General features: G+C 30.6%; 42 protein-coding genes, 3 tRNA genes and 1 pseudogene (1 of these 46 cut by a window edge). 8 read left to right on the top strand and 38 right to left on the bottom strand.

Annotation, left to right across the window (positions count from 1 at the left end; translation table 11 throughout):
- The 13 genes and pseudogenes from C661_RS0119360 to C661_RS0119300 all read right to left on the bottom strand — a co-directional run.
- A partial coding sequence (locus C661_RS0119360) for a sodium ion-translocating decarboxylase subunit beta (protein ID WP_017416993.1) occupies positions 1–462 on the bottom strand: 462 nt, incomplete at its 3' end.
- A 32-nt stretch (positions 463–494) separates the two neighbouring features.
- Positions 495–791: pseudogene (locus tag C661_RS0119355) on the bottom strand (sodium ion-translocating decarboxylase subunit beta); the annotation flags it as partial.
- Positions 792–914: 123 nt separating this feature from the next.
- Positions 915–1,319 (bottom strand): biotin/lipoyl-containing protein, encoded by a 405-nt coding sequence (locus tag C661_RS0119350; RefSeq protein ID WP_017416991.1) that lies wholly within the window; start codon positions 1,317–1,319, stop codon positions 915–917.
- Positions 1,320–1,488: 169 nt separating this feature from the next.
- Entirely contained in the window at positions 1,489–2,016 is a 528-nt protein-coding gene (locus C661_RS0119345; RefSeq protein WP_017416990.1) for a hypothetical protein, read from the bottom strand.
- A gap of 30 nt (positions 2,017–2,046) precedes the next feature.
- Positions 2,047–3,477 (bottom strand): oxaloacetate decarboxylase subunit alpha, encoded by a 1,431-nt coding sequence (locus tag C661_RS0119340; RefSeq protein WP_017416989.1) that lies wholly within the window; start codon positions 3,475–3,477, stop codon positions 2,047–2,049.
- 262 nt (positions 3,478–3,739) lie between these two features.
- Positions 3,740–5,290, bottom strand: a complete 1,551-nt coding sequence (citF, locus tag C661_RS0119335; protein WP_017416988.1) for a citrate lyase subunit alpha — start codon at positions 5,288–5,290, stop codon at positions 3,740–3,742.
- The gene (gene citE / locus C661_RS0119330) at positions 5,280–6,179 is read right to left on the bottom strand and encodes a citrate (pro-3S)-lyase subunit beta (protein ID WP_017416987.1); all 900 of its coding nucleotides are present in this window, start codon (positions 6,177–6,179) and stop codon (positions 5,280–5,282) included. Before citE ends, citF begins: the two co-directional genes overlap by 11 nt.
- Complete coding sequence (gene citD, locus C661_RS0119325) at positions 6,179–6,478, bottom strand: citrate lyase acyl carrier protein (protein ID WP_017416986.1); 300 nt, start codon at positions 6,476–6,478, stop codon at positions 6,179–6,181. Before citD ends, citE begins: the two co-directional genes overlap by 1 nt.
- 18 nt (positions 6,479–6,496) lie before the next feature.
- Positions 6,497–7,540: a [citrate (pro-3S)-lyase] ligase gene (gene citC / locus C661_RS0119320; protein WP_017416985.1), complete on the bottom strand. Its 1,044-nt coding sequence runs from the start codon at positions 7,538–7,540 to the stop codon at positions 6,497–6,499.
- A 387-nt stretch (positions 7,541–7,927) separates the two neighbouring features.
- Entirely contained in the window at positions 7,928–8,803 is an 876-nt protein-coding gene (gene citG / locus C661_RS0119315) for a triphosphoribosyl-dephospho-CoA synthase CitG (protein WP_017416984.1), read from the bottom strand.
- 9 nt (positions 8,804–8,812) lie between these two features.
- Complete coding sequence (locus C661_RS0119310; RefSeq protein ID WP_017416983.1) at positions 8,813–9,496, bottom strand: GntR family transcriptional regulator; 684 nt, start codon at positions 9,494–9,496, stop codon at positions 8,813–8,815.
- Between the two features lie 276 nt (positions 9,497–9,772).
- Positions 9,773–11,071: a CitMHS family transporter gene (locus C661_RS0119305; RefSeq protein WP_017416982.1), complete on the bottom strand. Its 1,299-nt coding sequence runs from the start codon at positions 11,069–11,071 to the stop codon at positions 9,773–9,775.
- Positions 11,072–11,439: 368 nt separating this feature from the next.
- Positions 11,440–13,647: a sensor histidine kinase gene (locus tag C661_RS0119300; protein ID WP_242826016.1), complete on the bottom strand. Its 2,208-nt coding sequence runs from the start codon at positions 13,645–13,647 to the stop codon at positions 11,440–11,442.
- A 328-nt stretch (positions 13,648–13,975) separates the two neighbouring features.
- Here C661_RS0119300 and C661_RS0119295 point away from each other — a divergent pair, with 328 nt between their 5' ends.
- Positions 13,976–14,668, top strand: a complete 693-nt coding sequence (locus tag C661_RS0119295) for a response regulator transcription factor (protein ID WP_017416980.1) — start codon at positions 13,976–13,978, stop codon at positions 14,666–14,668.
- A 194-nt stretch (positions 14,669–14,862) separates the two neighbouring features.
- Here the strand turns inward: C661_RS0119295 and C661_RS0119290 are convergent, their stop codons facing one another.
- Positions 14,863–15,360 carry an AbrB family transcriptional regulator gene (locus C661_RS0119290; protein ID WP_017416979.1) on the bottom strand — a complete coding sequence of 166 codons (498 nt, stop codon included), beginning with the start codon at positions 15,358–15,360 and terminating at the stop codon, positions 14,863–14,865.
- Positions 15,361–15,695: 335 nt separating this feature from the next.
- Here C661_RS0119290 and C661_RS0119285 point away from each other — a divergent pair, with 335 nt between their 5' ends.
- Positions 15,696–16,565, top strand: coding sequence for a LysR family transcriptional regulator (locus C661_RS0119285; protein ID WP_017416978.1), 870 nt, complete (start codon positions 15,696–15,698; stop codon positions 16,563–16,565).
- A 229-nt stretch (positions 16,566–16,794) separates the two neighbouring features.
- Here C661_RS0119285 and C661_RS0119280 read toward each other — a convergent pair whose 3' ends face one another.
- Complete coding sequence (locus tag C661_RS0119280; protein WP_017416977.1) at positions 16,795–18,459, bottom strand: ribonuclease J; 1,665 nt, start codon at positions 18,457–18,459, stop codon at positions 16,795–16,797.
- A 329-nt stretch (positions 18,460–18,788) separates the two neighbouring features.
- On the opposite strand from C661_RS0119280, the gene C661_RS0119275 reads away from it, so the two are divergent.
- A tRNA-Gly gene (locus C661_RS0119275) sits at positions 18,789–18,862 on the top strand.
- 163 nt (positions 18,863–19,025) lie between these two features.
- On the opposite strand, the gene C661_RS0119270 is transcribed toward C661_RS0119275, so the two are convergent.
- The 6 genes from C661_RS0119270 to C661_RS0119240 all read right to left on the bottom strand — a co-directional run bounded on the left by C661_RS0119270 (position 19,026) and on the right by C661_RS0119240 (position 26,668).
- Positions 19,026–20,828 (bottom strand): ABC transporter ATP-binding protein, encoded by a 1,803-nt coding sequence (locus C661_RS0119270; RefSeq protein ID WP_017416976.1) that lies wholly within the window; start codon positions 20,826–20,828, stop codon positions 19,026–19,028.
- Positions 20,788–22,521 (bottom strand): ABC transporter ATP-binding protein, encoded by a 1,734-nt coding sequence (locus tag C661_RS0119265; RefSeq protein ID WP_017416975.1) that lies wholly within the window; start codon positions 22,519–22,521, stop codon positions 20,788–20,790. Before C661_RS0119265 ends, C661_RS0119270 begins: the two co-directional genes overlap by 41 nt.
- 400 nt (positions 22,522–22,921) lie before the next feature.
- Positions 22,922–23,515 carry a hypothetical protein gene (locus C661_RS0119260; protein WP_017416974.1) on the bottom strand — a complete coding sequence of 198 codons (594 nt, stop codon included), beginning with the start codon at positions 23,513–23,515 and terminating at the stop codon, positions 22,922–22,924.
- A gap of 334 nt (positions 23,516–23,849) precedes the next feature.
- Positions 23,850–24,377 (bottom strand): DUF5317 family protein, encoded by a 528-nt coding sequence (locus C661_RS0119255; protein ID WP_017416973.1) that lies wholly within the window; start codon positions 24,375–24,377, stop codon positions 23,850–23,852.
- Positions 24,378–24,429: 52 nt separating this feature from the next.
- Entirely contained in the window at positions 24,430–25,698 is a 1,269-nt protein-coding gene (locus C661_RS0119250) for an HD-GYP domain-containing protein (RefSeq protein WP_017416972.1), read from the bottom strand.
- Positions 25,699–26,050: 352 nt separating this feature from the next.
- Positions 26,051–26,668 carry a hypothetical protein gene (locus C661_RS0119240; RefSeq protein WP_017416970.1) on the bottom strand — a complete coding sequence of 206 codons (618 nt, stop codon included), beginning with the start codon at positions 26,666–26,668 and terminating at the stop codon, positions 26,051–26,053.
- A gap of 309 nt (positions 26,669–26,977) precedes the next feature.
- Here C661_RS0119240 and pdaA point away from each other — a divergent pair, with 309 nt between their 5' ends.
- A complete protein-coding gene (gene pdaA, locus C661_RS0119235; RefSeq protein WP_017416969.1) occupies positions 26,978–28,069 on the top strand; it encodes a delta-lactam-biosynthetic de-N-acetylase in 1,092 nt (363 codons plus the stop codon).
- Positions 28,070–28,183: 114 nt separating this feature from the next.
- On the opposite strand, the gene hydA is transcribed toward pdaA, so the two are convergent.
- The 10 genes from hydA to C661_RS0119180 form a co-directional block, all read right to left on the bottom strand.
- On the bottom strand, positions 28,184–29,572 hold the full coding sequence (gene hydA, locus C661_RS0119230; protein WP_017416968.1) for a dihydropyrimidinase: 1,389 nt from the start codon (positions 29,570–29,572) through the stop codon (positions 28,184–28,186).
- Between the two features lie 805 nt (positions 29,573–30,377).
- A tRNA-His gene (locus C661_RS0119220) sits at positions 30,378–30,453 on the bottom strand.
- Between the two features lie 4 nt (positions 30,454–30,457).
- Positions 30,458–30,533, bottom strand: a tRNA-Pro gene (locus C661_RS0119215).
- Positions 30,534–30,734: 201 nt separating this feature from the next.
- A complete protein-coding gene (htpG, locus tag C661_RS0119210; protein WP_017416967.1) occupies positions 30,735–32,597 on the bottom strand; it encodes a molecular chaperone HtpG in 1,863 nt (620 codons plus the stop codon).
- Between the two features lie 80 nt (positions 32,598–32,677).
- Positions 32,678–33,091, bottom strand: a complete 414-nt coding sequence (locus tag C661_RS0119205; protein WP_017416966.1) for a hypothetical protein — start codon at positions 33,089–33,091, stop codon at positions 32,678–32,680.
- Between the two features lie 122 nt (positions 33,092–33,213).
- The gene (locus C661_RS0119200; protein ID WP_017416965.1) at positions 33,214–33,927 is read right to left on the bottom strand and encodes an MBL fold metallo-hydrolase; all 714 of its coding nucleotides are present in this window, start codon (positions 33,925–33,927) and stop codon (positions 33,214–33,216) included.
- Between the two features lie 382 nt (positions 33,928–34,309).
- Positions 34,310–34,459, bottom strand: a complete 150-nt coding sequence (locus C661_RS24080; protein WP_017416964.1) for a hypothetical protein — start codon at positions 34,457–34,459, stop codon at positions 34,310–34,312.
- A gap of 146 nt (positions 34,460–34,605) precedes the next feature.
- A complete protein-coding gene (locus C661_RS0119190; protein ID WP_017416963.1) occupies positions 34,606–35,700 on the bottom strand; it encodes an FAD:protein FMN transferase in 1,095 nt (364 codons plus the stop codon).
- Positions 35,701–35,955: 255 nt separating this feature from the next.
- On the bottom strand, positions 35,956–37,023 hold the full coding sequence (locus C661_RS0119185) for a hypothetical protein (protein ID WP_017416962.1): 1,068 nt from the start codon (positions 37,021–37,023) through the stop codon (positions 35,956–35,958).
- 373 nt (positions 37,024–37,396) lie between these two features.
- Positions 37,397–38,185, bottom strand: a complete 789-nt coding sequence (locus C661_RS0119180; RefSeq protein ID WP_017416961.1) for an EFR1 family ferrodoxin — start codon at positions 38,183–38,185, stop codon at positions 37,397–37,399.
- A 149-nt stretch (positions 38,186–38,334) separates the two neighbouring features.
- Between C661_RS0119180 and C661_RS0119175 the strand changes: the two genes are divergently transcribed.
- Positions 38,335–38,547 (top strand): hypothetical protein, encoded by a 213-nt coding sequence (locus C661_RS0119175; protein ID WP_017416960.1) that lies wholly within the window; start codon positions 38,335–38,337, stop codon positions 38,545–38,547.
- 66 nt (positions 38,548–38,613) lie between these two features.
- Here the strand turns inward: C661_RS0119175 and C661_RS0119170 are convergent, their stop codons facing one another.
- A complete protein-coding gene (locus C661_RS0119170; RefSeq protein WP_017416959.1) occupies positions 38,614–39,477 on the bottom strand; it encodes an undecaprenyl-diphosphate phosphatase in 864 nt (287 codons plus the stop codon).
- A 200-nt stretch (positions 39,478–39,677) separates the two neighbouring features.
- On the opposite strand from C661_RS0119170, the gene C661_RS0119165 reads away from it, so the two are divergent.
- The gene (locus C661_RS0119165) at positions 39,678–40,430 is read left to right on the top strand and encodes an exodeoxyribonuclease III (RefSeq protein ID WP_017416958.1); all 753 of its coding nucleotides are present in this window, start codon (positions 39,678–39,680) and stop codon (positions 40,428–40,430) included.
- A 160-nt stretch (positions 40,431–40,590) separates the two neighbouring features.
- On the opposite strand, the gene C661_RS0119160 is transcribed toward C661_RS0119165, so the two are convergent.
- The 6 genes from C661_RS0119160 to C661_RS0119135 all read right to left on the bottom strand — a co-directional run bounded on the left by C661_RS0119160 (position 40,591) and on the right by C661_RS0119135 (position 45,064).
- Positions 40,591–41,001, bottom strand: a complete 411-nt coding sequence (locus C661_RS0119160) for a hypothetical protein (protein ID WP_017416957.1) — start codon at positions 40,999–41,001, stop codon at positions 40,591–40,593.
- Between the two features lie 238 nt (positions 41,002–41,239).
- Entirely contained in the window at positions 41,240–41,485 is a 246-nt protein-coding gene (gene rpsR / locus C661_RS0119155) for a 30S ribosomal protein S18 (RefSeq protein ID WP_017416956.1), read from the bottom strand.
- A 23-nt stretch (positions 41,486–41,508) separates the two neighbouring features.
- The gene (locus C661_RS0119150; RefSeq protein WP_017416955.1) at positions 41,509–41,949 is read right to left on the bottom strand and encodes a single-stranded DNA-binding protein; all 441 of its coding nucleotides are present in this window, start codon (positions 41,947–41,949) and stop codon (positions 41,509–41,511) included.
- A gap of 15 nt (positions 41,950–41,964) precedes the next feature.
- Positions 41,965–42,252 (bottom strand): 30S ribosomal protein S6, encoded by a 288-nt coding sequence (gene rpsF, locus C661_RS0119145; RefSeq protein WP_017416954.1) that lies wholly within the window; start codon positions 42,250–42,252, stop codon positions 41,965–41,967.
- A 220-nt stretch (positions 42,253–42,472) separates the two neighbouring features.
- Positions 42,473–44,761 (bottom strand): ATP-dependent Clp protease ATP-binding subunit ClpA, encoded by a 2,289-nt coding sequence (gene clpA, locus C661_RS0119140; protein ID WP_017416953.1) that lies wholly within the window; start codon positions 44,759–44,761, stop codon positions 42,473–42,475.
- Positions 44,762–44,764: 3 nt separating this feature from the next.
- Entirely contained in the window at positions 44,765–45,064 is a 300-nt protein-coding gene (locus tag C661_RS0119135) for an ATP-dependent Clp protease adaptor ClpS (protein WP_017416952.1), read from the bottom strand.
- A 272-nt stretch (positions 45,065–45,336) separates the two neighbouring features.
- Between C661_RS0119135 and C661_RS24075 the strand changes: the two genes are divergently transcribed.
- Both C661_RS24075 and C661_RS0119125 read left to right on the top strand, forming a co-directional pair.
- Positions 45,337–45,486 carry a hypothetical protein gene (locus C661_RS24075; protein WP_017416951.1) on the top strand — a complete coding sequence of 50 codons (150 nt, stop codon included), beginning with the start codon at positions 45,337–45,339 and terminating at the stop codon, positions 45,484–45,486.
- A gap of 619 nt (positions 45,487–46,105) precedes the next feature.
- Positions 46,106–47,051 carry the 5' portion of a hypothetical protein gene (locus C661_RS0119125; protein WP_017416950.1) on the top strand. 692 nt of this gene lie beyond the right edge of the window, so the window shows 946 of its 1,638 coding nt (coding positions 1–946); it begins with the start codon at positions 46,106–46,108; its stop codon lies beyond the right edge, outside the window.

The following is a 47,051-nucleotide window of genomic DNA, read 5'->3' as shown; positions in this document are numbered from 1 at the left end:
CATATATGTATAGGCTGCAACTGTTATGGGCCCTATGTATTTACTATTAAAAAAGTTTGCTACAAAGATTGATGTAGGTCCATCTGCTGCTCCTATTATTCCAATTGATGCTGCATCCTTTAAATCAAAACCCATTAAAGCTGCTGCACTGATAGTGAAAAATATTCCAAATTGTGCTGCTGCCCCGAATAATAACATCTTTGGGTTAGTTAAAAGGGGTCCAAAATCGATCATTGCTCCAATACCAATAAATAAAATTAGTGGAAATAATTCGTTTGCAATTCCCATACTGAATAAATTATCTATTATTCCTATTTCCTCATGTCCTCCAATAATCTGTGTTATTGCTCCTGAGAAAGGAATATTCACAAGAATTGCACCAAAGCCTATTGGTAATAATAGTGCTGGTTCGAAATCCTTTTTAACTGCAAGATAAATAAGTACTGCTCCAATAACCCACATTATAACTTGCTGAATTGTTATGGAGGTTACTCGGGTCCAAAATCGATCATTGCTCCAATACCAATAAATAAAATTAGTGGAAATAATTCGTTTGCAATTCCCATACTGAATAAATTATCTATTATTCCTATTTCCTCATGTCCTCCAATAATCTGTGTTATTGCTCCTGAGAAAGGAATATTCACAAGAATTGCACCAAAGCCTATTGGTAATAATAGTGCTGGTTCGAAATCCTTTTTAACTGCAAGATAAATAAGTACTGCTCCAATAACCCACATTATAACTTGCTGAATTGTTATGGAGGTTACTCCTCTTAGTAGAAAATCCATAAAAACTTGCCTCCTATTTTAAATTTATATGTAATGCTTTATTTGATAATAATACTTTAATAACAACCTATTTCAAATAAAAGCTTTAAAACTATGCTGTACTTTGGTTTTGCTCTAAGTATTTTAACTAATTTTAACTAGAGCATCTCCTGCATTTACGCTTTGTCCTTTTGAAACTGCTACTGAAGTTATTATTCCATCTTTTGGTGAAACTATTTCATTCTCCATCTTCATTGCTTCTAATACAATTATCAACTGACCTTTTTTAACTGTATCTCCAACTTTTACTGCAACATTAATAATATTTCCTGGCATAGGGGCGTCTAGAATTTCACCTTCTGCATTTTGCGATCCACTACTTTGTGTAGCATTATTTTCAGGTGCATTACTTTGTTGAACACTATTTTGTTGTATGCTATTTTGAGATGCAGTGCTTATTTTTTCGTAGGCAGCACTTGTTTCTCCTGTAACTTCTTCCATTTCTACTTCATAAACCTTGCCATTTAATTTTATAACATATTTTTTCATATTACTTTAATCCCTTCCTTTTATCTACATTTAGTAAATTATTTTTATCATCTATAGTTTTTATTTAATAGTAATTGATAATTTAAGTTCCTCTAATAGTCTCTGAAAACCTCAAGCCAAGAAAATACGGACTCACATGACCTTTTTATAACTCAATTATAAGAAAATCTTAAACTACTCTAGTTATTTTTGATATATGAAAATGGGAGTTTGGTTTGTCCATCCCCGCCATTATAGATGAGGCTAAAGCCACTACTAATTTATCTTCTTCCTCTATTTCATAATTACTCTCCTGAAATGAAGTTCCTAAATAATTTGGACTAACTTTAGTTATTCTCGATATATGAAAATAAGAGTTTGGCTTGTCTTTTCCTGCCATGACAGACGCGGCTAAGGCTACTACTAATTTATCTTCTTCAGCTATTTCATAATTACCCTTTTGAAATGAAGTTCCTAAATAATTAGGGTTGACTTTAGTTATTCTCGATATATGAAAGTGTGAATTAGGCTTGTCCTTCCCTGCCATAATAGATGCTGCCATAGCTACCACTAATTTATCTTCTTCTTCAATTTCATCATTGAAATAATTAACTTTCTTAGCTGTTTTTTCTATGTTATTTTCTTTATTTTCCTTTTCTAACTTTCTATTTTTACTAAATAAAAAGTCAAAGAACTTTGAAATTATAGAACTTCTCATGGTATTCCACCACCTTTAATTAATGAATAATTACATGGTTACAGTAATATAGTGAACCTCCTCTTGGCTACGTTCTGACTTTTCTTCAGCTTTCTTCTCTACATCAACTGCTACTACTTTACCTTGTAATCTTTCTTCAAAAAACTTTTTTGCCACTTGTGGAAATAATGCGTAGGATAATACATCTTCCAAAGATGTAGCTAATTCTCCAACTTCTTTCTTATACTTTTCCATCTCTGGATCCAGTAAGTCTGCTGGCCTTTTTGTTACGACTTCATCATTGCCAATAATTTTCTCTTTTATTTCTTTACTAATTGGTGCAGGTGAAGCTCCATACAACCCTTTAACATACTCTTTAATTTCTTTTGGAACCATCTTGTATCTTTCTCCTGCTAGAATGTTGAACACTGCTTGGGTTCCAACCATTTGACTTAGTGGTGTAACTAGTGGTGGAAATCCTAAGTCTTCTCTTACTCTTGGAATTTCTTTCAATACTTCTTCATATTTATCACTAGCACCTTGAGTTTTTAATTGAGAAAGAAGGTTTGATAACATTCCACCTGGTACCTGATAAGTTAATGTATTTGGTTCAACATCCATAACCTTTGGGTTTAATATTCCATTTTCCCTATACTTTTCTCTAATTGGCTTAAAGTAATCCGCTATTTCGCTTAATAAGTTTATATCTAATTCTGGTGCTCTATGACCTTCTTTTAAAGTAACCACCATTGATTCTGTTGCTGGCTGTGAAGTCCCCTCCGAAAAAGGTGAAATAGCTGTGTCTATAATATCTACTCCAGCATCTACAGCCCTTAAATATGTCATTGAGGCAATTCCACTAGTACAATGAGTATGAAGTTCTATTGGTATGTTTAATACTTCTTTTAATCTTGTTACTAATTCATAAGCCGAATTTGGAGTTAAGATTCCTGCCATATCCTTTATGCAAATAGAATCTGCTCCTAAGCTTTCCATATCTTTAGTTAGTTTTACATAATAATCTAAATTATGAACTTTGCTAGTAGTGTAACTTATTGCACATTGACAATGTGCCCCTGTTTTTTTTATAACCCTTATGGAAGTCTCTAAATTTCTTAAATCGTTTAAAGCATCAAATACTCTAATAATATCTATTCCATTTTCCACAGATTTTTTAATAAAAGCCTCTACTACATCATCTGCATAATGCTTATATCCTAAAAGATTTTGTCCTCTTAACAACATTTGAAGTTTAGTATTTTTCACTACTTTCCTAATTTCTCTTAACCTTTCCCATGGATCTTCATTTAAAAAACGAAGGCAAGCATCAAAGGTTGCTCCTCCCCAAACTTCTAACGCATAGTAACCAGCCTTATCCATCTTCTCTAAAATGGGTAATATTTCATCAGTTGTTAATCTAGTTGCAATAAGTGATTGATGTCCATCTCTTAGTGCTGTCTCTGTAATTTTTATTGGGTTCACTTTTTCTCACTCCCTAATATAAAATATCCTTATGAAATTAAAACTTATATTTCATAGCTTTTCTTATAACTACACTATAATTCCATATTTAAGGTTGTGATCCATTAAGTATGCCAAAATATTAAAGTATGAACCTTTATAAAAAGCTTTTTAAAGATTATATGCACATATAATTATTGGAGGCCTTTGAATTAACTTTTAGTCCTTCCTTAAATATCTGCCTATAATGGATACACTAACCTTATGTTCACCTATAGTTAGGTTATTTTAATTTTCTTACAACATCTATAATTGTTCCATCTCTATATTCAACTATTGCAACTACTTCATCTTCATATTGAATTTTATCTGGAGTACCTACAATGGATTCTGCCTTATTTTTTAATTCCTCAATTGTATATACTGGTATATCGCTGTTTTTAAATTGATCTATTAAATCTGTTCTCTTAGGATTAATTGCCATACCAAGCTCTGTAACAACTAAGTCAATGCTATCCCCTGGAGTTATCACTGTATTTACTGAATCAACTACAGTTGGTATTCTTCCTCTGATAAGAGGTCCAACAATCATGGTTAATTTTGCACTTGCCGCAGTGTCACAATGTCCACCAGAAGCTCCCCTTAAAACTCCATCTGAGCCTGTAAGAACATTTACATTAAAATCTGTATCAATTTCTAGTGCAGATAAAACCACCACATCCAACTTGTTAGCAATACATCCTTTATTGTGTGGGTTTGCATAAAAAGATGCATCTATTTCATGATGCATAGGATTTTTACTTATGGAATCCACAGCACTTAAATCAAAACCTTGCACATCAAAGATATTTTTAATTAGTCCTTCTTCATGCATTTCAACCATTGGTTTTGTTATTCCACCAAGTGAAAAGCTTGCAGTTATATTTTGTTTTAGCATTTCATTTCTAAGAAATCTGCTTACTGCTAGTGTAGATCCTCCTGTTCCTGTTTGGAAGGAGAATCCATCTTTAAAATATCCTGATTCAATTATTGCTTTGCTAGCATATTCAGCAATGAGTAACTCTTTAGGATTTTTGGTGAATCTAGTGGCACCTGATGCTATACCAGATGGATTACCTATTTCATCTACCTTTACAACATAATCCACATCTCTTTGATCAATACTTGCAGGCATGTTTGGAAATTCCACTAAACAGTCCGTAATTATAACTACCTTATCAGCATACTTTGCATCTACCTTAGCATATCCTAAAGATCCACAGTTAGCTTTACCTCTTGACCCACTAGCGTTTCCGTACTCGTCAGAAGAAGGTGCTCCTAAAAATGCAACATCTATTTTTATATCTCCTGCTTCTATAGCTCTTGCTCTTCCACCATGAGATCTAATTACTACTGGTTCCTTCATTAATCCTCTAGAGATTTCTTCAGCAAGTTGTCCTCTTAGACCGCTAGTAGTTATCTTAGAGATTACACCATTTTTGATATGCTCAATTATTGGTGCATGAACACTACCCAAAGAACTTGAGGCTAGGGTTAAATTTTTTACTCCAAGCTTTGCTATGGTATCTACCACCATATTTAATATATAATCACCTTCACGAAAATGATGGTGGAAGGATATGGTCATACCATCTTTAAGTCCTGATTTCAGGATTGCTTCTTCTATACTATCTAATAATTTTGTGTCTTCTGGTTTTACAGGTTTAACACGTCTTCCAATGGTTACAATTTCCTCGTTCTTTTCAAACTCCCCTAAATAAACTTCTCTCTTCCTAGAGTTATTATTAATCATTAATATTTCATCTGGAATTTCTCTGCCTATACTATTTTTCATCTTCAACTTCCTCCTTGTACAAACCTACAGCGGTCGCTAATTGAAGTACTCTCTCTGCCCTATCAACAATAGGCTTATCGATCATTTTTCCATTAAGGGAAATAACTCCTAAGCCTCTTTCTTCTGCTTCTTTTGCAGCTCGAATTACGTTAACAGATTTCTTAATTTCCTCAGGCGAAGGTGTATAAACTTGATTTACTAATGGTATTTGCCTTGGATTAATTACTGACTTTCCATCAAACCCTAGTTGTTTTATAAGTTCTACTTCATTCTTAAAGCCTTCTTCGTTGTCAACCTCTGTATAAACCGTATCTATGGCATAAATACCCGCAGCTCTTGCAGCAATTATTATTTGAGTTCTTGCACCTAATAATTCTAATCCATTTGCATATCTCTTTGTTTTCATATTTGTAACATAATCTTCTGCACCAAGAGCAATAGCTATAAGACGCTTACTCGAAGATGCAATTTCATAAGCATTAATAACTCCAATAGGGCTTTCTATTGCAGCCATCATCTTTGTTGAGCCTATTTCTCTACCAATTTTTCTTTCAACTGCTTCAATAACTTCCTCAACTGCTAAAATATCTTCTTTTCTTTCAGTTTTAGGAAGTCTGATTACATCTACTCCTGCTCTAACTGCAGCTTCTATATCGTCTTTTCCAAATGGTGTGTCTAATCCGTTGATTCTTACAACTAACTCCGTACTTCCATAGTCTACAGTCTTCAAGGCATTATAAACTAAAAATCTTGCGGAATCCTTTTCGGTTATTGCAACTGCATCTTCAAGGTCAAACATTATAGAATCCGCCCCATATATATAAGCTTCTTTTATCATACTTGGGTTGCTTCCAGGAACAAACATCATAGTTCTTCTTAAACGTTCCATTAGTCAATTACCTCCCAATCAAAGTTTTCTTTAATTCCGGCAGCTCTAAAAACAGCACTTTGTACTCTTGCCCTTATTGTGCAATCTAAAGCTCCCTTGTCTGTTGCTGTAATCTTTACATTTTGTACCTCTAACTTCTCTAAAGTATCACTTATTACTTTTCTTATTTGCCTACCAAATTGTTTCTCCACTGAACTTTTCAGTTGAATTTCTATTCCACTTTCCTCTTTTGGTTCAAGCATTATAAGAATATCACTAGATTCTACAGTTCCAGCCATTGAACTTTTAATAATTTCCATATAATTCACCTCTGTTATTTAATGTCTTCCTAAATTTATTTTAATTTTATTTATTATTGGTTTTGCTTCTTCAGATATAAAATACTCATAAGTGGACTTTGGAACTATGTCCTTAATTCCTTCTATGTTATTATTTCTTATTAATTCTCTAACTCTTGATGCACTAATTGGCTTATTATAAGATTTTAATCTTGGTACAATGTTACACTGTATCCCCTCTGCTTCAAGACAATTCTTCATTATATTATTATAGGTTTTCGTAACTTCACAATAAGGCTCTTCTCCTACGTACCTATTTTTAATTCCTAAGGCAGGAACTATATATGTTTTAAAAACTTCCAAATCTAGCCTAGCGTGAACTTCCACCGCAGCGATGTCATCTTTTACAAAATAGGATGGAAAAGTAGCACTTGAAATAATGTAGGGTCCTGCTTTGTGAATAATTACATTAGTTAAATGTTCTGTCCCTTTTTTAATTAGTTCATATCTAACTTCAAAAGGAATTACTGAAACCTCTTCTGATACTACAAATACATGAACAATATTATTTTCTTTAGCAGCCTTTTCAATAAGATGTAAATGACCTAAGGTAAAAGGATTTGCGTTCATAACTATACTAGCTATAGCATCTCCTTCTACCTTAAACTTTGATAAATTCTCAGAATAACTTTTCACACCATGGTATTTGTTTTCCATGAAAACTGCTAATCCATCAATTTTAACTATTTCTTGAAAACCTAAGTAGCTAAAAAATTCTGCTGTATTGCATTTGGTATAAAGGAAAATATGATCATATCCTCTTGTGTATTGTTCGTTCAATAAATTAGATACCACTTTGTTCAGTATGCCTAAACCTTGGTACTTTGAATTTACAGCTAAGCACCTTAGAGTGTTTTTATAAAAGGAACCTGTAGCTATGAGTTTATGATTATCGTAAATTCCTACTGTATACTCTAAATTTTTATCTAGTTTTATTCCCTCACCCTTTAAGAATTCTTCTAAAACTCTTTTTTCTTGGATATCTTGCAAGAAAATCCTTTGTTCCACTATCTCATAATTCATATACTTTCCCGCTTCCTTTCTCCAATTGATGCATAGCTAAAATTTCACTCTTTACCACATTTATTAATAAAAGTTTACGCGATTTATAAGTTAATTATAAGTGAGGTTCATTGCATTCCCAAGTTTTTTAAGTGTTTTTCGTGTATTTTTAATGTTCTTTTTTACAGTATCTCCCTAACCCTCTCCTGTTTTAAACAAAATGAGGAATTAACCATTATTGATTAATTCCTCATTTTAATATTTCACTTTATAATTTTCTTATTAAATAATTAACAGTTCAATTTTGTACAACAATTTTAGCAGTATGGTTTACACATGGCGAAGTTTTACAGCCTAATGTTGATTCCCCTTGATGAGCTTTGGAAAATCCACCCCTTCATAACCTAGTTAAATTAGTCCTGACAGCATACCTAAGAAAATACTCACAGCCAGCAAATCTGCTGAGCCCCCTGGACTTATGTTCTTTTGAATAAATAAATTATTCATTTGTTCAAGTTTTTCTTTTGCATTTTCCTGATACATTCCTCCTGATTGTAAAAATGAATTTGAACTGTCCATTACATATTTGAGGCTCTCCAAACCGCCTCTAGTAACTATATTGGTATCTTCACTTCTAGTCATTATGCTTATAAGCATTTGTAAAAACAAATCATTCATATTAAGATCTTTGTTAGTGCTCCACTTAGACAAAACCGCCATAGAGGTGTGCTCGATTGTTGAAAATCCACTCTCTACCTCTCCCCTTATCCCTTTAAAGCCATATTCTTTATATAAAAACTCTCCGTGAGTTAGGTTATTCTTTTTTGAAATATGCTGAAAGTCTTTATTGGAGAGCCCCCTACAAACCTCCTTAACCTCATTGGAAATTTCAGCAATTTGGAATTCAAGTTTGCTAGATTTTCCATATAAACAACCTGCTACTGCACATATAATTCCAAGGGAAAAAATAATCCCTTTATGTGTATTTACTCCTTTAGTTGCTTTAAACATAGCTTCTTCGCACTGAATTCCTGGACGTCTTATAATATCTAGAAGCTTTGTCTTGTCCCTTTCTTGAAAGTACATTCCCTCTAGTGCACATTCATACATACCTTTATACAATGCTGAACTGCTAGCCATAAATGTAAAAAAATTCATGTCCTTATGGGAACCTGAGTTATTACAATCCACCAGTCCTGGTTTAGGAGTAGTACTAACTTCATATAGTATAGCTCTTTGTGCTAGCGTTGCAATATAATGTGCAATTGATTCTTTAGTTTCCATAATTTCGACCTACTCTCTAATTTCTAAAGCCACTACTTCAAGTGATTTCTCTAGATGATTTTTGATAATACTTTCAATTCCATTCTTATCTTTCACTACAATTGCCCTCAATATTTCCCTATGATCTTCTAATGCTGATTCTCTTCTAAGATTATCCGATATGGAAATGTTTCTGAATCGTTGTAGATATTCATTGAGTTTACTAATCATACTTGTGAGTCTTTTCATTCTACTAGCTTCATAAATTTTTTGGTTGAACACCCCAAAAAGCCTAATGACCTCATTTATATCTCCTTCGGCATTCTTTTCTTCTGTGATAGTAAGCAACTCTTCTATTTCATTAATTTCCTCATCAGTAATGTTATCCATAGCACTAATTGCAGCTAATACTTCTAAGTGTTGCCTAATTTTATATATTTCAAATACATCTTCCATTGTAATCCTTTTTACTACAACTCCTACTCGTGGTATATATTCTACAAGTTCTTCAACTTCTAATGCTCTTAGGGCTTCCCTCACCGGAGTTCTACTTATATTCAATCTTTCAGCATACTCCTTTTCCACAATTCTTTCCCCAACAGGAATTTTACCGCTTATAATTGTATTTCTTAAACTTTCATATACTATTTCCCTAATCGGCTTATTCTGATGAAAATTTGTACTTCTAACAAATTCATCCATATAATTTATCATATAAATCTTCCTCTCCACATTGCTAAATGTTAAGATAACTCATTATAAATTTTACCCAACCTTATTGAAAATATCTATAGCTTTTAATCTTCATTATTAATAAAAAGTAAATATAATTTTGACTTATCAATAGAGTTTACAATGTATTATATTGAACACTATATAAGTGAGATACTATTTATATTTAAACATATTTATTTTAAAATATACAATAAAAAAAGTTCCCTGAGGAACTTTTTTTATTAAAAACTTAGTTGTTTGTAGTTGACTATTATTCTATAATGGCATAGCTCCTGTAATTGCTGCAGCTAATACAAAAATTACAAATGTACCAATTGACCATATAGCTGCATGTTTTTGCCATTCTCCCATATCCACTTCCGTCAATTGAAGTAACAAGTATATGAAAGCTACTAGTGGGCTTAACAAATGGAATGCTTGTCCCATCGTAGAAGCTATACCTATCTGTAATGGTGTAAATCCATAAGCTACTCCTGTTTCTGCTAGTACAGGTAATACACCAAAATAAAAGGCATCGTTTGATAATAAGAATGTTCCTGGTATACTAATTATTGCTGTAACTAGTGACCAGTGAGAGCCAAAGGCTTTAGGTACTATTGATGCTAAGTTTAGAGCAATTGCTTCTGCCATTTTTGTTTCTGTTAGTATTCCCATAAATACTCCAGCCGCAAGTACCATAACAACAACTTGTATAGCGTTTCCAGCATGAATTTCTATAAGCTGTCTTTGTGTCTTTAAGTGAGGATAGTTGATAATAAGTGCTAAGGCTACTCCAACTTCAAAGATTACTGCCGCAGGTACCTTTCCAGAAATTAAAGTATACATAACTAGAATAGTCAAAATAAAGTTGACCCATATTAACTTTGGTCTCTTTAACTCTTTTTCTTCATCACTTAGTGTAGCAGACATTTCAGCTAAAGTGTCATTAGTAATTTGTACAATACCAAGTCTTTTACGTTCTTTTAATCCAAGGTAATAAGCAACTCCTATAACATAAATTATTGCAATTATCATTCCTGGAACAAGAGGTCTTAGTATATCTGATCCTTCAATTTTTAAAGCAGACATTATACGAGCAGTTGGGCCTCCCCATGGTAGAAGATTCATTATCGAGTTTTGCATTATTATTATTGTAGCTAAGTAAAGAGGTTTAATTTTAAGCTTTTTATAAACTGGTAGTAAAGCTGAACATACTATCATTGTAGTCGTCGAGCCATCACCATCTACTGACACCACTGCAGCTAATATTGCAGTTCCAACAAGGACTTTTACTGGATCACCCTTAACAAACTTTACAATTGCATTAACAAGTGGATCAAATAAGCCAACGTTAATCATAATTCCAAAGAAAAGAATTGCAAATAAAAGCATTGTAGCCGTGGGCGCAACACCTTTTATTCCTGTAAGTGCAAACTTTCCAATATTCACACCAAACCCACCAAATATAGCAAATATAACTGGAACGACTATAAGAGAAGTAAATGCTGTCATTCTTTTTGTCATAATTAAAATCATAAAAGTAAGTACTATTCCATAACCTAATATAGCTAACATAATATACACCTCCGTAAATTTGTAAACGTTTTTAAATTATACTTAAATTCTCTAGCTAGATTAAGTTCATTATATATACTTATTTTTTTAAATTCAACAAGTTTTTTGTTATTTTCCTTCAATTTTTGTAATTTTTTTTCAATTCTTAAAGTAATATTAAAGTAATCTTAAAATAATCTTAAAATAATTTTTGCCATTTTTTTCCGAGACCAATCTTCTTCAACTCATAAGCTTAAAAGTATTCTTAATAATAAATTTAAATGTTCTTAAAATTATTTTTTCCAATGGAAAAATATGAGATTTGATACTTTTCATCATATCAAATCTCTCAGAAACTTTTAATTCTTTGTAAGCTATAATAATACTGTTTATTGGTTAACCAATAGTTTTTTTATTATCTTTGATAGTTTACTAATTTCTATAGGTTTAGACATATAAGCATCTACTTTTACATCTTTACCTATATCCATTTGATTTTCATCCATATATCCGCTGACAAGTACTATAGGGATATTTTTTTCTATCTCCTTAATTTTATATGCCAACTCACTTCCATTAATGTTTGGCATCATGTAATCAGTGATAACTAAATCTATATTTTTATAATTATATTTGATTATTTCTAAAGCTTTTGTAGAGTCTGTTTCTGAAACTACACAGTATCCAAGATGTTCTAAACCTTTTTTCAACACCTTAATTACCTTCTCATTATCATCAACAATTAAAATCTTTTTTCCTACATAAGACTCCTCTTCTTTGAGCTCCTGATATTCTTGCCCTGCATAAGTTAGAGGTAGATATACTTTGAATAAACTTCCTTTTCCTAATTCACTTTCAACTGTTATTATGCCTCCGTATTTATCTATAATATTTTTCACAACGAATAATCCCAACCCCGTACCTTCACCAACAGATTTTGTTGTGAAAAAAGGTTCAAATATTCGTTGTTGAGTCTCTTCGTCCATTCCACAGCCGTTATCTTTAATTACTAACTCTGCATAAAACGAATCCTTTCTTACCTCTTTTATACTTGTACCCTCCACTCTTCTCAATGATATTTCCAATATTCCATCCATGTGTTTTATTGCTTGATATGCATTAGTGCATAAATTAAATATAACTTGATGTATATGAGTGAAATTTGCATCTACGTAACCACAATTTTCTTGTATATTCTCTTTAATTATTATATTCTTAGGGATAACTGTTTTAATAAGCTTTACAGTTTCTTTAGTAACCTGGTTTATATTAATTTGTTCTACTTTAGTTATATTTTTATCATTTCTGCTAAACACTAAAATCTGTTCAATTAAATCTTTACCCTTCTCAGAAGCCTTTAATATTTCTTCCACATCCTCATAATATTCGCTATCCTTAGGTAACCTCATGAGTAAAAGTTCTGAATAACCTAATATTGGTGTCAATAAATTATTGATATCATGTGCTATTCCTCCTGCAAAGGTTCCTACCATTTTAAGCTTATTTGAATGATATATTTCTGCCTCCTTCTCCCTAAGTCTTTCTGAAGCTTCATTTAGCATCTTTAGATACTTTGTTTCCTTTTCTAGTTCTTCTTTATTTTTTTTCATTTTAATGAGAATAGTTATAAATATTGATATGATAATAGTTATTAAAATAGCAATTATTATAATCTGACCTAAAAATCTATTAATAGGTTCTTGTACTTCATCATAGGACATAGTTAATGCTACCACCCAAAAATAATCACCTAATCTCACAGGGGTATATGCGTTAAGTTTCTTCACTTTTTTTAATGAACTTTCTGCCCACCAATAGGAATGATAAATATCTGTCCCTTCTTCTCCAGCAAGTTGCGCATCAATGAGTTCTTCTAATTCTTTAAAATCTAATTCTGGATGTAAATGTTTTCTTGTTTCTATAACATCCATACCAACTTGTTCTTTTACATTATGCATTATTATTATTCCATATTGATCCTTAACCAATGCGTAACCCTTTTCTCCAATTTTTACAGGTCGAATCAATTTATTATAAATAGCATCTAGGCTTATGCTCACAGATAATACCCCTTTAAAGTGATTTTCACTGAAAATCGGCTCATAAATATACAGCATAAACTCATTTTTTTCTTCGTCTAAATAAGGATTAGCAATGTAGGCTTTCTTACTAGAAATAACATAATCAACATTTGCTTGAACATGATTTTTTATAGTCTTTGGATCCTCTGGGTATTTATTAACCATTTTTCCATCTTTATCAAAAATATAAACTCCATCAATAGATTCTTTCTGCGCTTCATAAAAGGCCTTCAGTTTTACACTATAACTTTCCTTTTCTATAAGAGAGGCTTTCCCAATAATTTCAGTATCTAAGGTAATAATTTTCATACTATCTTTAATGTCATTGATAAATAACTCTATACTACGTGATATAGACCTGGAAATCCCAAGCATATTTTGTTGTTGTTGGAATACAATTGTCTTCTCGTATTGCCTATATGTAAAATAAGTCAGTGCACTTAGAATAATTACTAGTATAATTCCAACCAATAGTTTTATTTTCTTTTTTCTTGTTAAATGTTTTCCTTTTAGCATTTTAATCACAAATAGTACCTCCAAAGAATTAGTCATTTATATTATGCATTGCTTATATACATTTTAATTATAAGGATAATTAATTGTATTAATAATTTATACTCAAGTATTAAATGCAACCTAGAGTAAATAATAAGTTTAAAACCAATATATCAAACTGCAATTTAATTCACAACTATGCTTTAGGATTAATAATCTCTTGTCTATAAAATAATATTGATTTTCTTACATAGTATTTATTATAATTATGTTAAATTCTTTATATAATTTTAAATCTAAAAACTTTAAATACTTACCTTGTGTGAGTTATTAGCATTATGGAGGAAATATGGGAAAAGCAAAAATTCTTATTGTAGAAGATGAAGAAGCTATTAGAAAACTAATCTATAGAACTCTTACTCTGGAGGGTATGTTAGTTTATCAAGCAGAAAGCGGCGAGGAAGGGCTTGAAATGGTAGCTAATACTGACTTTGACTTAATTATATTAGATATATTGATGGATGGAATTTCCGGTTATGAAGTTGCTCAAACTATTAGAAATTCCAACTTACAATTACCAATCATATTTCTCAGTGGAAAAAGAGAAGATGAAGATATTATTCGAGGATTAAACATTGGAGCGGATAGTTATATCACAAAACCTTTCAGCCCCTCTGTACTTGGTGCTCAAGTAAAATCCCAACTGAAAAGACGTGAAGAAATCTTAAACAAAAATACTTTCGCTATGAGTTTAGTTCATGGACCTTTTAGATTTGATTTAAATGGTTATAAATTTTATAAAAATGATTTAGAAATAAAATTATCTTCAAAAGAAATTAAGCTTATAAAATTCTTTATGGAAAATCCCAATCAAGTATTTACCAAAGAAGAACTTTATGAGAATATATGGAATAATAATGATGTAGACTATAATAGCATTATGGTTTACATGAAATATTTAAGAAATAAAATCGAAGATAATCCCAGCAAACCTAAGTATATTAAAACTATTTGGGGAATTGGATATCAATTTTCAATTTAGAGCTACTGCTTACTTTCTCAAAGTAAGCAGTAGCTTCTTATAATTTTATTTCACTTATTGTAAATATATTTCTCAAACAACTCCTTACTGTTTTTAGAATGAAGCAAGTATGCTTCAAGCATTAAATATCAATTATAAATCTAAATAAAAACATTTCTTTAATCTCATGTTCAATACACTGTGTTTTATTGATTTTAGAATAAAAAATGTTCTTTTAAAAACTTTATTATTATTGGGAAAATAGTTATTACTGTGGTAAGACGTATTAGATGCATCAATGCTACTATATGTGTCTGAGCTCCATATGCTTCAGACAATAGTGACATATCAGTAAGTCCTCCTGGGGAACTACTAAATAATGCAGTTACTAAATCTAAACCCGTAATTTTATGTATTAAAATTCCTAATAATAAACTAAATATAGTTAATCCAATTACTAATACAATGGAGGGCAATATTAATTTTTTCAATGCTAATATTGCTTCCATATTAAAGTTTAATCCTAGCATTCCCCCAACAACAATCTGTGCTACTAACTTAAAGTCTCTTGGTATATAGCCTTGTGAGGTTTTTATATTGTAGACAGCTACAAATACCATTGCTCCAATCAATGCTCCTGCAGGTATCTTTAGCTTAATTCCCATATAACCACCAACAGCTGCAATAACTAACGTATATACTATCTTTTCCATAACTAAACTCCTTTTCTAATAAATAAAATCATTACTGTTCTTCAATTCTGACCTATATACCAAAAATAGATAAATTCATTTTAGTCCCTTATCTAGAATGAAGTAATCACCTAATATAATAGTGGCTTATTAATGTCTTATGAATATCATACAACACTTCAATCCTAATTTTTAGCATAATAAGTTTATAAAAAAATCCTATGCTACTGATGAACTAAATAACCTTAGTTCTTGACCACTTTATATTAAGTTTAGTATATTATTAGAAATAAATAAAATAATATTTTATTATAAATAACCATAAAAAAATATTATATCTAAATTGGAGGAAGGAAATGGACAATAGAGACTGGCTTATTCTTAAAGTTTTATATGACAAAAAAAATATAACTAAAGCCGCTGAAACTTTATATATCTCTCAACCAGCACTGACCAATAGGTTAAAGCAAATGGAAAAAGAGTTTGGTGTAAATATTGTAACAAGAGGAAGAAGAGGTGTATGCTTTACCCCTCAAGGAGAATACTTATATCAATGTGCTAACGAGATATTGCAAAAAATAGAAAAAGCAAAAGAAACCCTTTGGAATATGGATAATGATGTGGTAGGAACACTGAAACTAGGAGTATCTCGTTTTATGATGAAACACAAGCTTCCCGCTTTATTAAAGCTTTTTAAAACTAAATATCCTAAAGTTGAGTTTAAAATAATTACAGATTGGAGTAGCGATATAGTAAATATGTTGGCTAATAAAGATATTCATCTTGGGTTTGTTCGAGGAGATTATAGATGGAAATGCGAGAAACACCTATTGTTCGAGGAAAATATATGTGTTGTTTCAAAAAATAACATTGAGTTAGAAAATCTTCCTAACCTTCCTAGAATAGATTATCAAACGGATCATTTATTAAAGTCATTAATTGACAATTGGTGGACTGACAACTTTACTATCGGTCCACTAGTAAGTATGAATGTTGATCAACTTGAAACTTGTAAGGAAATGGTCATCAATGACCTAGGTTATGGAATTATGCCTAGGCTTGTGGTAAATAATTTAAATGATCTACACATAATTAATTTATTTAATAAAAACGGAACTCCTATAATAAGAAAAACTTGGTTGTTTTACGAAAAAGAGGTTTTAAATTTAAATGTAGTTAACGCATTTGTTGATTTCATTAAAAATTTTGATTTGCAAGACATATGATGGTTATTTTCACCAATAACTTTAAGATTTTATGTGATTCCATTATTATTTTATATAAAAAATAATATTTATAATAAATAACTATAGCACTTTAACCTTAAAGCACTATAGTTATCTATATTTTAGGCATAAAAAAATTAATCTTAGTTTTTTTCAATGCCTATAATCTAATATACCAGCTTTCACACTTACTAAAATCATATCTACTCTACTAACTAAGATACCTTTTTTAAATTTCCATGATAATTGGAAGTATAGTTGGCCTTCTCTTAGTTTTCTCAAATAAATACTTTTCAATAGCTGACTTCATATTAGCTTTTAATACATACCATTCAATAATCTTTCTATCTAAGCAGCTTTCAAGCTCTATTCTTGCTATTTCTTTTATTTCATTAATTAGTTCTTCTGACTCCTTAGCGTATACAAAACCTCTTGTGATTATATCCGGCCCAGCAATAAGACTAAAGGATTCTTTTTCTATAGTTGCAACCACTGTAACCATTCCATCTTGAGCTAAGTGTTTTCTATCTCTTAGAACTACAGTGCCTACATCTCCAACTCCAATGCCATCTACAAATACAGATCCGGTTTTTACCTTTCCAGTTACCTTTGCTTCATTTTCTGATACTTCTAATACATCCCCGGTCTCTAAAGCAAAGATATTTTCTCTATTCATTCCCAATTTTACTGCAAGCTCGGTATGATGTTTCAAATGTCTGTACTCTCCATGAACAGGCATAAAGAACTTCGGATGCACTAAAGTGTGAATTAGTTTTAACTCTTCTTGATAAGCATGCCCTGAAACGTGAACTTCTTCTAAATCTTCATAAATTACATCTGCACCTTTTCTAAATAACTCGTTAATTACTCTTGAAATGAGTTTTTCATTTCCTGGAATTGGTGATGCTGAAATAATAAATAGGTCATTTGGTTCTAACTTAATCTTTCTATGGGTAGAAAAAGCTATTCTCGCTAGTGCAGCCATAGGCTCTCCCTGACTTCCAGTTGTAATTATAGTAACTTTTTCATTGGGATAATCATATATCTCCTCAGCTTTTATAACTTGACCTTCAGGTATATGGAGATATCCAAGTTCCATAGCTACTTGGGATATATTCTCCATACTTCTACCACTAAAAGCTACTTTCCTACCATATTGCATTGAAGCATTTATTATTTGCTGCATTCTATGGATATTTGAAGCAAAGGTAGCCACTATAACTCTTCCTCTTGCTCCAGAAATAACTCTATTTAAAGTTTCTCCTATGGACCTTTCAGATATTGTGTGTCCTTGACGTTGTACGTTAGTACTATCAGCCATTAGAAGAAGTACGCCTTTTCTTCCAAGAGCTGATATTCGCTCTAAATCCATAACTTTTCCATCAATTGGTGTATAATCTATCTTAAAATCTCCAGTATGTAATATGATTCCTACTGGTGTATGAATTGCAATAGAGCAAGAATCTGCTATACTATGAGTATTTCTTATAAATTCCACATTCAAATTTTGTAATTTAACTATCTGTCCTGCTTCTACTCCATTAAGCTTACATTCTTGTAGTATATTATGTTCCTTAAGCTTGTTTTCAATTATTCCTAATGTTAATCTAGTGCCATACACTGGAACATTAAGTTGTTTCAAAATATAAGGCAAAGAACCAATATGATCCTCATGACCATGGGTGATAAAAATAGCTTTAACCTTATCTTTATTATTTAGCAAATAAGTGATGTCCGGAATAACTAAATCAACTCCATACATCTCTTCTTCTGGAAAGGATATGCCACAGTCAATGACGATGATTTCATCTTTATACTCAAAGGCTGTTATATTCTTTCCTATTTCTCCAAGCCCTCCTAAGGGAATAATTTTCACACTACTATTTTCTTCCACTTTATTTCACCTCTTTAGTATTTTATTAAATAATTTTTTATTTCATTTTTCACGAAATACTATTTAAAGTAATTCAAATTTAAAATCAACCTATAACTTTCACTGCTTTTATTTTATGTTATTGTTGCAATTTTAATTCTTTTACTATTAATAATGTTTATTTTTATTTGAACTTTTCTTCCAAGAAACCTTCTGCCTTAGATAATAACCTAATTAAAGTTTACAAATTAATTTTTCTTATAGCTAATAGAAATAGCTTTACATTTTATGGATACATGCTATAATTAAATTGTGGCCAAGCTACCGTTAACTTAATCACAACAATTCATGCAGGTGTAGTATAATGGTAGTACATTAGCTTCCCAAGCTAATGGCGAGGGTTCGATTCCCTTCACCTGCTCCAATAATTTTAAAAAATCAAAAGCCTTCATTAGTGATGGCTTTTAATTTTTTGTATTTTTACACATTTTTTAATTTCTTCTCTAAATCTGACTACAGCATTAAAGTTTACACCTTTATTATTAAACTATTTAGTAGAAAACTTTATTTACTTGTATCCCCCTTTACTATATAACTTCCTTAAAGCTATTTCCTTCAATCATGCTTTTATAGTGCCCCTTGCCTTTTATTAATTCATTATGATTTCCTATTTCTACAATTTCACCATGACTTAAAACTATAATTTTATCTGCATTCCTAATAGTAGAAAGTCTATGTGCAATGATTAAAGTAGTTCTGTGTTTTGATACCTTTTCAATAACTTGCTGAATTAACTTTTCCGTATGGGTATCAATATTTGCTGTAGCTTCATCTAAAATAAATATAGAGGGTTTATGAGCTAAAGCTCTAGCAAAGGATAGTAATTGCTTTTCCCCAGCTGAAAAAGTGCTACCTCTCTCCATAACTGGAGAATATATACCTTGTGGTAGATTGTTTACAAATTCTAAAGCACAGGTTATTTCTAGAGATTCATTTATAACCTCAATATCAATATTATCATTTAATGATATATTCTTTGCTATGTCACCTGAAAATAAAAATACATCTTGCAGCACTACTGAAACATTCCTTCTCAAGTCCTTCTTTTTTATTTCATTTATATTTATCCCATCTATTAATATTTCCCCTCTTTGAATAGGATAAAATCCACTTATGAGACTTATTATAGTAGTTTTTCCTGCTCCTGTTTCACCTACAAAGGCAACGGTTTCACCCCTTTTTATAGTAAAACTAACATCTTTTAATATCCAATCCGTCTCATTGTAAGAAAACCAAACATTTCTAAACTCTATATCTCCATTTATATATTCCATGGGCCTCCCTAGATCTAAATTTTCAAGGGTATCTTCCTCATCTAGTAATTCAAAAATTCTATCTGCAGATACCAATGCTGATTGTATAGTGGTGTAGTTATCTGCTAAATCTGATATTGGATTAAAAAATTGTTTAATATAGGTTGTAAAAGCGTAAAGCACTCCAATTTCCAAGGTTTGATTATATATTTTTCCCATAGCATACCAAATTAAAATTGCCACAGAAATACTTTGAAACACATCTGAAGCAGGTCTTAATATACTATTCATTCTTACTTGAAATAAAGTACTCTTAAAATACTCACCATTTAACTTTAAAAATTCCTGTTTTTTTTCTTTTTCCCCTCTAAATATTTGAATAATTTTCATTCCTGATATATTTTCAGCCATAAAGCCATTTATTCTTCCAATTAAACTTTTCATCTTAGAAAAATTATTTTTAATTTTATTTTTTAGTAGGAAAACAAACAAAAACATTATAGGTACCAAAGAAATTGAAATTAAAGCTAATTTAATATCTAGCATTACCATTGCATATACAATACCAATTAATAAAAACACATCTTTAAACAAATTAATAATTACATCAGTATACATTTCACTTAAAGCCGCAACATCATTTGTTGCTCTTGTAATCAGTCTTCCTGATGAGGTTTTGTCAAGATATGATAATGGTAGTAGCTGAATTGTATTAAATACTCTAGTTCTTAGGTCTTTCATAATTTCCTGGGCTGCACTATTTATAAAGTTTACTTGGGAAAATGAAAACATTCCCCCTAAAGCAACGATAAGAAAATACAAAATTCCCATGGAAGTAATTGAGTAAAACATAGATTGAGGCGCCTTATTTATTAAAAAATCATCAATAACCAACTTTAATATATAAGGTTTTATAAGTTCAGCTGCATTTACAAGCAGTACACATAAAGCTGCTAATCCTATTTTTTTAAAGTGAGGGATAGTCAATGTCAAAAGCCTTTTCAAGCTATGGATTTTGTAAATTTTACTATTCGAATTATGATCTAGAGTCTTTATATTGTTCCATATAGGTTTCATAATATATTCCTCCCCTCTTTATAAGTTCATTATGATGTCCTTGTTCATATATTTTTCCATTTTTAAGAACTATAATAAAATCCGCATCTTTTATTGCTGATATTCTATGCGCGATTATTAGGGTAGTCTTATCTTTCCTAAATTTTTTTAAATTTTTTAGTATTCTTGACTCAGTTACTGTATCTACAGCAGAAAGAGAGTCATCGAGAATCAGTATGGATGGATTTTTTATTACAGCTCTAGCAATGGAAATCCTTTGCTTTTGCCCACCAGATAGATTTACTCCTCGCTCTCCTAATATGGTATCAAAGCCCTTTGGAAAAGTTACAATACTCTCATATATGGAACTAATCTTTGCTGCTTCCTCAACTTCGATATCTTTATAGGTATCTTTGAAAAATTTTATATTATCTTTTATAGATGCTGAAAATAGAAAATTATCTTGAGGCACATACCCAACGCCTTCTCTTAGTGCCTTAAGAGAATACTCGTTTATATCTATGCCGTCAATAAATAATTTTTTATCCTCTACATTGTAAAGTTTTAATAGTAAATTTACCAATGTGGTTTTTCCAGAACCAGTCTTACCTAAAATCCCCACGGTGCTTCCTTGAGGAATTTTGAGTCCTATTTTTTCAATGGAATTTTCCTTTGAATTTGGGTAGGAAAAACTTAAGTCCCTGAATTCTATCTCACCTTTAAGCGGTTTATCTATACCAGGTTTCCCATCTTTTATTTCCGGTTCCACATCGAAGACCTCATTAAGTCTTTTAAGCGAAGCCACACCTCTTTGAAATATGGTTATAACTCGTCCAATAGAATTAATCGGCTTCATAATCATAGTTAAGTATCCATTAAATGCAATAAAGTCCCCAAGAGACATACTTCCTGCTAGTACCATGTTTCCACCGACAATTAAGTTAGTAGCAAAGCTGATACTAAAGGCAATTTCGATGAAAGGTGAAAGCAACGCAGAAACTCTAATCATTTTTAGATTAGAATCCATCATCTCAATATTTAACTTTTCAAAATTTTTGCTTTCATATTCTTCTTGAACATAGGCCTTTATTATTCTAATTCCATTTATATTTTCTTGTACCCTATCAGAAATAGCTGCAAAGTTTTCTTGTACTATTTTAAATCTTTTCTGAACAAGCTTCCCAATGTTCATCATAAAAATCACTATGAAGGGTATGGGTAACAAGGTAATTAAAGTAAGCCTCCAATTTATAGTAATACACATCAAGTAAATAGAAATAGCGCATATAACTATACCATTTATAGTCATGGCTGTTGCAGGGCCAAATGTCATTCTTACTGCGGAAATATCATTAATGGCATAGGCAATTAAATCTCCAGTTTTTCTTTTATTGTAAAACTCTTGTGATAATATTTGGAGATGATCATACAACTTTTCTCTCAGATGACATTCAAGACTCCTTGCATTTGCTACTATAAAATTTCTCCAAGCATAGGTTGTTAGAAAAGCACCAATCGCAATGAATAGCATGTACATTACCTTTAGCTTTACTTCATTAAAGCTAAAGCCATTATTTTTTAATACATCAATAGCCTCACCTAGTACTGTTGGGAATAGAGATTGAATATATGCAGTTAGAAACATAAATCCAATACCAATAACATAAGAAATCTTATGATTTTTAATAAAGTCAATTATAATTTTTTTCCCCATCTGCTGCCCCCTAACCTGTTGTAAATCAATGTCTAGTATAGTGAAATTTCTACTCTTATCTTTCACTATATTACATTAAAATAAGAAATAAATTTATACTATATTAATAGTATAATTAATATGAAGGTAAAATATCAATGTTGAAAATCATATTTTTCAAAATATTTCTTTTTTTATCTTAAGTTATATTATTCAAACTAACTCTCCTAGTATTGACTTGTAACAAGTTTAAATTATTATTAAACTGTGGTTATCACAATCTTTATGTAATAAATTCTCCATTGTACAGGATCACTTTAACTCCTTTCAACCTTAAATTTATTGCTAATAAAAAAAAGCTATCACAACATAACTTTCATCATATTGCAATAACCTTTATTAAACGGGTGATAATATATACCTACTTTTTCACTTCTGTGACACCAATAACAGAACCATTGCTTTCTAGCTTAAAAGTAGCTTTTAACTCTTCACTAGCAAAGTACACATTCCCTTGCACTTTAGCATCTACTATAGAAAAGCCCTTACTTTCTACATAAACATCGCCTACAAAAGTTCCCCCCTGTATTCTTGCATCCTCACTTCTAACAATTAACTTAGGTGCTGTTAAAGTATAAGAAGCAGTTTTGTTTCTATTTTGATCTTGATCGTATAATGCTATCTTACGTCCTGCCGGAACTTGTTTAGAAGGATCCTTGGTGTCCTTTTTTGTAAATTCTCCTTCCAAAACTATTTCCCTTTTTGCCTCAAAGTCTCTTTTTAATATAATAATCCAGCTTCCATCTTTACTAGTTGCTCTATGCAAAGAATCCTCATCACTTACTATGGAAGGTGATGCAACCACATCTGGTTGTGCATTTTGTTGCTCAGAATTTTGCTGCTGTTGAGTATTTTTCTCTTGTTGTGTTAAATTTTCCTCACCCGGCTTAGTTCCACATCCCACAAGCAAGGTTCCTACAAGAATAGACGATAAAACCACTGACTTTAACCTCATGAAAATACCTCCTTGCATAAATTTTTTTCTAATAATCGTGCAAATAGAATTATAACTTATTCTCTAAAAATAAAAATTTTGCTTCCCTTTATCTATAGCATAACCCTAATTACAGCTTATTATTTTATATTTTTCGCAAATTTCTGCTATAAAATACACGCCAAATAAAAAACCTTTCCGTAAGTTTATTTAATTTGTAAATTGACACATAGGAAAATCATTTGTTTTATTTAGATTAAAAATTTAAAGCTACATTTTAAACAAAAATAAAAAAACATACTCTTCAGGTAATTCATTCCAATTTCCTGAAGAGTATGTTTTTATGTGAATAAACTTATATAGTGTTTTTCATACTTTTTACTATAAACAGTATCATTCCTATAGCTGCTATAACGTCTCCAATACTAACAATAAATCTTCCAATAAAATCTATTGGAATAATATCCCCCAAAAAACTTAAATTTGTATTAGAATTAATCAAGTTATATAAACCCTCTGTATGGACATTAGTTGAAAATCCAATAGTTTCTATGGCACTACTACTAACCGGCATTACACCGCCATTGGCAAATATAGCTATAGCATTTAGCATAAATCCTACTCCCATTATTACTATATATTTGTTTTTTTTGTTTACAAAAATAAATGCTAGTATAAGAATATACATAATCACATTCATTATATATGTAATTACTCCAGCAGTAATTACTTTTTTTTGGATTAGCATAATAATAACAAATTCTATAATAAACCCAATTATAATTAGGTAAGTTCCCTTCAAATTAATATTTGCTAGGTTTCGCAAGGTTCCCTTTGATATATAACCTAATATAATTCCAGCAATTAGAGCTAAAATGAACATAGTAATTCCCCCTAGATTATTCTATTAAATAGTAAAAATATAAGTAGAGTTATCAGGCTCTACTTTTTAATATATTTAAATAAACTTCAGCTACCTTGGGATGAAACTGAGTTCCCGAATTGTTTTCTAATTCACTTATAATTTGTTCTTTTGAAAGTCCTCTCCTATAAGGCCTGTCTGTTCCCATAGCATCAACAGCATCTGCAAGTTGAACAATATAAGTATCTAAACTTATTTTTTTCCCATTCTTGCCCTTTGGATACCCTTTACCATCATATCTTTCATGATGGTATCTTACAATAGGACATATGTAATTTAAATTTTTAACTTTGTATAAAATATTATAGCCTATTTCAGGATGTTCTTTAATTTTATCAAACTCCTCATCAGTGAGTTTTCCTGGCTTATTTAAGATGTTATCGCTTATACCAATTTTACCCACATCATGAAGCATTGCAGCAACAACTAACTTTTCTAATTTCCACTGATTATATTTTAACGCTTTTGCAATCTCTGTAGCTATCTCAGCAACCCTACGGGAGTGCCCCTGTGTATACTCATCCCTTGCCTCAATTGCATTCATTAACGCTTCAACAGTTTGAATATATTGGGACTTAGAATTTATGTACATTGAGAATGTATATCTAACTAATATGATAGGACATATAATAATAATTACTCCTTTATATTTATAATACTCAAATGCTAAAGCTAAAATAATTCCAAAAGGAATCATTGCAATATAATTAAGAATTCCTAATTTTATATTGCTAATATAACAATATAAAATATTTTTGTTTACATAAAAAGATAACATGAATGACATTATAAAATTGCTAAATAAAAAACATATAATACTAAATAATATTAGTGGAAAGATATTCTGAGAAATTCTTACAACATCAAAACTTCCTCCAACCGCAACATAAAAGTAATTCCCAATAAAAATTGGCAATGTGTGCACACAACAATTAAATAGGGTTCCATATAATGGAGTGTTAAAGTAATGATTGTAGGTGCCATCCTCTAATTTTAATATACGGCATAAAAAACCTATAATTACAATTATCATTGCTTTAAATGGACCAAACAACACGTATGATGCTAAAGTAATTGCAAATGTTGTACTAAAGGATATTTCTAAATAAATTATAGTAAAAGATTCAGTTAATATTGTTAATACCGCAAAGAATAAAATGTCTTTGTAGTTATTGAAATCAATTGGAATATATCCTAAAAATAGCGAACAAGCAAAAAAAACTAATGTGATTATGTAAATGCAAATAAAAAAACGTCTTTGTTCTATTGGTAAATCTCTCATACCTTGCCCCCAAATTTAAAATCTAAATTTCAAATTATTACCCTATAGTGAATAATACAACGATTTTAAAATCATTTAGGTTTATAGTTTAATTAGAAAAAAACTTCTCTATAAACCTAAAGATTTATAAACACCAACTACTTTAACATATTACTTTCTGAATACCCAAGTCATTTGAGATCCACCAGCTATTGCAAGTGCAAGTAATGTCATTAATGCTGGTACAATCCTTTTTATTAACTTCTTCATTTAAAATTCCCCCTTTTAGCTTATTAACAGGGCTTCGCTAAAACCTGCCATATTTGACTCCGCTAAGGGAAAAAGAAAAAAGTAATTGGTGTGAATTAGCTTTTTAACTGATTCTACCTTGTATTCTTCTATTTACTGCATCAAGAGAAGCTTTCGCAATAGCCTCGTTTATATCATTTTTAATAATTGCAGCTCCTACCATAGTTTCCTCACCTTCACCGATAACCATGTTCACAATTACAGATACATAATTTACATCTCTACTTGTGGAAACAATTACATCTTGAACATCAAATACAAAAGGTTGTCCAATTATTTCCTCCACTGCTGCCACTGTTGCATCTGCTACCACTTTACGCCTATTTAAGATAGTTTTGATTGCAGTTTTACTTCCACAAAAATCCTCACCCTCATAACTTAAGGTCACCTTACACTGAATATTATGGTCGCTAGTTTCTACAACAAGTCCCTCGTATTTAATTCTATTTATTACTTTGTAATCTTCTGTATCAATTTGTGCAATACTAATAATCTTTCTGTCAATTCTATAATCGCATACTGCCAATAATGCAGTTTCTATATCTCTAACAATTTGCTTTGGAGCTCTATTTGTATTTGCAAGAATATGTATTTCTTGTAAAAGTTCATCATCATGTATTACTTTTACATGGCTAACTCCATTTATTTTACTTATTATTTCATAAAAGGATGAAAAATTCATAGTTAATACCCCTCGTTAATTCTCAACTTCAGTTAAATTATACATTAAATTCCTGAATTCAACAAGATTTTAGTTTGAATAATGAGTAAATTTGTAATATTTTTTTTATTCTTGTATTAATGAGTAATGTTAATTGTATTAATAATTTTATTATTTCTAGTTATACTAAGCTATGTAAACTAAAAATAAATTTTATCCGTATAATAGTTATACCAGTAATTAAAATAAATTAATTAAAATTATAAATTTATGCTCTGCTATTAAAACTTTTAACATTATTAGCATTTAATTTTATTAAGGAGGATTGCCATGAATAAGAAATCTTTACGATTTTTATGTCTTATTTCTACTATTTCTACTTCTATTTCTCTCTTTGGCTGTAGTTTTAATAAAAATAGTGAAGTTCATAAAAAACCATCTATAAGCGAAACTGAAGAATTAGTATCTACCCCCACTTATAGTTTCTCGCAGAATAATGAATTCACCACCAGTTTACCCACTAAGGAAAACAAGAATACTGATACTAACAAAGATGTTGAGAACTTTAAAAACAAATCAAATGAGAGCACTGAAAACACTAAAGTAGATCACTCTAAAAATAATGACGTAAAAAATGATTCTTCAAAGAACAGTAACCCTGAGAAAGACATTAAGGAGCCTAACAAGGATAAGGATACAGCCGCAAATAAAATAGACTATAATAGTTTAAATAACAGCAAAATTAGTTGGTGGTTCAAACCTAATAAGCTTCATGTGACTCCAGAAGTTAATAATAAGCTAAATTTCGAACTAGGCAAATATGATGCTTGTTATGTAGGTGATACTGATAGAAAGGTGCTTTATTTAACTTTTGATGAGGGTTATGAAAATGGGTATACTGGTAAGATTTTAGATACTTTAAAGGAAAATGATGTTAAAGCTATATTTTTCGTTACCTTGCCGTACCTTAAAGGTAATAATGATTTAATTAAAAGAATGGTAGATGAAGGGCATATAGTAGCTAATCATACAAATCACCATCCTTCTATGCCAACAGTAACTGGTAGTGAAGAGAAGTTTAATAAAGAACTAAAGGATGTAGAAGAAGAGTATAAAAGAATTACCGGAAAAGATATGCCTAAATTCTTTAGACCACCTATGGGTGAATACTCTGAAAAAAGTTTAGCAATGACCAAAAACCTAGGATATAAAACTGTATTTTGGAGCTTTGCATATCATGATTGGGATATAAATAAGCAACCTAACCCAGACAAAGCAAAGGCAACCATCTTAGGCGGTCTGCATAACGGTTCTATAATGCTAATTCACGCCGTTTCAAAAACTAACACAGAAATTTTGGATGACATTCTAAAAGAAGCTAAGGCTGAAGGTTATGTTTTTGAACTATTGAACGAAGAATAATGGTCAAATTAATTAATATAAAATGAAGTATTTCATATTAATTATAAATAATACAAAACCCTTAAATTTGAAAAAGTAAAGATACTTCTTTCAAATCTAAGGGTTTATTAAACTTTATAGCAAATCAATGTTTTTTCTACTTATAAAATTTCCATAACCTTTAGGTCCAATAAATTCATTATTCTTTGCAACAATTGTACCTCTAATCATAGTAAGTTCTGGATACCCAATTAGCTCTATGCCTTCATAAGGAGTGTAATCCACATTTTCATGAAGCATAGTCTTAGTTATAGTAAGTTTCTTATGTGGATCTAAAATAACTAAATCTCCATCACAACCTACTGCAATAGTTCCCTTTCTAGGATATAATCCAAATAACTTTGCTGGGTTTGTACTAGTTATTTCTACAAACTTATTTATTGAAATTCTTTTTTTGGATACTCCCTCAGAATATATAAGCCCCATTCTCGGCTCTACTCCTGGTGCTCCATTAGGGCACTTTATAAAGTTCCCCTTCCCCATTTGCTTTTCTTTATTAAAGTTAAAAGGACAATGATCAGTTGCAATAACTTGTATATGACCTTCTTGTATTCCTTTCCATAAAGCTAACTTATTATGCTTTTTCCTAAGTGGAGGACTCATTACATATTTTAACCCTTCCTCATTCGGTAGATTGTACTTGTCTTCATCTAAAACTAGATATTGAGGGCAGGTTTCGGAATATATATTCTTCTGTCCTCTTTCCTTTGCACTTTTAATGTACTGAAGCCCTAAAGCTGTAGATAGATGCACAATATATAAAGGAGCATCTTCAGCCAATGCAGCAATATTAATCATTCTATTTACTGCTTCACCTTCAGTCTCTTCAGGCCTGCTTTTTCCGTGGTAAACTGGTGTTAATAATCCCCTGTTTTCATAATATCCCCTTAAATAATTAACAATATCATTGTTCTCGCAGTGGACTGTAGTTATGCCTCCTATTTTTTTTAATTTACTCAACACTCTTAATGCCTCATCATCATTAATTTTAAATCCATAAGTAAGATAAATTTTAAAGCTTGGTATTCCGTTTATTACAATTTCCTCTAATTCCTTTAAAATTTCTTCATCTACATGTTGAATAACCCCGTGAAAACTATAATCTATAACTGACTTACCTCTGGCAAGTTTGTGGTAAACATCTACTTGGTGCTTAAGATTACACCCTTTTGGTCCAAAAGCCATATGATCAATGACAGTGGTAGTTCCTCCACAAGCAGCAGCAATTGAACCAGTGTAAAAATCATCCACAGCTCTACTTATTCCTACATCTAAGTCAAAATGGGTATGTACATCGATTCCTCCCGGTATTATATACTTTCCCTTAGCATTTATAATCTCTGCACTATTGTTCTCTATATCTATTCCTATCTCTTTAACAATTCCCTGTTCAACGAGTAAATCTCCCTTAAAAGTATCACTTGCAGTAACAATTGTACCATTCTTAATTATATAACTTTTCATTCCTACACCTACTTTCACTAAAATATATGCAGTAGGTTTTAGAAATATTTTTATCTAATGATTATTAATCTTCTTCAAAGCTTACTTCCTTAAAATATAAAATAACCTCTTTATACCTAAAGAAAGTTTCTAACATCAATAGGCAAAGAGGTTATAGTACTTATGATTTTATTTTTCACAGCTTTCAATTTAAGTAATACTACTTCTCAATAGCATCAGCTAAACATTCGTCTATGATATCTTCTGTAATTATATCAATTACTATAATGTTTTGTTTTTTCATGTTCTTACCTCCTATTTATCCCTTATAAAATTGTCACAACAAAACAGTATGCTTTTGTCTCTACTCAAGCATATAGGAAGAACAAAATTATTAATTAGTAAGGGATTAGAAGGATATATTCATAATTTATGAATCATTTCATAAAAAGGATTCTATTTTAAAATTCTAATATCTAATATAACTTTGACTTAATAGTTTATATCTTGTAACTATTCTATAAGATTTCTATATTTCTTACAACTTATTAAGTATATCTTATAACAAGTTAAAAAGCAAGTTATTTTTACTACCAACTCTGGAAAAAGTTTCATAATAAAGCATAGTATATCTTTTCGTAAATATCCACCCTAGTTCTTATAGTTTTTAAGTATTAAAATCTTTAAGTTAAAATTCTATATTTTACTTTCATATTAAATATATTTCTTATATTTAATGGCATAAAAAAAGTAGCAAGAGCTTCTCTAACTACATAATAATTTTTAACTATTGATTTGTACTGCTTTTAAAAAATTAAGTAAAATATGGGGTGAACGATGGGATTCGAACCCACGACAACCAGAGCCACAATCTGGTGCTCTACCAACTGAACTACGTCCACCACATGGTCGGGGTGACAGGGATTGAACCTGCGACCTCATGGTCCCAAACCACGCGCGCTCCCATCTGCGCTACACCCCGTTAATAATTTAAACTTATTATCTTTGGAACATTTACTATTTTACATTTTTATCTCTCATTGGTCAATAGCTTTAGTAAATGTTTCACTAGAAAAAATATTTTAAATATTTCAATTTAGCATAAAAATACCCTATAAATCATTTATTGAGTTTGTGATTTATAGGGTCACTTTTCTACACTTCTTACATTACACTTTTTTACTTACTTTGCTAACTTCATAAGAATTTCATTACTTCTTTTTATAAAGCTAGCCATAGCATCAGCCTCAAGTTGCTTATGACTTATCATAGCCAAATCATAAACATGGTTACAAATCAAGCCGACTAACCCCTTCTTTTCTTCATTTTCTTTTAATTCTATAAGCTTACTAATTAAATCATTATTTTTATTAATAACTAAAGTTTCTTCCTGAGGGAACATAGCCCCCATATCCATGCCACCAAACATAGCACTCATTTCAGCCATTCTTCTAGATTGCTCTGAAAGTAATACTATTGCCGGCACATCCTTTGTCTTAAGACTTTCAACAGAGTATTTTAGCTTATCATTATTTAAACATTCTTTAAATATTTTCTCTATTTCTTTAGTTAATTCCTCATTTACTTCTTCCACATCTGATTTTAGTGTATCGCTTAGGTCTGCATCTATACGATTAAACTGAACTCCCTCTTCATGAGCCTCAAGGAAGCTTATAAAATGGTTGTCTATATTAGAGCATTGAATTATAGCATCTAACCCTTGTTCTTTAAATAACTTTATATACTGAGCTTGTTGTTTCTCATCACTTACGTAAATAACTTTATTTTCGTGTTTTTCCTTATTAGCTTCAAGGTATTGCTTTAATGTAACATATTCGCTCTTAATTGTTTTAAAGATTATAACGTCTTTTACCTTTTCATAGAATTTTTCATCTCTCAAGCAACCATACTTAATAAATATGTTAATATCCTTCCAAAACTCATTATATTTTTCTCTTTCATTCTTAAATAACCCAGTTAATTTGTCTGCAACTTTATTTACAATATGCCTTGAAATCTTTGTAACATTGCTATCCTTTTGTAAAAAGCTTCTTGATACATTTAATGGAATATCTTCACAATCTATTACCCCCTTTAAAAGCAGTAAAAATTCTGGTATAACCTCTTTAATATTATCCGCAACAAATACTTGATTATTGTATAACTTAACTTCCCCTTCTACTGCTTCAAATTCATGCTTCAGTTTTGGAAAATATAGTATACCTTTAAGATTGAAAGGATAGTCTACATTTAAATGGATCCAAAATAAAGGTTCGTTAAAATCCATAAAAACTTTTCTATAAAACCCTTTATATTCCTCATCTGTGCAATCCTTAGGTGATTTTAACCACAAAGGACTTACATCATTAAGTGGAGTTTTTTCCTTATGTTCCTTGTCCTCTTCTATCTCATTGTCATTTTCCAAGAAAATTTCTACAGGTAAAAAAGCACAATGTTTATTTATAATTTCTCTTAATTTATATTCCTCTAAAAACTCCTTACTATCTTCACTTATAAACAAAGTGATAGTAGTTCCTCTTTCCTTTCTTTCAGAAGAAGTTATCTGATAATCAGTACCACCTTCACAAACCCACTTAACTGGCTCTGCTCCCTCTACGAAAGATAAAGTATCTATTTCAACCTTATCAGATACCATGAAAGCAGAGTAAAATCCAAGTCCAAAATGTCCAATAATATTATTTGCCTCATCCATCTTGTCTTTATATTTAGAAATAAATTCTTCTGCTCCAGAAAAAGCTACTTGATTTATATATTTTTTCACTTCCTCTGCAGTCATTCCTATTCCATTATCACTAAATTTAATGGTGTTATTTTCTTTATTTAAGGATACAGTAATTTGGAACTTAGGTTCAGACTCTATTTTAGCCTCACCAATGGAACTTAGTCTTTTAAGTTTACTTATTGCATCTGATCCATTGCTGATAAGCTCCCTAACAAATATATCCTTATCTGAATACAACCATTTTTTAATAATCGGCATAATGTTTTCTGTATGAATTGAAATGTTTCCATTCTCTCTAAGCATATATACACACCTCCAAATGTTTTTCCTAGAATATTTTATAACATTTTTACTTACAAATAAAGTATATTTACAAATTTTGTTTAATTATTCCTAATATCTACATTTAGTTTTTGGCTATGCTTAGCAATTTCTATTCTAATTTTATCTTTTATATACTCATTATGATATACATTATCTAAATCGATTTTACATCTATTAATTATAGCTAGAAAAGTTACTGCTTTATTAGATTTAAGTAAACTAGCAACAGCCTTATCAATCTTTTTGTTTATTGAATATATTTCTTTAAGAGTTTTCATTTTCTCTAATATATAACTTCTAAGTTCTGGATATTGATTTATTATAAAGGGAGTTATCCCAGCTTTTTTAACCACATTAGCAAATACTAATGTTTCAGCTTTTTCAAGGATGTCTAATATAATTGAATCAATATGAGCTTTATATTCTTCTCCAGTTTTTGTGTGTAATTCCTCACGCCTTAGACAATTATCCATGTTTTCACTCCTCATTCGACATTGTTTATACTATAATAATATAGTATAATAGATCAAATGTAAATTATTTCATGGATAAGAAATTTATCTAATTAACTCCATTTTTATGCACTATTTAATATCTACTTCCTAGCTATTAAAGGTGCAATATTAAATCCCGAATTTAATATAACTTCACTGTCTAGACCATCATCCAAGTGCATACAATAAACTCTCTCCCTTAAGGAGCCCTCAATAACTTCACATAGCTTTTTAAAGGATAGATGTCCTGTATCTGCATAATCAATAGAGGTTATATCTTGATAAACATTTTGAATTTCACCCTTCTTTAGCTTTTCAATAACTTCTTTTGAGATTCTGTTACTATCTCCACTATAATAAATAGTAGTTTTATTTAAGGTTAAATAGAAACTATAAGCCGGAATAGATTTTGTATGGCTTCCTTGTAGGTACTCAATAGTAAATTCTCCTAACTCCTTATCCATTTCTCCATTTTTCATCGCAGTTTTTATAATATACATATTTTCCTTTACTCCTACAACAGAAAATAATCTTTGAATCAAGGTATTTTCTGGGAAATATATTACAGGCTTAATCTTCAATTTATAATGGCAATAAAATATTAAATCTCCAAGGCTTCCGATATGGTCAGGGTGAGTATGGGTAATAATTATATATATTTTAGAAATGTCTTTTAGCAACTCAAACTTTCTTAACCTCTCAAAAACTGTTCCTCCACAATCTATTAATATCATAGCACCTTCCTTTTTTATAAATCCACTATTGTTCCCCAATTCTGTATTAAATGCACTTCCTATTCCAATAAACTTAATCATACAATCTCCTCTTTCAATAAGTATTAATCTTATAATTATTTACCTTATAAAGTCTTTTAACTAGTAATTAGGTGTAGTTTTTTACAAATTATTTTAAAGGTTTTTCTTATAACTACTAAATGTAATTACTCCTCTTAAATTTCCCCAACTCAGTTTGAAACTAAGTTAAACACCATTTTGGAAACTTCAAGTCTGCCCTTCTCTTTAAATGGTAGTTTCTCAGCCTATGTAAGTTCCTTTGTTGCAGTTTAAATTCCCTTCCGAAGTTGTTGAATAATGTGAATTTGTTTATTATTTAATAAGTTTATATCTAAATACTTATTAAATTTTGATTATTCTCTCCAATTAAAACGAGCATAAAAATAACGGGAAATCCCGTTATTTAGAAATGTGGTGTTATTTCTTCCCTTTGTATTCTTTTTAAATCCTTTAACCTTAAATGAGTTTCATCCATAATCTTGTTCCAATCTTCTCCAGCTATCATCATTTCTTTAGCCTTACTATGCAATTCAGCTTCTCTTTCTTTTTCCATTAAAATTCCTCCTTTGTTAGCTGTAATAGAATTATTTTATGATTCTTTTAAGGCTATTATTCATGTTCAAAAATATAAAATTTTAAAAAAATCCAAAATAAAAGTCTAAAAGCAATACTTCTGTAGTATTCTTCTAGACTCTTATCTTATTCCGCTTTCGCCCCAGTAGCACCATTACTTTTCATTATCTTTTTCATACCGTCTGTTACTTGTATAGTTCCATCAGGCATTACCCACATAGCTTCAACACCCTCAAGACTATCCACAAGCTTACGACTTTCTTCATAAGGAAGTAAAAAGGTTGTAGTAGATAAAAAGTCTGCTAACCCTGAATCTTCTGTTACAACCGTAACAGCTCTATAGTATTTCCCTGGCATCAATGTTTTAGGATCAATAAGATGATGCATCACTTCACCATTAACAATATAATATCTTTGATAATCTCCACTAGTTACCACTGAAGCGTTGTTAAGGAATATTGTATCAAGAGTATCTTCTCCTTCAGATGCTATAGATTTATCTGGATCTTGAACTCCTATTCCCCAACGTTCTCTAACTCCATCTAATGGTTTCCCAAGAACTCTCACATTTCCTCCAGCACTAATGATTCCAGAAGTTAATCCCTCACTTAGAGCTTTCTTTGCTACAACTTCAGTTGCATACCCCTTAGCTACTGCTCCCACATCTAAGCTCATTCTTTTATCTTGTAAATATACTGTGCTTTTTTCTAAATCCACAATAACCTTATCCAAATCAGTATACTTTGTTGCTTCTTTAAGGTCTTCCATAGGTGGAATCTTAGCCTCATCCGGGTTATTACGCCCCTCTTCTCTATAATCATGCCATATACTCAGAACTGAACCCATAGCAATATTAGTTTCTTTACCTGTACGATTATACCATTCCTTTGAAAACATAATTAAATCTATAATATCTTTATCTACTTGTACAGCCTTCACACCAGCATTATCATTTATTGTTTTTATATTATTTATTCCTTCATAATCATTGTATATATCATATAATTTGTGAAGTCTTTCAAATTCACTATGTATTTTCCACATATATGTTTTGAATTCTTCTTCTGTTTTAGTATAAGCCACAACAGTGGTCATAGTATTAAAAGTATCAAAAAAACTCTCAGTATATTTTGTGTACTCACTTACTGTTTCCTTCTTACATCCAGTAAAAACAAACATGAATAAAAGTATCATCATCAATCCTTTAGCAATTTTCTTCATGTATATTCTGTGCCTCCTTATTAATAACGGTAAAATACACGCTTAGTCAATTATAAACAAAGTTATGTCACTAATCTACTGTTTTTAGTTTTATTTTATAATTACTTTTTAGATGATAATTTTTCACTTAATCTCAAATCCACTATATAAGTTACCTTTATAGATTAATTATTAAAAACTCCCCCACTTATGTGAGGGAGTTTTTAATAAATATTTTATTTTAATTATTAGTCTCTATTTAAAACAAAGTTCATACTACTTAGCTTTTTGAGATCCTTCTTCTACAACCCCAATATAATCTTGAACAGATACTGTTACAGAAGATTTAAGCTCAGCTACATCTGGTACTGCTGGGTGAGCATCGTCTTTCTTTACTACTTTCATGCCTTTTATTTCATCAACTTTCTTTCCAGCCATCCATTTTTGTAATTCAGCTATTTGTTGATACCACTCTTTTTTGATTGAAGAAGCTTTTGCCATTCCATAACCATCACCAAGTTCAACCTTAGTTTTTGGAGCAGCCTTCTTATCTGAAGTTACTTTTCCATCTTTATCATAGTTAACTTTAGTTTGAGCATTATCTATTATAGTTGCTACAACTTTTCCATCCTTATCAAATGCAGTAGTTGCCATTACAGTGTCAACTTGTGCAGTTGGAAGAACTTCTTTTCCATCTTTATCTTTGCCCAATGCTTTTGAGCTAGAAGTAGACACTTTGTGTCCAAGACCAATCTTTTCAGCGCCTTTAACTTCTATAGAATTTTTATACGCTTCCTCAACACCAGCTATATATCCCTCTACAGATACTGTAACAGAAGACTTAAGTTCAGCTACATCTGGTACTGATGGATGAGAATCGTCTTTCTTAACTACTTTCATAGCCTTTATTTCTTCTACAGTTTTACCAACCATCCACTTTTCTAATTCAGCAATCTGTTGGTACCATTCTTTTTTAATTGAAGAAGCTTTTACCATGCCATAAGCATCGCCAAGCTCAACTTTAGTTTTTCCTTCAGCTTTAACATCAGATTTAAGAGAAAGATCCTTATTGTAATCTACTTTAGTTTGAGCATTATCAATAGTTACCTTTACAACCTTTCCATCCTTATCAAAAGCAGCTGCTACAATAATTGTATCAACTTGTCCAGTTGGAAGAACTTCTTTTCCATCCTTGTCAACACCAAGATCTTTAGATTTTTCAACTGATGTTATGTGTCCCATTCCCATTTTTGCAATTTTTGATCCACTTGCTCCTGATGAACAACCAGTGAATACAGAAAGAGACATAGTAAGTATTAATGCACTTAATGCTAATTTTTTCATTTTTTACCCTCCACCCCTAAAATAAATGAATTAACATAATTTTCATTCTGCTTAAATTTTAACATATTGTTTATTTATTGACAATATGTTAATTTAAAATTTTCCATTATTATTGGAATTTTTTTAGTATTAAACTTGAATTTTTAGGAATATAATAGTATTTTAGTATTTTTTTAACTTAATTTTCTTCATATAATTATAATTTATAACAATTAATCTCAGTATGCATGCATATTGTTTGTAATATATTCATGATTTCTTGTTAATTTTATAGTAATGTTTTTAAATTATTATTTTTTACAAGAAAGTTTTTGTATTTTAATATTGTAAACAATATTAATTAGTTAAATATTGCTCACCCTTACAAGTAAATCTATTTAATAATCATCTCACTTATGGATACTTCAGGATTTTTGTATCTACCTTTTTTCTCCGTTCCCTTTCCATATTGAATTGCTCCCGTTGGACAAAGGTGTATGCACGCCAAACACTGAGTACACTTATTCCCCCAACTAGGTTTACCCTGAACTTTAATGTTAGTACAATTACACACTTTCTCACAAATTCCGCAGCTAGTACATTTGTCAGAGGCCCAAAACTTTTCTGTGTGAGTTGCTCCCTTATTAAATAACGGATTTATTATATTCGTTAATAAGCTAGGCATAAATCCTTTTTCCACTTGGAAAACACCTTTATCTCTATTCTCTATTATTTTGTTTATTGTATTAATTGTATTTTCTGCTTCTAATAGCTTTTTTCTTTCAACTTCTTTACTATCAACATTCCCCATTATAATGTAGTTATTTGGCATTTTCATAGAAAATCCGCTATTTAAAAGTAGTTGTTTTTTACTTAAAGCTCCACTTAATACTTTCATAGCATTACCAATATTTTCTCCACAAGTAGCTATAGAAAATATATAATTATTCTTATAATTGCTTAACTTAAGTTTTTCCACAAACTTTAAAACTTGCTTAGGTGGTGCCCATGCGTATATAGGGTATACAAATCCAATTACCTCATTTTCCTTTAATTGATATTCGTATTTGTCCTTTTCACTTGTTAATAAGGATGCAATGGAAACTAACTCTTCATTATTTGTTTTTGCAATTCTCTTGGCTACATACAACGAGTTTCCTGTTCCTGAAAAATAAAATATCATATAATCCCCATCTTTCATTAAAAATTTAAACTTTAGAAATAGAATACCATAATTATCATCATAAAATAATATGTTTGCTTATGTTATAAATAACTTTTTCCACCTTGGAAATAATAATTTAAGAAATATATATAGAAAGGATGATAAAAGTGAGTCATAGAAGCCACATTGATAAAGAAAAACTAAGCAAAGTTCCATCTGGATGTCCATTTGAATATAAGGATGTAGTTAAGGAAAACTTCCCTGTTGATGATCACACTGAAGATGGAAAAGTTTTTAAAGCTGAAGTTGAACAAGGAATTTATGACAATGTAGAAATACGCAAAGATACAGGAAGTCATATCCTTTATAAAAAGTTATAGTTCAATTATCCACAAAAGAAGCATAACAACCTCTTGTATGCTTCTTTATTTTATAAGTATATACCCTTAAAACACCCCTAAAAACCCTGTTATTAAAACTATCACAGCAAATATCATTCTATATACTGCAAATTTTTTCATTGGGTTTCTTTGTAGGTACGAAATAAACATATCAATAACAATTAGTGCTATTAAAAAAGATACTATAAATCCAACTCCTAGGGAAAGTAACTCTAAAGAAGTAAGAGAAAACAAACCACCAATTTTAATAATTTTTAAGATACTCATTCCAATCATTACTGGTATCGCTAAAAAGAAAGAGAATTCCGCTGCTGCTACTGTAGAAAGCCCTGAAATCCACCCACCAATAATAGTTGATGCTGAACGAGACATACCAGGTATGATAGCCAAACATTGAAACAACCCAACCACAATAGCTTGCTTTGTTGTAATTATCCCTTCTCTTTCAAAAACACTTCTTACCTTTCCTATGTTTTTATTTCTAAACTTGTTTTCAGCATATATCATCCATATAGCTCCTAGAAATAACGCAACAGCTACCGGTACAGGAGAAAATAAATATTTATCAGCTAAATCATTTAATATTACCCCAAATATACCACCAGGTACACAAGCTATAAATATCATAAACCAAAATCTAAAACCCGATTTTTCATAACCAACCTTTTTAGGAAAAAAATTTATAAGTGTTTCTCTTATTTTTCTCCAATATAGTACGATCACCGCTAAAATGGCCCCTAGTTGTATAACATAGGTATACATCTCGAGGTACTTATTAGTTATCCCTTTAAAACCTATTAAGTTTTGAACTATTACTAAATGTCCTGTTGACGATACAGGTAAAAACTCTGTTATACCTTCAACAATTCCTAAAACCACTGATTTTAATATGAAAATTATGTTTTCCAAAAAATTATCCCCCTCTAACTTTTATTCTACTCCCATAATTAATAAATCTTCTCTAAAATATATTCATTGTATTATATTGCAATTACTACTATTTGCTTTGTAAATCTCACAACATTATTAATAGAAAACTTTTCTATTTTCAAGTATAATAGTTTTTAAGGAATTACTATAGATTTATCATAAGCAAAGGAGAACTTACGATGAAATTAATATCATGGAATGTAAATGGTTTAAGAGCTTGTGTTCAAAAGGGCTTTTTAGATTTTTTTAAAGATGTAGATGCAGATATATTTTGTATTCAAGAGAGCAAATTGCAAGAAGGACAAATCAATCTTGACCTTGAAGGATATCAGCAATATTGGAATTATGCAGAAAAAAAAGGGTATTCAGGCACGGCTATATTTACAAAAATTCAGCCATTAAGTGTTAACTATGGAATCAACATAGAAGAACATGATAAAGAGGGTAGAGTTATAACTTTAGAATTTAATGATTTCTATATGGTGACTGTTTACACTCCAAACTCTCAAGAAAAATTAGCGAGATTGGATTATAGAATGAAATGGGAAAATGATTTTAGGGAATACCTAAAAAAATTAGATGAAGTTAAACCAGTGGTTATGTGTGGAGACTTAAATGTAGCTCATGAGGAAATTGACCTGAAAAACCCTAAAAGCAACAGAAAAAATGCTGGCTTTAGTGATGAAGAGAGAGAGAAATTCACCGAATTTTTAGCTAATGGCTTCATAGACACCTTTAGGTATTTCAACCCTGATAAAGAAGGAGCCTATAGTTGGTGGTCCTACAGATTTAATGCTAGGGCTAACAACGCAGGCTGGCGTATAGATTACTTTTGTGTTTCAGAAAAACTTAAGAGTAACTTAGTTAGCGCTGCCATACACTCAGATGTTTTAGGCTCTGACCACTGTCCTGTGGAACTTATATTAAAGTAATCAAATTTCTTACAGAAGTTGAATATGCTTTCAACTTCTGTAATCCACTTCTTCTTCTTGCTTCTGTTCATATGGCTCTAACAAAATTATTAAGACCCTTACATATGACTAGCCTAGTTAACTAGGTTAATTTGCAAATAATATTTACAATTTGTCTTTGCTATTCTACTTGAGTCAATAATCTTTTCATTATATCCTTTAGCTTTAACTCCCCAAACTCTTCATCTGCCACAGCTACAACTAATTTTATTGTATCATCAGCATCCCACTTGTAAGCTTTAGATTGGAGCATAGCTTCTTCAGGTATAAACTCTTCTATGTCAATTACCATCTCTTCTGCGAGGCTTAAATATTCTTCAAATAATTCATCTTCTTCTATTTCTTCTAAATTATAGTCTTCTTCTATTATTTCCTTTAAAACAGATACATCAACACTTAGATTAAAAGCCAAAACATCTTCTCTTTTAGTTCCTTTACTCATATCCTTAACAACTTTAAAATCTGTATTTGTTTCAATAATCTCCTTTATTTCTTTGCTATCAACAACTGCATCTCCTAATGCTATGTACATAAACTCAACTCCTAAATTAAGATTTATTATAAATTATAACACAAATTGATAAAACATATTAACTTCAACTTCCTTCTAAGTTCTGAAATTAATTTTACAAGAAATCCCGTCTTTATTTGTTTTACAAGGAAATTTCTTTATGATATATAAGATATCTCAATTTAAATATAACAATATATGTTAAAACTTTATACGCAAAAATAAAAGCAGAGTAAAATTACTCTGCTTTGTATATTACCTATTCTGTTGTGAATGGTAGTAATGCTATGTTTCTAGCTCTCTTAATAGCTACAGTAAGCATTCTTTGATGCTTAGCACAAGTTCCAGAAATTCTTCTTGGTAATATTTTACCCTTTTCTGTAACATATTTTTTTAATTTAAAAATATCTTTGTAGTCTATTGCAGTAGCTTTATCGATACAGAATGAACAAACTTTTCTTTTTGGTCTTCTTCTGTTACCGCCTCTATTTCTATCAAAAGCCATAGTTTTCTCCTCCTTACCTATTTTTAGAATGGTATGTCCTCTCCATCATCCATAGGAGTTATGTCAGAGTTTCCTCCAAAATAATCATCTGGTATCGATGGTGATCCATAACCGTTAGAATTCGTATCATTTCCTGATGTTTTATTTCCACCCCACTCAAGGAAGTGTACTTCATCAGCAACTACTTCAGTAACATATCTTTTCGTACCATCTTTAGCATCATAAGAACGAGTTTCAATTCTGCCACTTACACTAAGCTGTTTACCTTTGCTCATGTAATTTGCAGTGCTTTCAGCTTGCTTTCCCCATACAACTACAGGAATGAAGTCAGCTTCAGGCTGCCCCTCTTTCTTAAATCTTCTATTAACAGCAAGTGTAAAAGTGGTTACAGCTGTTCCTGTACCTGGTGTAAATTTCAACTCAGGATCCTTGGTTAATCTTCCAATTAAAACAACTTTATTCATGTCTCCACCTACCTACTAGTTTTCTGGATTGATTATGATATGTCTTATAACACTGTCAGTAATTCTGAATACTCTGTCTAACTCTTTAGGTAATTCAGCATTAGCTTTGAAGTTGATTAATGTGTAGAAACCTTCGTTAACTTTAGCTATTTCATAGGCTAATTTTCTTCTGCCCCATAGGTCAACGCTTTCGATTTCTCCGCCATTATTCTCTATTACACCTTTAAATTTTTCGATGTTAGCTTTAACAGCCTCCTCGTCTAATGATGGGTGTAATATGAAAATAGTTTCATATGCTCTCATTAGTTTCACCTCCTCCCCTTGGACTAACGGCTGTGCATTACACAGCAGGGATTCCATTTATATACTCTATCACTTATTTGAAAGAAAATCAAGTACTTTTTTTATTTTTTACAGAATTTATAAGTTGTTTTAAGTGAATCTCAAAATTTAACTTCTTTACCCACCAATTCAAATATCTAAAGTTTCAGATATAAATAAAAGGTATTTTCATCTTACGAACCTATAAGTTACCCAATTGGAATTTACCATCATTCATGTTTATTTTGCAGTTACCACCCTTGCTTAGACTTCCAAATAATATTTCATCAACTAAAATAGACTTTAACTCAGAATTTATTACTCTTATAATTTCCCTAGCACCGAACTCTTTTGAACTCCCTTTTTGTGCTATATTTTGAACTACTTCCTGGTGAAATTCTACATTTACATTCTTCTTCAATAACAACTGTTTGAAATTCTCTAATTCTTTTATTGTTATATTAATTGCCATGGTTTTATCTATATGATTAAATACTACTACTTTATCTAATCTATTTCTAAATTCAGGAGAAAACACCTTATTAACTTCTTCCATTATAGCTTCTCCCTTAATTTCTCTATCTCCAAAGCCTATAATACTCTTACCAATGTTTTTCGCTCCTGCATTAGAAGTCATTATTATGATAACATTTCTAAAGTCTGCCTTCCTACCTTGATTATCCGTAAGAGTTGCATAATCCATAACCTGTAAAAGTATATTGAGTATATCACCGTGAGCCTTTTCAACCTCATCAAGAAGAAGCACACAGTTAGGTTTTTTTCTTATGGTATCAGTAAGAAGTCCCCCTTCTTCATAACCTACATACCCTGGTGGAGAACCTATTAGCTTAGATGCTGCATGTTTTTCCATGTACTCACTCATATCAAATCTCACTAAATCAATTCCTAAGTTTTTAGCTAAAGTTCTTGCAATTTCTGTTTTCCCTACTCCAGTAGGACCTACAAATAACATAGAAGCAACGGGCTTGTTATCATCTTTTAACCCTGCCCTAGACATTTTTATGCATCTTACTGCCTGCTCAATTGCCCTATCTTGACCAAATATACTTTTCTTTAGTTCATTTTCCATATTCTTAAGAGCTTCTATTTCATTTCCTTCTACTGTCTCTTGCGGAATATTACACACTTTAGCTATGGTTTTTTCTATTATATTTTCATCTATAATTGGAGTTTCCTCTTTCCTTTTCATAGCTGTTAAAGCTCCAGCTTCATCTATAATGTCCAGAGCTTTATCTGGTAGAAATCTATCATTAATATACTTATGACTTAAATTTACTGCGGCTATAATCCCCTCCTCTGTGAATTTTACCCCGTGATAGACCTCATAATGTTCCTTAAGCCCCTTTAAAATTTCAATTGTTTCCTCCACTGTAGGTTCATTTACTTGTATTGTTTGGAATCTTCTTATTAAGGCCTTGTCTTTTTCAAAATACTTTTTATATTCATCAAAGGTTGTAGCCCCAATAAATTTAATCCTTCCTTCTAGTAAATAAGGTTTTAATAGATTTGAAGCATCTAAAGAGCCATTGCCAAGAGAGCCAGCACCTACTATATTATGTATTTCATCAATATATACTATTGGGTTTTCATGATTTTTAATCTGGTGTAAAACCTTCTTTATTCTTTCTTCAAAATCTCCTCTATATTTTGTGCCAGCCAACATTGAACCTATATCTAAAGAAAAAATTTCTGCACCTTTCAGCTTACTTGGTACTTCACCTTCATTAATAAGCTTTGCAAGCCCTAAAATTATAGCAGTTTTTCCAACTCCAGGTTCCCCAACATGAATAGGATTATTTTTTGTTTTTCTACAAAGAATCTGAATTGTCCTATCTAAGATATCCTTTCTTCCAATAAGAGGCTCCTCTTCTTTTTCTCTTGCAAGGTCTGTTAAGTTTAAAGTATATTTTTCTATAAAAGATGTATTTTTTAACTTTCTTCCATTTACCTGCTCATAGCTTTCTTCAAAATCATCTTTCTCTAGATAACTCTCTTCTTCCCATGAGTTGTCATCACTAATTTCTTCTTCACTTAAATCTACTAGTTCTTCACTATTTCCGTGACATAGATTAAATAATAAAGTGCTTTTTTCAAGCCCTTGCTCTTTTAAATAATAAGCTGCGTAACTTTCTTCCAAATCATAAATTGCAGCCATGATATGTTCTATGCTTATATATTCATGACCACTGGCCATAGCTTGATTTGCAGATCTTATTATTACCTGCTGCATAGCAAAACTTTGTTGCGGTTCTACCCCCTCATTTTTTGATATATATTCATCAATATACCATTTAAGATTTTCCTTAAGCTTCTCTATACTACAGCCACAGTTCTCCAGTATCTGTGCAAACTCTTCATAGTCTAGAGCCTTGTATAAAGCATGCTCCGGTGTTAAGAATTCATCTCCACTGGCCTTTGCCATATCATAAGCATCTAATATTATGTCATTTACTAGCTTTTTTAATTTCATATCTTACTCCTCTTCCACAGAAAGCTTAAAAGGAAATCCCTGTTCCTTTGCAATAGTCATAGCTGTAGATGCCTTAGACACCGCAATGTCATAAGGATAAATTCCAGCTATTCCATTTCCTTTTTTGTGGACATCTATCATTATTTTATTTGCTTCTTCAATTTTTCTATTAAAAATATTAACTAATACGTCCACCACAAATTCCATAGTAGTAAAATCATCGTTATGCATTACTACCTTATATAGTTTAGGCTTCTTTATTTTAATTTTATTTTTTTCTTTAATATCTATATTACTCTCCACAAAATTCCCTCCTAAAACCTATTTAACATATTATATCAATTCTACCCTATTACTTACCAGTATGCTTTTACATTCTACAGTAAAAACTATTCTTATGATTACATTGAAATTAATTATAGCAAAACTTTTAAATCTAGGTTCTAAAATAAACTTTTTATTAACTATTTAAAAATATCATAAAAGCTTATATAGCCAAAATGCAACACTTTATCAGCTAATTCAACAATATAATTTCAAGTAATTATAATATCTATAAAAGGGGGCAATTAAAAATGACAAAATCCAGTTGTAATGAACGAAAAAAGAAATTAGCTAAACCAGACCCAACAAGTGATGGTTATAGCCGTTCTATGCTTAACAAAGCCAATGCTCACAGCCCTTATGGCAAAGATGAACCATCAACTCGCACAGAATTTAAGTAAGAACAAATATAAGGCATCTACCTAATTAGATGCCTTATAGCTTAATATTTATTCCTCTTTAATAATCTCTAAAAGCTTACTGTAGTATTCATCCTTATGAGTATACTTTCTATAGTTTTCATAATAGAAGGTATCTATATCTCCTCTTAATAGTGAAACATACAATTCCTTACTTTATTATCTGAAAAATTAAAATCCGTTATACAAGAGACTTCCAAAAATAACATAACCCCTATAAATACTAGCAGTACATAAAACTTAATCCTTTTATCTTAATAAAAATATACTCTCTTAATAATAACAGTTTTATTATTTTAACTGTCCACCATAAAGGGGGCATATCAGCCCTCTCCTAGTTAATTATTTTATTTTTTAGAAATTACTTTCCAATTTTGTAATTGCTTTGTATGTATTTTCTAAAAAGTAAAATTACCATAGAACAATTATTATAATTATCTTTGGATTATAAGCTGTAAAGATAGTTCCAAAGACACCTTTTCAATTATTAATAATGAGAATTTTAACCACTTGTATTTGGCAGTTTATATATATCTTATTTATAAATAGTTATTTATGTAATATAATGTAATTATATCATATTATGAGGGGGATAATATATATGAACAATAATAAATTTAAGTTAATCATATTATGCAGCATGTTTGGCGTAATGCTACTCCTAGGAGTTTTATCCTTTGGAGATTTTAAGTTTTCTCCTAAAGAAGGACTTTCTTATGAGGATAAGAAGAGAGATGCTAAATATTTGATAGACTTCTTAGAAAATACCTATCCATATTTTGAGGAAGTAAAAAAAGAAACTGGACAAGATATTCTTTCTAATAAAACTAAAATTATAAATTCTATAAGTAAAACCCCTTCGGATGAAGCCTTTTATGAAAGCATATCAAACCTACTATTAAAGTTTTCTTATGGAAATACTCAACTATCTTATAACTTAGATAGCTTTGGTGATAGCTTTACTTATATGAATGAGGATATAAATTATAAGAAAACCACGTCCTTAGCAACTTCAGAAAAGTGGAAACCTATTAATGAGAACTACTGGAAAAAGGTCGTCTTCCCTACTAATATAAATTTTCTTTATATTAATGGTGAATATTATGTAAGTGCTACCCAAAATCCAGAAGTACATGTGGGGGATAAATTAATTAAAGCTGAGGGAATACCCATAGATAAGTATGTAGAAAAGATGCCTTCTCACAAGTTTCTTAAAGCCTATGACCCTACTTACGAAAAATATGTTTCTCACTACAATCTAAACTCTATTAAAAATAAGGAATCAAATATTAAAGTTACATTACTAAATGCTTCTAATGAAGAAAAGGTAGTTGATATGCTTCCGTTTGATGAGAACAAGCCTTTTTCAGAAGATGGATTTAGCTCTTTAAGAAATTCTAATAGCTATAGTGAAATAGTAGATGAAAAAGAGTTAGAAAAGATAAAACTTGTTAACAGTTTTGAAGATGGTAAACTTCTTGCATTAAACCTATCTGCATATGTAGATATTAATAAAAACTATAGAAACAACAAAAAAAATAAAGAAG

Origin of the sequence: Clostridium tunisiense TJ (assembly GCF_000300195.1) — a bacterium.
GTDB lineage: Bacteria > Bacillota > Clostridia > Clostridiales > Clostridiaceae > Clostridium_J > Clostridium_J tunisiense.
Note: the sequence above shows the minus strand (reverse complement) of the source record. Positions and strands in the feature narration are given on the sequence as shown.

Coding starts and splice junctions, on each gene's coding strand:
- C661_RS0119350 (WP_017416991.1), bottom strand. CDS start 1,319: ATGAAAAAATATGTTATAAAATTAAATGGCAAGGTTTATGAAGTAGAA.
- C661_RS0119345 (WP_017416990.1), bottom strand. CDS start 2,016: ATGAGAAGTTCTATAATTTCAAAGTTCTTTGACTTTTTATTTAGTAAA.
- citF (WP_017416988.1), bottom strand. CDS start 5,290: ATGAAAAATAGTATAGGCAGAGAAATTCCAGATGAAATATTAATGATT.
- citE (WP_017416987.1), bottom strand. CDS start 6,179: ATGGAACGTTTAAGAAGAACTATGATGTTTGTTCCTGGAAGCAACCCA.
- citD (WP_017416986.1), bottom strand. CDS start 6,478: ATGGAAATTATTAAAAGTTCAATGGCTGGAACTGTAGAATCTAGTGAT.
- citC (WP_017416985.1), bottom strand. CDS start 7,540: ATGAATTATGAGATAGTGGAACAAAGGATTTTCTTGCAAGATATCCAA.
- citG (WP_017416984.1), bottom strand. CDS start 8,803: ATGGAAACTAAAGAATCAATTGCACATTATATTGCAACGCTAGCACAA.
- C661_RS0119310 (WP_017416983.1), bottom strand. CDS start 9,496: ATGATAAATTATATGGATGAATTTGTTAGAAGTACAAATTTTCATCAG.
- C661_RS0119305 (WP_017416982.1), bottom strand. CDS start 11,071: ATGTTAGCTATATTAGGTTATGGAATAGTACTTACTTTTATGATTTTA.
- C661_RS0119300 (WP_242826016.1), bottom strand. CDS start 13,647: ATGCTAAAAGGAAAACATTTAACAAGAAAAAAGAAAATAAAACTATTG.
- C661_RS0119295 (WP_017416980.1), top strand. CDS start 13,976: ATGGGAAAAGCAAAAATTCTTATTGTAGAAGATGAAGAAGCTATTAGA.
- C661_RS0119290 (WP_017416979.1), bottom strand. CDS start 15,360: ATGGAAAAGATAGTATATACGTTAGTTATTGCAGCTGTTGGTGGTTAT.
- C661_RS0119285 (WP_017416978.1), top strand. CDS start 15,696: ATGGACAATAGAGACTGGCTTATTCTTAAAGTTTTATATGACAAAAAA.
- C661_RS0119270 (WP_017416976.1), bottom strand. CDS start 20,828: ATGAAACCTATATGGAACAATATAAAGACTCTAGATCATAATTCGAAT.
- C661_RS0119265 (WP_017416975.1), bottom strand. CDS start 22,521: ATGGGGAAAAAAATTATAATTGACTTTATTAAAAATCATAAGATTTCT.
- C661_RS0119260 (WP_017416974.1), bottom strand. CDS start 23,515: ATGAGGTTAAAGTCAGTGGTTTTATCGTCTATTCTTGTAGGAACCTTG.
- C661_RS0119255 (WP_017416973.1), bottom strand. CDS start 24,377: ATGTTCATTTTAGCTCTAATTGCTGGAATTATATTAGGTTATATATCA.
- C661_RS0119250 (WP_017416972.1), bottom strand. CDS start 25,698: ATGAGAGATTTACCAATAGAACAAAGACGTTTTTTTATTTGCATTTAC.
- C661_RS0119240 (WP_017416970.1), bottom strand. CDS start 26,668: ATGAATTTTTCATCCTTTTATGAAATAATAAGTAAAATAAATGGAGTT.
- pdaA (WP_017416969.1), top strand. CDS start 26,978: ATGAATAAGAAATCTTTACGATTTTTATGTCTTATTTCTACTATTTCT.
- hydA (WP_017416968.1), bottom strand. CDS start 29,572: ATGAAAAGTTATATAATTAAGAATGGTACAATTGTTACTGCAAGTGAT.
- htpG (WP_017416967.1), bottom strand. CDS start 32,597: ATGCTTAGAGAGAATGGAAACATTTCAATTCATACAGAAAACATTATG.
- C661_RS0119205 (WP_017416966.1), bottom strand. CDS start 33,091: ATGGATAATTGTCTAAGGCGTGAGGAATTACACACAAAAACTGGAGAA.
- C661_RS0119200 (WP_017416965.1), bottom strand. CDS start 33,927: ATGATTAAGTTTATTGGAATAGGAAGTGCATTTAATACAGAATTGGGG.
- C661_RS24080 (WP_017416964.1), bottom strand. CDS start 34,459: ATGGAAAAAGAAAGAGAAGCTGAATTGCATAGTAAGGCTAAAGAAATG.
- C661_RS0119190 (WP_017416963.1), bottom strand. CDS start 35,700: ATGAAGAAAATTGCTAAAGGATTGATGATGATACTTTTATTCATGTTT.
- C661_RS0119185 (WP_017416962.1), bottom strand. CDS start 37,023: ATGAAAAAATTAGCATTAAGTGCATTAATACTTACTATGTCTCTTTCT.
- C661_RS0119180 (WP_017416961.1), bottom strand. CDS start 38,185: ATGATATTTTATTTTTCAGGAACAGGAAACTCGTTGTATGTAGCCAAG.
- C661_RS0119165 (WP_017416958.1), top strand. CDS start 39,678: ATGAAATTAATATCATGGAATGTAAATGGTTTAAGAGCTTGTGTTCAA.
- C661_RS0119160 (WP_017416957.1), bottom strand. CDS start 41,001: ATGTACATAGCATTAGGAGATGCAGTTGTTGATAGCAAAGAAATAAAG.
- rpsR (WP_017416956.1), bottom strand. CDS start 41,485: ATGGCTTTTGATAGAAATAGAGGCGGTAACAGAAGAAGACCAAAAAGA.
- C661_RS0119150 (WP_017416955.1), bottom strand. CDS start 41,949: ATGAATAAAGTTGTTTTAATTGGAAGATTAACCAAGGATCCTGAGTTG.
- rpsF (WP_017416954.1), bottom strand. CDS start 42,252: ATGAGAGCATATGAAACTATTTTCATATTACACCCATCATTAGACGAG.
- clpA (WP_017416953.1), bottom strand. CDS start 44,761: ATGAAATTAAAAAAGCTAGTAAATGACATAATATTAGATGCTTATGAT.
- C661_RS24075 (WP_017416951.1), top strand. CDS start 45,337: ATGACAAAATCCAGTTGTAATGAACGAAAAAAGAAATTAGCTAAACCA.